Genomic DNA, 57,127 nt, shown 5'->3' with positions numbered 1-57,127 from the left:
TGTCGAAAGTGTCCAGCGGCGAGGTCGACGGTGTCGTGCTCGCCCGCGCCGGGCTCGCCCGGCTGGGCAGGCTGGACGAGATCACCGAAGTGCTCGACCCGATCCAGGTGCTGCCGGCGCCGGGGCAGGGCGCGCTGGCCGTGGAGTGCCGGGCCGGTGACGCCGGCATCGCCGATGCGCTGCGCGCGCTCGACGATCCCGCGTCCCGCGCCGGCGTCACTGCTGAACGTTCCCTCCTCGCCGTGCTCGAGGCCGGTTGTACGGCCCCCGTCGGGGCCTACGCCGAGGCGGCCGAGGGAGAGTCAGGCCTCGAGCTCTATCTCCGTGCGGTCGTGGCGTCCCGCGACGGTGCGGTGAGCATCCGCAAGTCAGCCACCGGCCCGATCGGTAGGGCCGAGCAGCTCGGGCGTGATCTCGCGCAGGAACTGCTCGCCGACGGTGCCGGGGCAGTCGTCGACGCCGCCGAGTCGGCGTCGTAGGAGGAGATAGTCTCGTGACAACTCCGCGACGTGCGCAGGAGCGCACCGAAGAAGGTGGCGTCGCGTTCGTCGGCGCCGGCCCCGGCGACCCGGGGCTACTCACGCTACGGGCCGTCGAGGTGCTCGAAGGGGCCGACGTGGTGATCGTCGACGAGTCGGCGCAGCACGCGGGTCTCGCACACGCGCCCGGCGAGGCGGATGTCGTCGACGTGGGCGTCGACGACGAGGGCGTGACACTCACGGCAGCGGCGCGGGGCCGCCGCGTCGTGCAGGCCGCCAAGTCCGGAAAGCGCGTCGTCCGGCTGCTGGGCGGTGACCCGTTCAGCCACGCGACCGGCGCGGACGAGGCGCTGGCGTGCGCCAAGTCGGGCGTGCCGTTCGAGGTGGTGGCCGGCGTGCCGACCGCGACGTCGGTCTCCACCCACGCGGGCGTCCCGCTGGTGGCCGGGCGCCGGCGCAGTGTCCAGCTCGTCGATGTCGGCGGCAAGATCGATCTGCGCTCGTCCAGTGCCGACACGCTGGTGCTGACGGGCGTCACCGAACAGCTCGCACACGTGGCCGAGGCTCTGGTCGACGCCGGCCGCGTGCCGTCCACGCCGGTCGCGGTGGTGAGCTCCGGGACGACGGTCGAGCAGCAGACCGTGGTGTCGACGCTGGCCGACGTCGGCGTCGACGTGCGAGCCGCCAAGACCGAGCCGCCCTACGTCGTCATCGTCGGCGACGCCGTCGATCAGCGCGAGGCGCTGTCCTGGTTCGAGACGAAGGCGCTGTTCGGCTGGCGCGTGCTCGTGCCGAGGACGAAGGAGCAGGCCGGCGCGCTGTCCACGGCGCTGCGTTCCTCGGGCGCGGTGCCGGAGGAGGTGCCGACCATCTCGGTCGAGCCGCCCCGCAACCCGCAGCAGATCGACAAGGCCGTGCGCGGCATGGTCGAGGGCCGGTACGAGTGGATCGCGTTCACCTCCGTCAACGCGCTGCGCGCGGTGCGAGAGAAGCTCACGGCGTACGGCCTCGACGCGCGGGCGCTGTCCGGTCTCAAGGTCGCCGCGGTGGGCGAGAAGACCGCCGAGTCGCTGCGCTCCTGGGGCATCGAACCCGACCTGGTGCCTTCGGGCGAGCAGTCCGCGGTCGGGCTGCTGGCCGACTGGCCGCCGTACGACGAGGTCCTCGACCCGATCAACCGGGTGTTCCTGCCGCGCGCCGACATCGCCACCGAGACGCTCGCGGCCGGCCTGAACGAGATGGGCTGGGAGGTCGACGACGTGACCGCCTACCGGACGGTGCGTGCGGCCCCGCCTCCGGCCGAGACCCGCGACGCCATCAAGACCGGCAGGTTCGACGCGGTGGTCTTCACCTCGTCGTCCACGGTGCGCAACCTCGTCGGCATCGCCGGCAAGCCGCACGCCACCACCGTCGTCGCGTGCATCGGCCCGGCGACGGCGAAGACCGCGGAGGAGCACGGGCTGCGCGTCGACGTGCTGTCGCCGGAGCCCTCGGTCGAGGCGGTGGCCGACGCGCTGGCGCAGTTCGGCTCCTCACGCCGGCTGGCGATGGTCGAGGCCGGCGAGCCGGTGCTCAAACCGTCGCAACGGCGCAGGTCCGGCGCCCGGCGCAAGACCGCACAGTAGAATAGGGTCACGTGATGGGCTACCCGAACGTCCGGCCGCGGCGGTTGCGGACCACCCCGGCGATGCGCCGGATGGTCGCCGAGACCTCGCTGGAGCCACGGCACCTGGTGCTGCCGATGTTCGTGCACGAGGGCGCCACCGAGCCGCGGCCGATCCCGTCCATGCCGGGCGTGGTGCAGCACACCATGGAATCGCTGCGCAAAGCCGCCGTCGAGGCGGTCGAGGCCGGGGTCGGCGGGCTGATGCTGTACGCGATCCCCGAGCACAAGGACGCCAGCGGCTCGCGCGGGGTGACGGCGTCCGGCCCGCTGAACGTCGCCATCCGCGAGGTCGCCGCCGAGGTGGGCGACGCCACCGTGATCATGGCCGACCTGTGCATCGACGAGTTCACTGACCACGGCCACTGCGGCGTGCTGTCGTCGGACGGCACGGTCGACAACGACGCGACGCTCGAGGTCTACGCCCAGATGGCGCTCGCCCAGGCCGAGGCCGGGGTCCACGTCGTCGCCCCGAGCGGGATGATGGACGGGCAGGTCGGCGTCGTGCGGAGCGCCCTGGACGGTGCCGGGCACACCGACGTGGCCATCCTGGCCTACGCGGCGAAGTACGCCTCGGCCTTCTACGGCCCGTTCCGCGACGCCGTGGAGTCCTCGCTGCAGGGCGACCGGCTGACGTACCAGCAGGACCCCGCCAACGCGGTCGAGGCGCTGCGCGAGACCGCCCTCGACATCGACGAGGGCGCCGACGTCGTGATGGTCAAGCCGGCCATGTCCTACCTGGACGTCGTGACGCGCGTCCGCGAGCAGGTCGACGTTCCGGTTGCCGCCTACCAGATCTCCGGCGAGTACTCGATGATCGAGGCTGCCGCGGAACGGGGCTGGATCGACCGCGACCGGGCGATGCTCGAGGCGTTGACCTCGATCCGCCGCGCCGGCGCCGACATCGTGCTGACCTACGGCGCCGTCGACGTCGCGCACCGATTGCGCAGCCGGTAGCGGCGCGTGTTCCTCGTCTGCCGCGCCAGTGGCAGCTAGAGTGTCGCCACGACGCTGGCGTGAGGAACAGTGATGCAGCAGCAACAGGAGCGTGAACAGTGGGGAAGCCGTGCCGGCTTCCTGTTCGCCGCCATCGGCTCGGCCATCGGGCTGGGCAACATCTGGCGATTCCCGTATGTGGCCTACGACAACGGCGGCGGGGCGTTCCTGCTGCCGTACCTGGTTGCCCTGCTGACCGCGGGCATCCCGGTTCTCATCCTCGCCTACACCATGGGGCACCGGTTCCGCGGTTCGCCGCCGCTGGCTTTCCGCCGGTTGCATCCGCGCGCGGAGGTGATCGGCTGGTGGCAGGTGGGAGTGAGCTTCGTCATCGCCGCCTACTACGCCGTCATCATCGCCTGGGCGGTCCGCTATGCCGGCTTCTCCGTCGGCCAGGACTGGGCCGACGACCCGGCCGGGTTCTTCAGCGGTGAGTTCATCCAGGCAGGCGAGCCCGGCGGCATCACCGGTTACGTGTCCGGCGTGGCGTGGCCGCTCGTCGCGGTCTGGGTGGTCGTCATCGTGGTGCTCTTGTTCGGTGTGCGCCGGGGCATCCAGCGCCTGAACATGGTCTTCATCCCGCTGCTGGCGGTGCTGTTCGGCATCCTCGTGGTACGCGCCGTCACGCTCGACGGCGCGGAGCTCGGCCTCGACGCGTTGTTCTCGCCCGACTGGGACGCCATCACCGACGGCGGCGTCTGGGTGGCGGCGTACGGCCAGATCTTCTTCTCGCTGTCCGTGGGCTTCGGCATCATGATCACCTACGCGTCGCACCTGCACCGCAAGGCCGACCTCTCCGGCTCGGCGCTGGTGGCTGGGTTCGCGAACAGCTCGTTCGAGATCCTCGCCGGTATCGGCGTCTTCGCCGCACTGGGTTTCATGGCCGCATCGACGGGCGTAGCGGTCGGCGACGTCGCCGAGTCCGGCGTGGGGTTGGCGTTCATCGCGTTCCCGCAGATCATCTCGACCTTGACCGGTGGTGCCGGGTTCTTCGGCGTGCTGTTCTTCGCCTCCCTGGTGGTGGCGGGCTTGACCTCGCTCATCAGCATCGTCCAGGTGGTGGTCTCGGCCGTACAGGACCGCACCGGCATGGCCCGCACGCCGGCGGTGCTGATCGTGGGCGGCGTGCTGGCGGTGTTGTCCGTGGGGCTGTTCTCGACCGCGCAAGGGCTGCCGTACCTCGATGTGGCCGACCACTTCATCAACTCGTACGGCGTCGCGCTCGCCGCCTTGGTGATGGTGGTCGTCGTCGCCTGGGTGCTGCGTCAGGTGCCCGCGCTGCGTCAGCACGCGAACGCGACGTCGATCGTTCACGTCGGTCTGTGGTGGCAGGTGATGCTCGGCGTCGTGACACCCGTGGTGCTGGGCTGGATGATGTACGACAGCCTCAGGCAGGAGTTCGAGGCGAATTACGGCGACTACACCAGCGGCTTCTTGGTGATCGGCTGGGGTGTCGCAGTCGGTGTGATCGTCGTGGCGGTGGTCCTCTCACTGATCCCGTGGCGTCGCCCGGACGACTTCGTCGCGGAGGAGTTGCCCGTGGCCGAGAAGGGAAGGCGCTCATGAGCACCGGAGCCGTCGTGATGCTGATCATCGCGATCGTGATCGTCTGGGGCGGCCTGACAGTCAGCGTCATCCACCTGCGCCGTCACCCCGACCAGCCCAACTCCTGACCGCCCGGGCGCCCCGGGAAATGATCACGTCCCGCATGGAATTCCATGCGTCACCACCCTTGCAAGCCTCGTGACGCGTGCACACGCCTGGTGATGGCCGCCAGAAGGCACAGATCCGCCCCGACCGTTCACCCAGGCCCGGAGTCTGACGCCCGCCAGCGCGACGAGGTGGTGAAAAGCCCGGCGACCGCCGGCTCGTACGCCGGGTCGTCCCAGTACTCCGCATGCCCGAGCACCGGCTGGTCGAGGGTCGCCGGGTCGCGGAGCTCGCGGTCGACGCGCCGGAACTCGTCCCCCGGCGGGTCCAGGACCCACGAGCCGATCGGGTCGGTGCGCCGGTACAGGTTGCGCCACCGGCCGTCGACATGCTCGCGCAACGTCTCCAGCGCGTTCGGTCCGACGTACGCCGGGTAGAACCGGGCGTAGAAGCGGCGCAGCGGCGACCCGTGCGTCAGCAGCGCGACCCGGGCGGCCGCGTCGTCCGGAAGCTGCAGCACGGCCGCGGCGGCCAGCACCGACCCCTGCGAGTGCGCCGAGACCACGACGCGTGCCCGCGGCTCGGACAGAGCGAGGCGGCGGATCCGGTGGGCGAGCTCGGGCACGGCGCGCTCGCCGTACGACGGCGGCGCCATCGGGTGCGCCGCGCGCGGCCAGAAGCTGCCGATGTCCCACAGGGTGCCGACGGTCCGGCGCAGCTCCGGGCTTTGGGCGGTCTGCCAGGCGAGCGAGATCAGGCCGATGGCGAAGGCACCCATGACCCAGGTCCCGAAACCGGTGACGGCCGACCACGGCGACTGCTCGAGGATCCGTCCGCTGTCGGCCACCGCGATCGAGTAGACGAGCCCGGCAGCGACGATGCCGCCCGCCGTGAGCGTGATGCGGGCGACCACCCGGCCGACACCGTCCGTCAGCGTCGCCAGCACCTCAGCCCTGGCGACGCGACGCACCTGCTGCTCGCGCTCTCCGGCGGCGACGCCGTGTTCGCGGCGGACCCGTTCCATGAGCGGCCCGAGCCGTCGCCAAGCCCCGACGGCGACGACACCCAGCACGACGACGACCGCGATGATGATGCCGGTCGCTGCCGCGCCCGCCCAGGCGAGCGACGGCGGCAGGATCAACGGCGTCTGAGCCTCCGCGGCGGTCCGGCGAGCCTCGAAGGACAGCGACTCGTCGCCGACGGCCGTTTCGGTGCGACGGATCGCCGCGGCCGCGGTGCTCTGCCTGATGACGGCGTAGCCGAGCAGGTCGGCGAACCGGTAGACCAGCCCGGCGGAGAAGCCCGCCGCGATCATCAGTGCCCCGGCGGTGACGGCGGGTGCGGCGAATCCGCGCATGGCGGGCCGGAATCCGTCGCGAGCGCGTGCCCACGGACGGCGCGTGACCACCGCGACAGCCAGCAGGACGACCAGCGCCGCCGCGACGCTCACGGTGATCGTCACGGCCGGGCGCAAGCCGGGTAGATGTCCGGCCGGGTCCCAGCGTCCGTGATCGAGCATCGAGTAGACGGCGCTGAGCGCGAGCAGGCTCAGCGCGAGGCGTCGCGCCTGGACGGCGGCCACGGTCGAGTGGACGTGTTCGTGGCGGCCGACGACGACCACGGCGGCGGCGAGCAGCACCGCCAGCGCGCACAGGCACAACGTGATGCCGACGATCCGCCCGACGCCGGATGCCGCCAGGGTGGTCGCCGGCCAGGCGACGATCGCGGCCAGCGCGGCCGAGGCCGCGGCGACGTGTGCGGCTCGCAGTGTCCGCGCGCCCGGGTCGCCGCTCCAGAACCGAGGCCAGGTGAGCGGGGCGTCGGGCGCGTCGGCGTCGGCACGCAGCGTGGCGGAGCCCGAGCGCAGGTGGTCGCGGCCGAGCAGGCCGATGGCCAGCACCACCAGTGCCGGGACGACGGCGCCGGCGACGACGCGGCCGCCCGGTCCCGAGAACCAGCCGTCCCGGACCGGGGCGAGCAGCCAGGACGAGGACGCGCAGCGCGGGTAGCCGCCGCACTGCCACGCGGCCAGGTCGACGGCGGCCTGACCGGCGGTGAGGATCAGCAGCAGGGTCAGGCTCAGGGCGAACAGCCGTAGCATCGCCGCGGCGACGCGCCCGGCCGGCTGCGGCTGCGGACCCGTGGTCTGGCGGCTGCCGGGCAGCATCCAATGTGCGGCGTTGGCGAGCATGAACGGCAGTAGCAGCAACCACGCGGCGCGTGCGGCGTGTCCGGAGGTGAGCTCGCTCCAGCGGTACGCCTCGAGCCTCCGGTCGGCGTCCAGGTCCGCCGATCGCCCGCCCGGGTACCAGCGGCGGTGGAAGCCCGCGCGGTCGTCGCCGGCCACTCGTTTCAGTAGCGGATGGTCGAGTACGTCCTCGGGTGCGGAGCCGCTGACACCGTGGACGCGCAGCTCGGTGTGTCCGCCCAGGCCGGTGTCGATGCTGTGATCGTCGCGATCGGTGTGATCCACGCGGGTGGCCGCCTCCCGTCCGTCTGGCCTCGCCGGTACACCGGCCATCGGACGTTAACCTGTGCGTGTCGGCCGGGGCCAGTGGACGGGCCGATCGCCGCGCCGGTGATCGTCGTCGCCGAGTACGGGTGGAACGTGTGACGACCACGTCAAATATTTGACTCGTTCCAGAAAACTCTGCCACGATCGGCCTCGTGGTGCTCGACGACCGGCTGCGTGACGATGCCGCCGACCGGCTGCGCTCGCACGGGTTGCGGGTGACGGCCCCGCGCGTCGGCGTCCTGCTGGCGCTCGAGCGGATGCCGCACGCCGACGCCGACACCGTCGCCCGGCAGGTCCGGGCCTCCCTCGGCGCGGTGTCCACCCAGGCCGTCTACGACGTGCTGCACGCGTTGACCGACGCGCGGTTGCTGCGCCGCATCGAGCCCGCCGGCTCCGCCGCCCGATACGAGACCCGTGTCGGGGACAACCACCACCACATGGTCTGCCGGACGTGCGGCGTCGTCGTCGACGTCGAGTGTGCCGGCGAGGCCGTCCCCTGTCTCACCCCGGGAGCCGCCCAGGGCTTCGTCGTCGACGAGGCCGAGGTGACGTTCTGGGGGGTGTGCCGCGAGTGCCAGTCCACCGCATCCGTCCCCACCAACGAGGAGAACGCATGAGCTCCAACCCGCCCACGACCACCAACGCCGGAGCGCCGGTCGCCAGCGACGCGCACTCGATGACCGTCGGGGCCGACGGGCCGATCGTGCTGCACGACCACTACCTGGTCGAGAAGCTGGCGCAGTTCAACCGCGAACGGGTTCCCGAGCGCGTCGTGCACGCCAAGGGCGGCGGCGCCTTCGGTGTGCTGGAAGTGACCGAGGACGTCAGCCAGTACACCAAGGCGGCGCTGTTCCAGCCCGGCGCTCGCACCGAGGCGCTGGCGCGGTTCTCCACCGTCGCCGGCGAGCAGGGCAGCCCCGACACGTGGCGTGACCCGCGCGGGTTCGCGCTGAAGTTCTACACGTCCGAGGGCAACTACGACCTGGTCGGCAACAACACGCCGGTCTTCTTCATCCGCGACACCATCAAGTTCCCCGACTTCATCCGGTCGCAGAAGCGCCTTCCCGGCTCCAACCTGCGCGACCACGACATGCAGTGGGACTTCTGGACGCTCTCGCCCGAGAGCGCGCACCAGGTCACCTGGCTGATGGGCGACCGCGGGCTGCCGCGCACCTGGCGGCACCAGAACGGTTACGGCTCGCACACCTACCAGTGGATCAACGCCGCCGGCGAGCGGTTCTGGGTGAAGTACCACTTCAAGACCGACCAGGGCATCGAGTACCTCACCGGCGACGAGGCCGACCGGCTCGCCGGCGAGGACGCGGACTTCCACCTGCGTGACCTCTACGACTCGATCGAGCGCGGCGAGCACCCGAGCTGGACGCTCTACGTGCAGGTCATGCCGTACGCCGACGCCGCGGAGTACCGGTTCAACCCGTTCGACCTGACCAAGATCTGGCCGCACAGCGACTACCCGCTGATCAAGGTCGGCACGCTGCGGCTGGACCGTAACCCGGAGAACTATTTCGCCCAGATCGAGCAGGCCGCGTTCGAGCCGAGCAACTTCGTGCCCGGCATCGCCGCCAGTCCGGACAAGATGCTGCTGGGCCGGGTGTTCTCCTACGCCGACGCGCACCGCTACCGCGTCGGCACCAACTACGCCCAGCTGCCGGTCAACGCGCCGAAGGCGGAGACGAACTCCTACGCCAAGGACGGCGCCATGCGGTACTCGTGGGCCTCGCCGGACCGGCCGGTCTACGCGCCCAACAGCGTCGGCGGGCCGGCGGCCGACCCGTCGCTGGTCGGCGACGCCGGCTGGGAGTCCGACGGCGAGCTGGTCCGCACGGCCGCGACACTGCACGCCGAGGACGACGACTTCGGCCAGGCCGGGACGATGGTCCGCGAGGTGCTCGACGACGCCGCACGTGACCGGCTCGTGGCCAACATCGCCGGGCACGTCAGCAAGGTGACCCGCGACGATCTGCTGCAGCGGGTGTACGAGTACTGGCGCAACGTCGACGAGACCCTGGGCAAGCGGGTTCAGGAGGCCGTCGAGGCGATGCGCTGAGGCCCCGGCACAGCGTGTGACCGCGCCCGGTGGGAGGCCCCGTGGGCTGTTCCCGCCGGGCGCGGTGCTTTGTCGGGCGGGCCATCGTCGTCGCTTCGGGCAGCCACCACTAGGCGATTGCACGCGTCACCAGGGCTGCAGGGGTGGTGACGCATGGAATTCCATGCTGGACGTGATCATTTCGGCAGGTCCGCCCCGGTCCGAGGGCGGGGTGGGGTGATTGCGAGAATGGCCCGGTGAGCAACGAGGTTCCGCGTAGTGCAGCACTGTTCGAGCGTGCGCAGTCGGTGACGCCGGGCGGGGTCAACTCGCCGGTACGGGCCTTCCGCGGCGTGGGTGGCACGCCCCGGTTCGTCGAGCGAGCCTCCGGGCCGTACGTGTACGACGCCGACGGCAACGAGTACGTCGACCTGGTCGGATCGTGGGGGCCGATGATCCTCGGCCACGCGCATCCGGAGGTCGTCGAGGCGGTCCGTGCCCAGGTCTCGCTCGGCACCTCGTACGGCACACCCACCCGGCCCGAGGTCGAGCTGTCCGAAGAGATCGTCGCGCGCACCGGTGTCGATCAGGTCCGGCTGGTGACCAGCGGGACCGAGGCCACCATGAGCGCGATCCGGGTGGCGCGCGCCGCCACCGGCCGCGGCAAGGTGCTGAAGTTCGCGGGGCACTACCACGGGCACGTCGACGCCCTGCTGGCCTCGGCCGGAAGCGGCGTGGCGACGCTGGCGCTGCCCGGAACGCCCGGGGTCACCGAGGCGTCGGCCGCCGACACCATCGTGGTTCCCTACAACGACCGTGCCGCGGTCACGGCGGCCTTCGCCGAGCACGGCGACCAGATCGCCTGCGTCATCGGGGAGGCGGCGGCCGGGAACATGGGCGCGGTCCCGCCGGCGGACGGGTTCAACGCGTTCCTGCGCGACACCGCACACGCGGCCGGGGCACTGCTGGTCCTCGACGAGGTGATGACCGGCTTCCGGGTCTCCCGATCGGGCTGGCGCGGTGTCGACGGTGTCGACGCCGACCTCACCACGTTCGGCAAGGTCATGGGCGGCGGATTCCCCGCCGCCGCGTTCGGCGGGCGGGCCGAGCTGATGGCGCAGCTCGCGCCGGCCGGCCCGGTCTATCAGGCCGGCACGCTCGCCGGTAACCCGGTGGCCAGCACCGCCGGCCTCACGACGCTGCGCCTGGCCGACGACGCCGCCTACGCCCGGCTCGACTCGGTGGCGAAGACCGTCGGCGACCTCGCCGGCGACGCGCTGCGCAAGGCCGGCGTGCCGCACGTCGTGCAGTACGCCGGAAACCTGTTCAGCGTGTTCTTCGTCGACGGCGACGGTCCCGTGCGCGACTTCGCCGGCGCCAAGGCGGCCGACACCGCGCGGTTCACCGCGTTCTTCCACGCGATGCTCGACGCCGGCGTGTACCTGCCGCCGTCGGCGTTCGAGGTCTGGTTCGCCAGTACCGCCCACGACGACCGTGCGCTCGAGCGCGTCGCGCGGGCGCTGCCCGCGGCGGCCGAGGCGGCCGCGCACGCGGGGGAGCAGGTGTGAGCGCGCTGACCAAGATCCACCTCATGCGCCACGGCGAGGTGCACAACCCGGCCGGGGTGCTCTACGGGCGGCTGCCCGGCTACCACCTGTCCGAGCTGGGTCAGGCGATGGCCGGGCGGGTCGCCGACGTGGTCGCCGACCGCGCCGTCGCCGCCGTCGTCAGCTCCCCGCTGGAACGCGCCCGCGAGACCGCCGCGCCGATCGCGGCGGCGCACGACCTCGACGTCGGCATCGACGACCGGCTGATCGAGGCGACAAACGTCTTCGAGGGGATGAGCTTCGGCGTCGGCGACGGCTCGCTGCGGCACGTCCGGCACTGGCGGCATCTGCGGAACCCGTTCCGCCCGTCGTGGGGCGAGCCGTACACCGAGCTGGCCGCACGCATGCGCGCCGCCGTCGAGGACGCGCGCGACGCCGCCCGTGGGCACGAGGCGTTGCTGGTGTCGCACCAGCTGCCGATCTGGACGCTGCGCTGCTTCGTCGAGCAGCGGCGGCTCTGGCACGATCCCCGGCGGCGCGAGTGCTCGCTGGCCAGCCTCACCACCGTGACCTACGACGGTGACGTCATCGTGTCCGTGGCGTACAGCGAACCGGCCGCCGATCTGCTGCCCAGCATCGGCAAGCCGTTCTCGGCGGGTGCATGATGCGTCACGCCCGGCTGGTCGCGGTCGTCGTCGCAGCGGCGGCGCTCTTCGCCGGCTGCTCGGACGGTCAGGTGCAGCGCGACGGCGACAGCGACCGTTCCGGTTACATCGAGGGCGACGGCGCCGTCAGCACGTACCCGCCCGCCGAGCGTGAACCCGCGCCGGATTTCAGCGGGCCGCTGCTGGACGGCGACGACACGTTCGAGCTCGCCGACGCCGCCGGTGACGTCGTCGTGCTGAACGTGTGGGGCTCGTGGTGCCCGCCGTGCCGCAAGGAGGCTCCAGGGCTGCAGGCCGTCCACGAAGCGCTGCGTGACCAGGGGGTGCGGTTCGTCGGCGTGAACACCCGCGACGACGAGACCGCCGCGAACGCGTTCGAGGACGAGTTCGGCATCACCTACCCGAGCGTCTTCGATCCGAAGGGCGAGGCGCTGCTGGCCTTCCGCAAGACCGTGCCGCCGGGGGCCATTCCGAGCACGCTGGTCATCGACCGCCAGGGCCGGATCGCCGCGCGGGTCCTGGGCGCCATCAGCGAGACGTCGCTGCGACAGTTGGTGGCCGACATCGCTGCCGAGGATCCGACCGCGTCGTGAACGGGACCTTCGGCGACACCATCCTCACCGGATCGCTGGCGCTGGCGGTGCCGGTGGCGGCGCTGGCCGGGCTGGTGTCGTTCCTGTCGCCGTGCGTGATCCCGCTGGTGCCGGGCTATCTCGGCTACGTGACGGGGCTGTCGGGCGCGGAGCTGTCCGGCGGCCGCCGAGCGCGGGTGCTGCTGGGGACGTCGCTGTTCGTGCTCGGTTTCAGCGTGGTCTTCGTCTCCTACGGGCTGCTCTTCGGCGGTCTCGGCAGCCTGTTCCTCGAGCACGGCGACACCATCACGCGGGTCCTCGGCGTGGTGACCATCGGGCTCGGCCTGCTGTTCGCCGGCTGGCTGCCCGGACTGTCGCGCGACTGGCGCACCGAGTTTCGCCCTGCGGTGGGCCTGGCCGGCGCGCCGCTGCTCGGGGCGGTGTTCGGCATCGGATGGACGCCGTGCATGGGCCCGACGCTCGCGGCGGTGCAGGTCCTGGCGTTCGACGAGGCCAGCGCGGGCCGCGGTGCGCTGCTGTCGTTCGTGTACTGCCTCGGGCTCGGTCTGCCGTTCCTGGCCGCGGCCGTGGCCTACCAGCGCACCAGCGCCGTGCTGCGCTGGGTGCGCCGCCATCAGCTGGCGGTCATGCGCACCGGAGGTGTGCTGCTGATCGCGCTGGGTGTGCTGCTGGTGACCGGTGCGTGGGGTGAGCTGATGGCGTCGATGCAGGGATGGATCGGCGGATTCGAGGTGGCGGTGTGAGCACGAAGACGAGGGCGCCCGCGCTGAAGCCGGTCGAGTTCGGCCGGTGGATCTGGCGGCAGCTGACGTCGATGCGTATCGCGCTGATGCTGCTGTTCCTGCTCGCGGTCGCGGCCATCCCCGGGTCGGTGCTCCCGCAGAGCGACATCGACCCGGTGGCCGTGAGCGCGTTCCGGGCCCGCAATCCCGAACTGTCCGAGTGGTACGACCGGCTGGGCATGTTCGACGTGTACTCCGCGCCCTGGTTCGCGGCCATCTACCTGGCGCTGATGGTCTCGCTGGTGGGCTGCATCCTGCCGCGTACCTGGCAGCACTGGAAGGCGATGCGCTCCGAGCCGCCGCGGGCGCCGCGCCGGCTGTCCCGGATGCCGGCCTACCGTCAGGTCGAGGTGGACGCGACGCCGGACGAGGTGCTGGCGCTCGCGCGCGCCGAGCTGCGGTCCCGCCGGTTCAAGCTCGCGGCCGACCGCGGCGACGGCGCGGTCTCCGCCGAGGCGGGGCGGCTGCGCGAGACCGGCAACGTGCTGTTCCACCTGTGCCTCGTGGTGGTGCTGCTGGCCGTGGCCGGCGGCGGACTGTTCGGCTATCGCGCGAACGTGCTCATCCCCGAGGGCTCCGGGTTCACGAACCAGGTCATCCAGTTCGACAGCCTGTCGGCCGGCCCGATGTTCGACCAGTCCGACCTACCGCCGTTCTCGCTCGACCTCGAGTCGTTCGAGATGGACTTCATCGAGTCCGGGCCGCAGCAGGGGACCGCCGACCACTACGAGGCGACCGTCCGTTTCGTCCCCGAGCCGGGCGCGGAGCCGCGGACCGAGACCATCCGGGTGAATGAGCCCCTCGAGGTCGACGGCAGCCTGATCCACATCATCAACCCCGGCTACGCTCCCGCCTTCACGGTCCGGGACGCCGACGGCACCATCCTCGCGGAGGGGCCGGTCGCGTTCCTGCCGCAGGACGACAACTTCACCTCGACCGGCGTGGTCAAGGTCCAGGTGCCGCCCGAGGACGGCGACGATCTGGGCATCGAGGCGGTGTTCTACCCGACCGCGGTGCTGGACGAGAAGGGTCCGCGTTCGGTGTTCCCGGCGCCGCGCAACCCGGCGGTGTTCCTGACCGCTTACCACGGCGACCTCGGGCTCGACGACGGCCGGCCGGAGTCGGTGTTCCGGCTGGACCTCGAGCGGATGCAGCAGTTCGAGGGCGAGAACGGCGAGCCGTACCGCAAGGCGTTGTCGGTCGGCGACACGGCGGAGCTGCCCAACGGGTCGTACATCACTTTCGACGGCTACGTGACCTGGGCGAATTTCCAGATCAGCCGCAACTCCGGCAAGGAGATCGCGCTGGTCGGGGCCGTCGTGGCGGTGCTGGGCCTGATGGGTTCGCTCTACCTCCGCCGGCGCCGGGTATGGGTGCGCGCAGCGGTCGGCGAGCAGGGGCGTACCGTGGTCGAGGTCGCCGGATTGCATCGGGCCGAGAACTCGGCGGGTGACCAGCTCACCGACGAGGTCGGCGCCGTCACCGACGGGCTGATGCTCCGGTTGAACGGTTCGGAACAGGACAGGGAGAGCTGATGGACCTGGACGCCGTCGCCGAGTGGAGCCGCCTGGTCGTCTCCGCCGCAGTCATCGTTTACCTGACCGCCTGGCTCGCGTTCTGCGCGGAGGCGGGTACGCTCAGCCGCGCCCGCCGCACGGCCGCGGCGGCGCAGGAGCACGAACGCGAGCTCGTGACCGCCGGTTCGCACGGCGCCGGCGCCGGCGCGACCTCTGTGAGCGACGACGCGGTCGAGCCCGGCCACGCGCACCCGTCGGGCGAGGTCGAGCAGCAGGCGGAACGGATGGGGCGCATCGGGCGAGTGGTGCTCATCGCCGCCACCGTCGTCCTGGCCATCGGCGTGAGCATGCGCGGCCTCGGCACCGAGCGGATGCCGTGGGGCAACATGTACGAGTTCTCGATCACCGGCGCCCTGGTCGCCTCGGTCGTGTTCCTGGGGTTGGCACGCACTGCCGCCGGCCGCGCGGTCGCCGTGTGGGCCGTGCTGCTGGTGTTCATCACGCTGGGCGCGGCGGTGACGGTCCTGTACGTGCCGCCCGGTCCGCTGCAGCCGGCGTTGGAGTCCTACTGGCTGGTCATCCACGTCGGGATGGCGGTCGTCGCGTTCGGACTGTTCACCGTCTCGGCCGTGATCAGCGCCCTGCAGATCGTCGCGGAGCGTTCGGCGAAGCGGGGGGCCGTGCACGGCTTCGGCGCGTCACTGCCGCCGGAGCGCACTCTGGACCGGCTGGCCTACCGGCTGACCGCCGTCGGGTTCCCGATCTGGACGTTCGGTCCGCTGATCCTCGGTGCGGTCTGGGCCGAGGTGTCGTGGGGCCGGTTCTGGGGATGGGACCCCAAGGAGGTCTGGGCGCTCATCACGTGGCTGGCCTACGCCGCGTACCTGCACGCACGCGCCACGGCCGGCTGGAAGGGCTCGAAAGCGTCGGTCGTGGCGCTCATCGCCTATGCGACGGTGTTGTTCAGCTACTTCGGCGTGAACATCTTCTTCAACGGCCTGCACTCGTACGGCGGCCTGTGACCCGCTGACGTGTGACGTCAGCGGGAGTCGTCCTCGTCGTCACCGTGGCGGCGAAGCTCCTCCTCGCGCCGGCGCAGATCAGCTTCCCAGTCGCCGAGCATCTTCTCGTGTGACTGGTCGATCTCGCGCAACTGGCGGAGGAACTCCGGGTCGTCGTCCGGCGCCACCTGCTGCGGCGGCGGTTCGGCCGCCCGCTGCTGGGCGGGGTCGGCTTTGCCGAGGACCAGCCACAGGATGGGGCCGACGACCGGTAGCAGGACGATGATGGCCAGCCAGAGGAACCGGTTGAGAGACCTGATGCGCTCCGATTCGGTCTGGAAGCAGTCGATCAGCGCATAGACCAGCAGCGCGATCGCGACCACGATCGGTAGTACCCGACCCACCGTGAGGACCTCCTCGAGCTCATCTGCGCCGTTCCCCCAAGCGTAGGTGAGGTGGCAGCCGTCGTGCACCCGAGCCCCGGTGCGATGCGGTGCGAGGGCGTCGCCGCGCGGTGTGCCCTGGCGGGCGTGAACATCCGGCGTTGTGGGTATGGGGCCGAAAAGACGTCGTGAGCGACGAGGAGAGGCCATGTCCACGATCAAGAGCCCGTTGCCGGAGGAGGCGCTGGAAGTCGCTGCCCTGGCGCTGCACGACACCCTGGTCGACCTGGTCGATCTCGCGCTGGTCGGCAAGCAGGCGCACTGGAACGTCACCGGCCCGCGGTTCCGCACCATCCACTTCCAGCTGGACGAGGTCGTCGCGACGGCGCGCACGCACGCCGACACCATCGCCGAGCGCACCGCCACCATCGGCGTCCCCGCGGATGCCCGGGTCGCCACGGTCGCGAAGGAGACCCGGATCAGTCAGGTCGACGCCGGGTGGCTGCGCGACGACGACGTGGTCGCCATGTTCGTGCGGATCTACGGCGAGGCGATCGAGCGGCTGCGCCGCAGGGCGGCCGACACCGAGCGGGCCGATCCGGTCACGAACAACATCCTGGTCGACATCATCCAGGATCTGGAGAAGCAGTACTGGATGTGGCAGGCCGAGACCGGCTGAGCCCTTCGCCGCTCCCGTGCGTCATGATGTCGGCTGTACGCAGCGCTCGTACGGCAACCGGAAGAGGCGGCGACGGTGCACGGGAGTTCCGAACTGATCACGCTCGACGACGTCCGCAAGGCGGCCATCCGCATCAGCGGCTCGGTCGTGCGCACGCCGCTGTTGCCCGCGCCCTGGGCGCAGCGGCTGGCGTTGAAACCCGAGGGTCTGCAGGCGACGGGGGCGTTCAAGCTCCGTGGCGCGCTGAACGCGGTCGCGATGCTCGCCCCGGACGCCCGGGCACGCGGCGTCGTCACGCATTCCAGCGGTAACCATGCTCAGGCGCTCGCCTGGGCGGCACGGCTGCACGGCGTGGCGGCGACCGTCGTCATGCCGGACGCGGCCGCCCCGGTGAAGGTCGAGGCGACCCGTGCCCTCGGCGCGGAGGTGGTCATGGTTCCCGCGGCCGAGCGGGACAGCCGGGTGGCCGAGCTCCGGGCGCAGCGCGGCCTCGCGTTCATCTCCCCGTTCGACGACCTCGACGTCATCGCCGGCGCCGGCACCGTCGGTCTCGAGATCATCGAGGACCGGCCGGACCTCGACACGGTGCTGGTGCCGGTCGGCGGAGGCGGGCTGATCTCGGGTGTGAGCACCGCGGTCAAGGCGCTCGCACCAGAGGTGCGTGTCGTCGCGGTCGAGCCCGAGCTGGCCGCGGACCTCGCGGAGAGCATGGCCGCCGGTGAGCGGGTGGCGTGGGACACCGCGGCGACGTACCGGACCATCGCCGACGGAGTGCGGCTCCCGGTGGTGGGCGAGCTGACGTGGCCGCACATCCAGGCCCACGTCGACGACGTCGTGACGGTCGGCGAGGACGCGATCCTCGATGCGATGGCGCTGATCACGACGCGCAGCCGGGTCGTGGCCGAGCCGACCGGCGCGCTCGCGGTGGCGGCGTTCCTGGCGGCCCCCGACCGCTTCGGCGAGACCGCGGCGGTGGTCACCGGTGGGAACGCCGACCCGGCGCTGCTCGCGCGGGTGCTGACCGGCCGGACCGCTTAGCCGCCGGTCTCGAGGTCGAACCCCTCGTCCAGCCAGCCGGTGACGCCGCCGATCATCTTCTTGACCGGGCGCCTCAGGCGGGCCAGGCGCAGCGCCGCCTTGTCGGCTCCGTTGCAATGTGGGCCGGCGCAGTACACGACGAACACGGTGTCCTGCGGGAACGCCGCGAGATTGCGCTCGACGATGCGGCCGTGCGGAAGGTTGACGGCGCCCGGCAGGTGCCCCGCCGCGAACAGCTCCGGCGAGCGGACGTCGAGCACGGTGAAATCGGCGACGCCGCGCGAGATCGCGTCGTGAACGTCCCAGCAGTCCGCCTCGAACGCCAGACGTGCCGCGAAGTGGGCGGCTGCCTCTGCCGCGGGCGCCGGTGCGGTCTCGGTGACGGCGGAGCCGCCGCGCTGCGCTGTGGTCATGCCGCCAGGGTAGCGGCGGCCGGTCGACGGTCACGGACGCCGGATCGTCCGCTACCGTGACCGGCCCCGTACCCGCCGCCGTGCCCGGCACCGGGGAACCCGGCGGCGGTCACGGCGGCGGACGGACGGGCTCAGCCGAACGCGGGCATGACCTCGCGCTCGAACAGCTCGACGCTGTCGAGACCGTAGGCGGCGCTCGGGAAGTAGCAGATCGAGTACGTCATGCCGGCGGCGTACAACTCCTTGAGCGCCTCGGCGACCTGGTCGGGCGTGCCCACGGTCGGGCTCTCACGGAAGCTCTTCAGCGTCCGCTCGACCTGGCCCGGTGCCACGTGCGCCGACATCCGGTCCGCGAGCTGGCGGAGCTGGTCCTCCACGTCGGCCTGGGTCTCGCCGACGACGACGTTGTGGTTCGACGAGCGGGTGATGGCGTCGAAGTCGGTGCCCTGATCGTGGCAGTGCTGCCGCAGGATCTCCGACTTGTGCCGGAAACCCTCGAGACCGCCGGCGAAGTTCGTGTAATGCGCGTACTTGGCGGCGATGCGCAGCGTCACCTTCTCGCCGCCACCGGCGACCCAGAACGGGATGCCGCCGTCCTGCAGCGGGAGCGGGCGCCCGATGGCCCCGCTCACCTGGTAGTGGGTACCGTCCAGTTCGGCCAGTCCGGTGGTCCACAGCTGGCGCATGATCTCGACGCCCTCGTCGAGCATGCCCAGACGCACGCCGGCACGAGGGAAGCCGTAGCCGTAGGCGCGCCACTCGTGCTCGTACCAGCCGCCGCCGATGCCCATCTCGACCCGGCCGCCGGAGATGACGTCGGTCGTGGCGGCGACCTTCGCGAGGTACGCCGGGTTGCGGTAGGCCATGCACGTGCACATCTGGCCCAGCCGGACGCGGTCCGTCGCCGCGGCGAACGCGGCCATCAGCGCCCAGGCCTCGTGTGTCGCCTGGTCCGTCGGCGCCGGGGTGGTGTGGAAGTGGTCGTAAACCCAGATGGACTCCCAACCCGGAGTCTGGTCGGCGTGCCGGGCGACGCGGAGCATCGCGTCCCACTGGTCCTCGGGAGCGATGCCGACGAGGTCGAGCCGCCAGCCTTGGGGGACGAACATTCCGAAGCGCATAGTCATGCGCTTCACCGTACCGGGCGGGCGATGAGATCGAGCACGCCCGGAAAGCATGGCGCGAGTGCTGCCTGACTTGGTGTTGCCACGGCAAGAACCCCGGCGCGTCGCCACTACCGCACGCGCCGGGGCTCGCCGGGATCGTCGGTGTTGACGCACCTACTCCGGTGTCACCAGCGTAGATCTTCACTGCGCAGGCGACAACACGGTCTTGACGTCCTGTTCGTCGCATAGTCACCATGATCGGACAACTACATCGGCATACCGCCCGGTGTAGCCGTCTGCGGACGGTGAACCGGGTGGCTGTTGACGCGGCGTGCCCGGACTACTCCGTCCGCCATCGGTGTGAAGGAGAACCGGTGCGCCACTACAGCAGGAGGACACGCCAGCGCAGTTTGCTCGCCAGGCTGCGTGGCATCCGCGCTTACACGGAGATCGTGGGAATGATCTTTCGGGATCTCAGGCCCTTGATCGTCGTGTTGGTCGTCGGAGCTGGACTGATCTTCGATGCAGATGCCTTGCGCCACCTCGTCGCGTTGCTCGTGAAGTAGCGGGCGAGGACGCCGGGAACGAACGGACCTGGCCTTGTGCTGGGTCCGTTCGCCCGCTGCGGGCCGCGGCGAAGATTCACGTCCACGATGTCGAAGACCGGGCGGGCCCCGGGCCTGGAGGCGGCATCGTCTGGGTACCCTTGACGGCGTCATGGCTGTTCTCCGTTACACCGCGCTGCGCCTCCTCGTTCTGGGGGCGGTTGCCGCGCTGTTGTGGCTGCTGGGCCTGCGTGGCCTCGGGCTGGTCTTCGTGGCGGTGTTCGTGTCCGGCCTGCTGAGCATCTTCGTTCTGAACCGCAGCCGCGAGCAGTTCTCCGCTGCGCTCGACCGCCGGCTGTCCACCATCAAGGAACGCGCCGCCGCCGAGGACGCGTGGGACGACGCGCGCCGCGATCAGGAGGCCGCCGGTGAGCAGGAAGCGGCCGACGAGGGCGAGGTGGCCGGTGAGCGCGAGGTGGCCGGTGAGCCCGACGAGCGTCGCCGCTCCGCGCCCGAGTAAGGCAGTCACCGGCCACCTGCGCGCCGAGACGAAGCGTCAGCGCTTCATCCGCTGCTCGATGGTCTCGATGATCCGCGGCCGCAGCTGCGCTGGACTGATGATCGCGTCCACCGAGCCGACCTCGACCGCCCGCCGGATGTCGTGCACCTGGTCGAACCGGGTCGCCACCTCGCTGAGCTTCTCCGCGCGCACCGACGCCTGGACGTCGGCGAGCTGCGCGTTCAGCGCGGCACGTTCCGCGCCGCTGGTCTCGGCGATGCGAGCCTGCAGCCCGGTCACCCGCGGGTCGGTCGCCGTCCGGTTGTTCACTTCGCCGGAGAACACGACGGCCGCGGCCGGTGCGCCGCCGAGCACGGACGCGAACGAGCCCTCGAGCGCCAGCACGGTCATGTTCGGGTTGAGGGCCTTGGAGAACACCACGAACGCGCCGCCGTGGTAGCGGGAGATCACGCAGAACACGATCGGGCCGTCGAAGTTGACGATCGCCCGGCCGATCTCGGCGCCGTACTCCAGCTGCAGCTTGCGCATCGACTCCGGTGAGCCGTCGAACCCGGACAGGTTCGCCAGCACCACCAGCGGCCGGTTGCCGGACGCGGCGCTGATCGCTCGCGCCGCCTTCTTCGACGAGCGCGGGAACAGTGTGCCCGCGGAGTACGTGTCCGGCCCGTCGGTGGGCGGGAACCCGCGCCGCGGCACCGACCGTGACTCGATGCCGATCAGGCAGACCGGCCGGCCGCCGATGTGCACGTCCTGCACGGCCGCGGTGTCCGCGTCGCCCATGCCGGCCCAGCGTTCGAGCACCGGGCGGTCCTGGTCGGACAGTGCCCGCATCACCGTGCGGATGTCGAACGGCTTCTTGCGGTCCGGATTGTGCTCCGCGGAGAAGACCTCGCCCACCGTGGTGAAGTCGCTGCCGGCGACGGCATGCGGGTAGTCCGAGACGTCCCGGTCCGCCGGGTCGTCCGTCACCGCCTTGCGCGGCGCGGTCTCGCCCGGCGCGACGTAGGTGTGCTCGTAGTGGGCCATCAGAACGTCCCGCGCGCCCGGCAGGTCGGCAGCCCAGTACTGCGCCTGCCCGTTCGGACCCATGACGCGGTCGTAGCCGCCGATGCCGAAGTTGTCCTCGGCCGAGACGCCGCCGGAGAAGTCCAGCGACTGCTTACCGGTGAGCACCATCGCCGAGTCCGGCGTCATCACCAGGATGCCCTTGGTGTGCATGAGCATGGTGGCCTCGGCGTTCCAGTACGGCTGGGCGCCGACGTTGATCCCCGCGACCACGATGTTGATCTCGCCGCCGGACTGGGTGAACCCGACGATCCGCTTGAGCGCCGCGGCCACCCAGTCCATGTTCTCGGTGCCGGACGTCATCGAGATCCGTGCGCCGGCGGACAGCGCGAACCACTCCAGCGGTACCCGCATCCGCTCGGCGAGGTCGAGCGCCGCGATCACCCGCGAGCACTCCGGCTCCGACAACGCGCCGAGCGCCTTCGTCGGGTCGCCGAGCAGGACCACGCGGGTGACGCCCTCGGGGTGGCGTTCGGTCGGCGTGGTGACGACGCCAGCGACCATGGCCGCGGTGTTCGCGCCCCTGAGCCGGTCCACGGGCACCAGCGCGCCGTGCTCGTCGAGGTCGTGCTCGGTGAACTCGCCGTCCGGTCCGGCCAGCATGTCGGTCAGCTCGTACGGATAGACGTTCCCGCGCCGGGCCGCGCGCAGCACCTTCTGGCGGTAGTCGTCCAACGGCTGCACCGGCTCCGTCGACGGCTCGCCGATGTGCAGCTGCGCGCCCTGCCCGGGGTCGAGGGTGATCCGCACGCCGACCTCGGTCAGCTCGCCGACGGAGTTGCGCTGGCGGGCGACGAACTCGACCTCCTCCAGCCCGGCCCCTGCCGTGGTCGGCTGGATGCGCTGGACCAGAGTGTCCAGATCGTCGGCGGACAGCTCGGTCGACGGCCAGACGTACATCATGATCCGGTTGGTGTCGAACCGCTCGTTCTGCGGCCGCTGTGCCTGGATGTTGCGGATCGCGTCCAGGCCCGCGGTGATCGCGTCCTCGACCGCGGGCAGCGCGACCAGCCTGCCGTCGGCCTCGCGCAGCGGCGTCAGGTCACGGACCTGGCCCATCGCGATCAGCCGCTCGTCGGCCGGGTTGCTGCGCGCCGCCGCCTTGAACAGGTAGATCTCCTCGTCCGCGGACGGCAGCCGGGTGAGGTCGAACTCGCGCAGCCGCTGCAGCTGCAGCCGTTCGGCGATCTTCGGGTGCAGGCCGCGGATCAGCCGGTCCTCGGTGAAACCGCCGCCGTCGCCGTCCGGGCGGAAGGTGAAGTGGTGATGCATCACCGCGCCGCTGGTGCCGACCACGGTGGCGGTGACCCGGGCGAGGCCCGCCGGCAGCGGCCGCTCGGCGAGAATCTCGCGGAGCCGTACGGCCATGGCGTCGGTGTCCGGCCGGTCATCCCAGGTGACGTACAGGTCGGCGACCAGGCCGCCCGCGGGGACCTCGGCCGCGAACGCGCCGACGGCTCCGACGGCGCCGGGCAGGTCGGCGATGTCCAGCGCGGTGGTGACCACCCGGGTGCCGCCCTCGGGTGCGGCGTGTTCGGCGGTGACGAACCGGCAGCCCGCGGCGTCTTGCGCGCCGACCCCGGTCAGCCCGCGGTTGCCGTAGTAACGGCGGGTCAGCACCTCCAGCAACGGCGCGTGGTCGCGGCCCGGCCGCCCGATCCGCTGGCCGATCAGCCGCACCAGCGGTTCGGCGCTGGCGACCATGGCCTGGATCCGTTCGGCGCGGTCCGGCGCGTCCGGGTTCCGGTCGAGGTGTCGCAGATCATCACGGACGGCCGCATGGACGGTGGCGCGGTTGCGGCGTAGCAGCGGCTGGGCGAACCACCGGAACACCACGCCGCGGGCGAGGTCGGACACCGCGGGGAAGCGCACCTGCGTGGCCTCGACCAGGTGCTCCAGCGTCGGCCCGGCCCTCTCGCGCAGCGGCTCCGTCGGAGACGCTCCGGCCAGCCACTGCCGCAGGACCTCCGACACGACCGCGACGTCGGCCGACATTTGCTGCTGGGCCAGGAAGATCCGGAAGACCGCGGCCTCGAGTTCCGGCGTGCGGTCCAGGTCGGCGACACCGTAGTGCGCGAGCACCCGCAGCAGCTTCGCCTGGAACGCGTCGCTGACGCCGGCGCGTTCGATGTCCAGGCTCTGCAGGTAGCTGTGGAAGTACTCCCGCGGGCTGTGCACCGGGCTGCCCGGCTCGACCTCGAGGCCGCCGGCCGGCTTGTTGCGGCTCAGCTCCGACAGGTCGGCGAACACCGTCAGCAGGTCCAGCTCGCCGGGCAGCGGCTGCTCGCCAAGTTCGGCCCGCGCGGAGAGGTAGCCGGTGAGCACACCGTCGCGGTCGTGCGGGTCGAGGTCGAAGCCGAGGAGCATGCTGCGCAGGTCCTGCAGGCTGCGCTCGACCCGCACGGCCGCGGAGGCCGCCGGCGGCTCCGCGGGAAGGTCGATCTCGACGGCGTCGTCGGCCGTGGTGGCGTCCTCGGCGGCGGACGCGTCGCCGACGGGCTCCAGGCGCACCAGCGGCGCACCGGTCTCGACCTGGCCGCCCACCGACACCGGGAGCTCGCGCACGCGGGCACGGAACGGCGCGCGCAGTACCGTCTCCATCTTCATGCTCTCCAGCACCAGGACGGGCGCGCCGGCCTCGACGTCGTCGTCGACGGCGACCGGTGCGGCCACCACGAGCGCGGGCGCCGGGGAGCGGATGACGCCGCCCTCGTCGCGGCTGATCCGGTGCGTCACGCCGTCGACCTCCACCAGGTGGATCGGGCCGTGCGTGGCCGAGGTGATCCGGAACCTCCGGCCGTTGACGGTGATCCGGCCGCTGTGCGTGTCGAACCGCTCGATCTCGACGTCGGCCGGACGCACCTGCCCGCCCGCGGAGAGGCCGACGCGGAAGCGCGTGCGGCCGGTGCGGGCGACGTGGACGCGATAGCCGACGCCGCGCAGCTTGACGTCCAGCGGGCGGCCGGGGTCGTGCCGCACCTGCGGGCGTCCGCCGTGCGCGGTCGACAGCAGCCGCTGCCGGCTGACCTCCTCCTCGTCCTGGTAGGCCTCGATGGCGGCCGCGGTGATCGCCACGGCGGCGTGCTCGTGCGCGACCAGGCGGCCCTCGCCGCGGACCCGGTCGATCCAGCCGGTGTCCGCGTGGGCGTCGATCACCTCGGGCTGCTCGAGCAGGTCGAGCACGAAGCTCTTGTTGGTGGCGCCGCCTTCGATGATCACGGTGGTCTCGGTCATCGCCCGGCGCAGTCGCGCCAGCGCCTCGTTGCGGTCGCGGCCGTACGCGATGATCTTCGCGATCATCGAGTCGAAGTCGGCCGGGATGGTGTCGCCCTCACTGACGCCGGTGTCGACGCGGATGCCTGGGCCGGCCGGCAGGGTCAGCCGCGCGATGCGGCCGGGCGCCGGCGCGAAGTCGCGGTCCGGGTCCTCGGCGTTCAACCTGGCCTCGACGGCGTGGCCGGCCTCGCCCGGTTGCGCGCCGTCGAGCGTGCCGCCGTTCGCGACGTGCAGCTGCAGCTTGACCAGGTCGGTCCCGGTGGTGAGCTCGGTGATCGGATGCTCGACCTGTAGCCGGGTGTTGACCTCGAGGAAGGCGAACAGCTTCTCGCCGGGGTGGTACAGGAACTCGACGGTGCCGGCGCCGCGGTAGCCGACGGCGAGTGCGAGCCGCTCGGCGGACGCCTTCAGCTCCGCGGTCTGCTCCGTATCCAGGAGCGGTGAGGCGGACTCCTCGATGATCTTCTGGTTGCGCCGCTGGATGGAGCAGTCGCGGACGCCGAGCGCCCACGCCGTTCCCTGGCCGTCGGCGATCACCTGGACCTCGACGTGCCGTGCGCCGGTGACCAGCCGTTCCAGGAACACGACGCTGCTGCCGAACGCGCGCAGCGCCTCCTGGCCGGTGCGCTCGTAGGCGTCGGCGAGGTCCTCCGGGGAGGTGACGACGCGGATGCCGCGCCCCCCGCCGCCGGCTGCCGCCTTGAGCATCAGCGGATAACCGATGTCCGCGGCCGCGGCGAGGGCACGATCGAGCGTGGTGACCTCACCGCGGCTCCACGGCGCCACCGGGACGCCGACCTCCTCCGCGAGGAGCTTGGCGCCGATCTTGTCGCCGAGCTCGCGCATCGCGGCGGCGGACGGACCGACGAAGGTGACGCCGATCTTCTCGCACAGCTCGGCGAACGCCGGGTCCTCCGCGACGAAGCCCCAGCCGACCCAGGCGGCGTCGGCCCCGGTCTCGATCAGCGCCCTCTCCAGCACGGCGTGATCGACGTAAGGGCGGGCCGAGGCCGGACCCAGCGGGTAGGCGAGGTCGGCCTCGCGGACGAAGGTCGCGGTGCGATCCGCGTCGGTGTAGAGGGCGACCGTCTCGATCCGGGTCCCCGATTCCGCGGCGAGATCCCGGACGGCGTGGATCAGCCGCATCGCGGCCTCTCCACGGTTGACGATGGCGACACGACTGAACACCGGCTGAGCCTCCCATTTACCCGCGCGCAGCAGGCGAGCCCCGGTCACGGAAGCCTCGCCTGCACCTGCCTCCACCCTGCTCGATTACCGCCCGGTACACCGTTGTTCCGCACGGCGCATGCCGCAGCGACCGGGTTTGTGGAGAACCGACAAAGCGCCGGTGCCAGACGGGTCTACGTGCTGTGACGTAGCCCACCGATTGCGGATACGGCGCCGCGCGTAACACCGACGTCGCTTCGTGGCCGACGACGCGGACGGAACGCGACGCCGACGATGACCACGTGCAACTCTCCGATGATCCGGAAGGAACGACATGAGCTCGCCCGCGACGACGCAGTCCGACATGCCGCCAGGCGCACCCGGCGACCGCAGCGCACGCACACTCGCCGGAGCGCTGTTCGCCGCGCTGTTCGTCGGCGGCCTCATCACGACGAGCATCCTCGTCCCGGCGTCCGCGCCGCCGAACCGGCCGGACTCGGCCGCGACCGACATCCAGCGCTACTTCCTGGAGAACGGAGGAGTCGCCGAACTGCAGGCACTGACCCAGACCACGGCGGCGTTCCTGCTCGTGCTGTTCATCGGCTCGCTGGCCGCCATGGTGCGCCGCCTGGAATCCGAGCGGTCCGGCCTGGCCGAGACGGTGACCTCGGGCGGGATCGTCGCCGCGGCCTTCCTCGCCGTGTCGGCGCTGCTCGCCGGGACGCTGGGCGCCGAACAGATCAGCGACAGTCCCGCGACCGTCAGCGCACTGCGCCAGCTGAGCTTCTTCATCGGCGGGGTCGGTCACACGGTGGGCCTCGGGGTGCTGGTCGGAGCGGTGTCGCTGGCCGCGCATCGCGCGCGTGCGCTGCCGCGCTGGCTGACCGTGGCCGGCCTGGTGTCCGCGACGCTGTCGATGTTGTCGCTGCTGTCGATCGTCGTCTTCGCGGCCAACCTGTTCATCCCGCTCGGGCGGTTCTCCGGCTTGCTCGTCATCGCCGCGACCAGTCTGCTGATGTTCACCGGCCGGGTGGGGCGCGAGCCCGCGAAGACGTCCGTGACCGCGTCGATCGCCGGTGGCGTCGGGGTCGTCGTGCTGGCGATGGCGATGACGATCCTCGTCTAGCGGCCAGGGAAAAGCGGAACGCCGCCGTGCTCGCGAGCACGGCGGCGTTCTCGTGCGCCCACGCCTGCGCGCCGTCCGTGGATCCGGGGGCGTGAAAGTCCGTTCCGTGGGTACCCGTTCCGGCACCACGATCGAAGGGAGAACTTTCGTACTCATGGCGGAGGACAGGCGGACGAAGCAGGATCCCACGCCGGGCGAGGATCCACGCGAGATCGACCGGGAACAGACCGCGGACGCGGACGTCCGCGAGACCGGACCCCACGACGGCCTGGTCCATGGACAGCGCCCGCACGGCGGTCTCGGCACCAGCGCGGACGCGCCAGGTCGTGACCTCGACGAACTCCGCGACGCTCCGGAGGTGACGAAGCTGCGAGAGCAGAGCTGAGCGGTGCCGGACAGCAGCTTCCCCGCATCGACCCGTGTCACCGGGACGGTCCCGACGAAAAAGATGCCGGCGCCGCGTCATAGTGACGCCCGCGGCCTGTCTTGTCGGTCAGCACGGTGATTCCGTGCAACGGCGACAACGGAGGTTCTCATGTACGGATACGACGGTCAGACGAGCCAGGACAAGCAGCGCAAGGGCCGGCACCGCGGGGCGCCGATGTCGCTGCTGCAGCAGCTGCGGGCCGGGCGCGGCACCCGCCGCCCGGTGGTGGGCGAGCGGACGCCGGGTGTGCGCCGCGCACGCCGCCAGCAGCATCCCTGACGCGGGCGTGCTCAGCTCAGTGCCAAACCCACGGTCAGCAGGGCGGCGAAGGCGAGCTCGGTGAGCCCGGTCATCCGCAGCGAGGGGATCAACGCCGCACCGGTGGCCTTGCGGGCCACCGGGCGCGCCGTCGCCACCGCGAGTGGGACGCACACCAGAGCCAGAGCAATCCATGGCCCGTCGAGCACGGCCAGACCGGCCGCCACGACGAACGGCACGGCCAGCAACGTCAGGTACAGCAGCCGGCTGCGCTGCTCACCGAGGAAGACCGCGAGTGTGCGTTTGCCGCCGGCCGCGTCGGTGTGGACGTCGCGCAGATTGTTCACCAGCATGAGCGCGCACGCGAGACAGCCGACGGCGACGGCGGTCGCGACCGACACCGCAGTGATCCGGCCGGCCTGGACGTAGGTCGTGCCGGTGACCGCGACCAGGCCGAAGAACACGAACACCGACACCTCGCCGAGGCCCCGATAGCCGTACGGCCGGTCGCCGCCGGTGTAGAACCAGGCCGCGGCGATGCTCGCCGCGCCGACGGCGAGCAGCCACCAGTGCTGCGACCAGGCGACCAGCGCCAGCCCCGACACCGCGGCCGTGGCGAAGCTCGCCCAGGCCGCCGCGCGCACCGTCGACGGGCGCGCCGCCGCCGAACCCACCAGACGGAACGGGCCCACCCGGTCGGCGTCCGTGCCGCGGATCCCGTCGGAGTAGTCGTTCGCGTAGTTGACGCCCACCTGCAGCGCCAGGCCGACGACGAGAGCCAGCAGGGCACGGCCCAGGTGGGCGTCGTCCACTGCGGCGGCCGCGCCGGTTCCGGCGAGCACCGGCGACACGGCCGCGGGCAACGTCCGCAGCCTGGCGCCCTCGATCCACTGGGCGGCGGTGGCCATCTACCGCGCCGCCTTCGGGTCGGGGCCGTGCCGGTCGGCGAGTCCGAGCTGGTCGGCGAGTGCGAGCCGGTCCGGCTTCCCGCCCGGCAGATGGGGTAGCGCCTCGACCACGATCAACTCCTTGGGGGCGTAGGCCACGGGTGCCTCGCGGCGGACATGGGAGCGGACGGACTCCAGGGGCGGCGGCTGATCGGGGTCGGCCGGGACCACGGCGGTGACGATCCGCTGCCCCCATCGCTCGTCCGGGCGCGCGACGCTGAGAGCCTCGTGCACCCCGGGATGCCCGGCGACGGCGAGGTCGACCGCCGCGAGCGGGACGTTCTCGCCGCCGGTGACGGCCACGTCGTCCACCCGCCCGGTCACCACCAGCCGGCCGAGGCCGTCCAGGTGCCCGAGGTCGGCGGTGGTGAACCAGCCGCCCGCGAACACGTCGTCGAGGTCCGGGCGCAGCCGGTACCCGCTCGCCAGCATCGGACCGCGCAGCCGCACTCGTCCGTCGGTGACGTCGACCCGGACCCCGTCGAGCGGGTGCCCGTCGTACACGCATCCACCGCAGGTCTCGGTCATGCCGTAGGTGGTGACGACGGTGACGCCGGCCGCGCGGGCGCGGTCGACCAGCTCGCCGGTCGCCGCGCCGCCGCCGACCAGGACCGCGTCGTAGCCGCCCAGCGCGTCGAGCGCGGCCCCGCCCTCGTCCAGCACGGCGCCGAGCTGGCGCGGAACCAGCGCGGTGTAGCGACGCCGCCGCGACGTGAACAGCCGCATGCTGGCCGCGGCGAAGGACTCCGGATCGAACCCTCCGGTCAGGTCGAGAGCGACCGGCTCGGTGCCGGCAACGACCGAGCGCGCCAGCACCATCAGGCCCGCGATGTGGGTGGCCGGGACGGCCAGCAGCCAGCGGCCCGGCCCGCCGATGCGTTCGTGGGTGGCGTCGGCGCCGGCGCGCACCGAGGACGCGGGCAGCTCGACGCCTTTCGGCCGCCCCGTCGAACCGGAGGTCGGCACGACGAACGCGGTGCCGTCGGGAACCGGCTCGGAGGGGCGCAGCTCAGCCAGCAGCGCGTCGCGGCCGGCCTCGTTCCGCGGCAGCGGCAGCACGGCCGGCCCGTCGCCGAGCGCCGCGGCGACCATCGGCAGGAGGCGGGGTACGACCGCCGGCCCGAGCGGCACGTCGACGGTGACGAGCCCTCGGCCCTGCGTCTGTTCGGCCGGGCTGGACGTGTGCATGACGACGGTCAGCATACGGACCTCGCCGGCGTCGGGCAGCACCGGCTGCTCCGGCGACGAAGCCTGGCATACCGGGCGGACGGGGCGCTCCGGTGTATCGCGGCAACCGGGACGTCGCGATCAGTAGTACCAGGGGAACCGTGACCAGTCCGGCTCCCGCTTCTCCAGGAAGGCGTCGCGGCCCTCGACCGCCTCGTCGGTCATGTACGCCAGCCGGGTCGCCTCGCCGGCGAAGACCTGCTGGCCGACCATGCCGTCGTCGACCGCGTTGAACGCGAACTTCAGCATCCGCTGCGCCGTCGGGCTCTTGCCGTTGATCTTCGCCGCCCAGGCCAGCGCGGTGTCCTCGAGCTGGGCGTGCGGCACGACCGCGTTCACCATGCCCATCCGGTGCGCGTCGTCGGCGGAGTACTCGTCACCGAGGAAGAAGATCTCGCGGGCGAACTTCTGGCCGACCTGCCGGGCCAGATAGGCCGAGCCGAAGCCGCCGTCGAACGAGCCGACGTCGGCGTCGGTCTGCTTGAACCGGGCGTGTTCGGCGCTGGCCAGGGTCAGGTCGCACACGACGTGCAGGCTGTGCCCGCCGCCGGCGGCCCAGCCGGGAACCACGGCGATGACCACCTTCGGCATGAACCGGATGAGCCGCTGCACCTCGAGGATGTGCAGCCGTCCGGCGCGCGCCGGGTCGGCGGTCTCCTCGGTGTCGCCCGCGGCGTACCGGTAGCCGGATCGGCCCCGGACCCGCTGGTCGCCTCCGGAGCAGAAGGCCCAGCCGCCGTCCTTCGGGGACGGTCCGTTTCCGGTCACGAGCACGCAGCCGACGTCGGAGGTCCTGCGCGCGTGATCCAGCGCCTGGTACAGCTCGTCCACGGTGTGCGGCCGGAAGGCGTTGCGGACCTCCGGGCGGTCGAACGCGATCCGCACCGTCCCGCGCACGCCGGCCTCGTCGACATGCCGGTGGTACGTGATGTCGGTGAACTCGAAACCCTCGACCGGTTGCCAGCGGTCGGGATCGAACGGTCGGCTCGTCACGCCGGTACGCTAGCGGGTACCGGCGCCGAACCGCTCGGCCCGGGGCGGAACGGATCATCGTCCCGCAACGTCTGACAGGACATGAGCTCGCCGGGTCGGGGCCGACATGCGTCGGTGATCATGGAAAATGGGAGCATGAAGTACCGCGTCACGGCCGGTGCCGGCCTTCTCGCTCTGGTGGCGGCAGCGGTGTTCGTCCTGGTGGGCGGGACCGACGGTGGACAACCCTCGGGCTCCGCCGGCACCACTACGGGCCGGCCCACCGCTACGGTGCTGGTCGCGCCGCCGTCCCCGGCCGACGAGAAGCCCGCCGGAGCCGTGCGCGCCGCGCACCGGCCGGCAGGGTCCGCGGGCAACCTGGTGCTGACCGCGCCCGCCCAGGTGCAGCCCGGGCATCAGGCGACGTTCGGCGGCCGCTGGAGCTCCGGCGACGGCGAACGTGTCGACGGCGCCGTCGATCTCCAGCGCATCGACGACAACTCCTGGTCCACCGTGACGTCCATGCAGTTCGAGGACGGCGTCGGTGAGGTCGCTGCGCAGGTGAACGGCTCCGGCGTGTACCGGCTCGCATACGGCGGCAGCGACAAGGTCGGCGCCGCCGTGTCCGCCGTGCGCGTGGTCCTGACCGGCGAAACCCTCGACTCGCGTATCACCGCCACCGCCGAGAGCGCCGAGGACGGCACGGTCAGCGTGACCGCCGCCTGGACGACCACCGGTGGCGTGCCGATCACCGGCGATCTGGTGCTTCAGCAGGAAGCCGACGAGGGCTGGAAGAAGGTGACCACGGTCACCACGAACCGCAAGGGCACCGCGGTGGCCGAGGTCGAGGCGCAGGACACCGCGCGGTTCCGGTTCTCCTACCCCGGCGGTGACCGGTTCGGGCCCGTCGTCAGCGACCCCGCGGTCGCGCTCGGCGACGACGTCCGCACCATCCCCGTCGACGTGTGTGACGACTCCGGTGACCTCGACGTGCTGCCGAACGGTGTCGGCTGCCACTACCAGCCGGTGTCCGCGGGCACGTTCGTGGCGGCGCACGACTACCTGGGCAACGCGTGGTGGAACTCCATCCCGATCGGGTCGTACGTCGAGCTCACCGGTGAGCTGCCCGGTCTCTACGAGGTGGTCGACCGCGTGATCGCGCCCGCTCGCGGCGCAGCGCTCGGCCCGGCCTCGGACTGGACATGCGGGTCGTCCTGCGACGTGATCCTGCAGACCTGCCAGGGCAAGAACACCGGATTCACGTGGTTGCGTCGTGTCGGCGACGGCCCGGAGGACCTGGCGCAGCAGTAGCGCCCGTTGCCCGAAGTGACCGCCGCCGTGGCACGGTCGCTCGCGTCAGGGGCTCGCGGAGAAACGGTGTGAAGGTGATGCCGTGTGGGCGACACGACCTTCACACCGTTCGTTCGTGAGCCCCGCCGCCGTGATCACGGGGACCGGCGCGCACCGGTTCCGCCGCCATGCCCCGACGGTGCGCCTTCCGGAGGACGGGGCAAGGCAGAATCTATCGGGTGAACCCTTCGACGTCGACCGCCCGCGCACTGGTCGCGGAGCTGGCTCGGCTGGGTGTGCGGCAGGTCGTTCTGGCCCCCGGATCCCGCAGCGCCCCGCTCGCCTACGCCCTCGCCGATGCCGGACCGGCAGTCCGGCTGCACGTGCGCCTCGACGAGCGCGTCGCCGCGTTCACCGCGCTGGGCCTGTCTCGTGGCGGAGCGCCGGCCGCGGTGGTCACGACCTCGGGGACGGCGGCGGCGAACCTGCACCCGGCGGTTCTGGAGGCCGCGCACGCGGGTGTCCCGCTGGTCGTGCTCACGGCGGACCGTCCGCACGAGATGCGCGGCACCGGCGCCAACCAGACGACCGATCAGGTGCGGTTGTTCGGCACCGCCCCCCGGTTCTTCGCCGACGTTCCCGCAGCGTACGGCCGCGCGGGCGAGGACGACGATCTGCGGTCGCTGCTGGCCCGTGCCGTCGCGTCGGCGACCGGCGAGCGCAGCGGCGACCCCGGGCCGGTCCACCTCAACGTGGCCTTCCGGGATCCGCTGGTGCCGGACACCGACACGTCGCCGGACACCGACACGTCGCCGGACACCGACACGTCGCCGGAGCCGACGACGGAGCCGGCCGCGGACCCGGACCGCCCGGCCACCCGGGTCGAGGGGTTCGCGCCCCCGGCGCCGGTGTCACTGGACGCTCACGCCGCGACGGTGGTCGTCGCCGGCGACCGGGCCGGGCCGCAGGCACGGATGGTCGCCGAGTACGGCGGATACCCGCTGCTCGCCGAGCCGTCCTCCGGTGCGCGCCGGGGCGGGAACGCCGTGGGCCCGTACCGGCTGCTGCTGGAGCACCCCGATCTCGGCGGGCGGATCGAGCGGGTGCTCGTCTACGGCCATCCGACCCTGTCGCGACCGGTCGAGGCGCTGCTGGCGCGCCGCGACGTGGAGGTCGTCGTGGTCGCCGACCGGCCGCCCCGGTGGCCGGACTCCGCGCGTCGAGCGGACCGCGTCGTGCCGGCCGTGGCCCCCGAGCCGGAACGCGGCTCGCAGGGGTGGCTCGACCGCTGGCAGCGAGCCGGCGCTGTGGCGCAGCGGGCGATCGACGCGGTGCTGGCGGACGCGACGTCGACCGGCCCCGCCGTCGCGGCGCAGGTGTGGGCGGCCACGTCCGGCACCCCGCTGGTCGTGGGTTCGTCGAACCCGATCCGCGACCTGGACCTGGTGGCCGAACCGCCAGCACACGACCTGTCGGTGCTGGCCAACCGCGGCCTGTCGGGCATCGACGGGACCGTGTCGACGGCGTCGGGCGTGGCGCTGGCCACCGGGCGCCCGGTCCGGGCGCTTGTCGGCGACCTGACGTTGCTGCACGACGCCGGCGGGTTGCTGGTCGGGCCGCTGGAGAACGGCCCGGACCTGCAGATCGTCGTCGTCAACGACGACGGCGGCGGGATCTTCACGCTGCTGGAGCACGGCGAGCCGGCCAACGTGGACGTGTTCGAGCGGGTCTTCGGCACGCCGCACGGCGCCGACCTGGCGGCGCTGTGCGCAGGGTACGGCGCCGAGCACACCCGGGTGAGCGACGCCGGGCAGTTGCGCGACGTGCTCGCGGCCCCTTCGTCCGGGCGCAGTGTGGTGGAGGTCCGCACCGACCGGTCCGCGCTGCGTGACCTGCACGAGCGTCTTCGCTCCGCGGTGACCGCGGCGGTCGCCGACACGGCCGGGCTCAGCCGTGCAGCCGGGCGCCCTTGAGGATCTTGTCGACGGCGTTGCGTGGTCCGTGCAGCCCCAGCCCGACCAGCGCCAGGTCGTCGCGGCCGACCGCGCCGACGGCGGCACGGTTCGCCTCGTCGTGCGCGGTCGTGAACAGCTCCTCGGTGAACACCACGACCGTCAGGCCGCGCTCGACGGCCTTGCGGTGGGCACGGGTGATCAGCTCGCCGTCGGCCTCGAACACCAGCACCGGCTGCCTGAACATCGGCGTGTAGGCGGTACCGTCCGCGTCCGCGTACGGCTCACCGAGCAGTTCGTCGTCGGCGGCGATACCGCTGGACAGGAACGCGGTGACGTTGAGCCGTTGCCACGTGGCCAGGTCCTCGCGCAGCGCGACCGCGATCTTCGTATCGAAACGGGCATTGGTCGTCATGCCGTCGATGCTTCTCGCCGACCGGCGTCGACGTCTTGTACGTTCCTGGCATGGCCCATGATGCGCGTGTCACGGCGTGGCGGCCAGGGGTCGGCGGTGTCCGCGAGGTCTTCCACGCCAGTTTCGTCGACCACGCGTACCCGACGCACACGCACGACGCGTGGACGGTGCTGATCCTCGACGACGGCGCCATCCGTTACGACCTCGACCGGCGCCACCACGGCGCCGCCGCGGACCGCAGCGTGACCCTGCTGCCGCCGCACGTGGCTCATGACGGGCGTTCGGCCCGCCCGTCCGGTTTCCGTAAGCGGGTGCTCTACCTCGAACCCGAGGTGCTGGGCACGGAGCTGATCGGCGCGGCGGTCGACACACCGACGTTCGCCGACCCCGTCCTGCGCACGCGCGTGCACCAGGTGCACCACGTGCTCGGCTCACCGGGCGAGACACTGGAGGCGCAGACCCGGCTCGCGTTCGTACGGGAACGGCTCCGGTTTCATCTCGGTGCCCGCCCGGGCACGCCGGACCTGCGGCCCGGCGTGGCCGACGACCTGCGTGACCTGCTGGACGAGCACGTCGTCGACGGTCTGACGCTGGACCGGGCGGCCGCGATGCTGGGGGCGCACCCCACGCACCTGGTGCGGGCGTTCACCGGGCGGTTCGGGCTGCCGCCGCACGCCTACCTCACCGGCCGCCGGGTCGACGCCGCACGTCGCCTGCTGCTGTCGGGAAGCCCGCCGTCGGAGGCCGCGGTCGCCGCCGGATTCTACGACCAGGCCCATCTGAGCAGGCACTTCACCCGGTACCTCGGCGTGCCGCCCGGGCGCTACCGAGCGGGTGGAATCGTCGTCGGACGGCGATGACGAACTGCGTCACCAGGATCGTGCACGCGTCACCAGGCATGCAGGGGTGGTGACGCAGGGAATTCCATGGTGAACGTGATCATTTGTCAGCCGGACAGCGCGTCGCGCATCGGGACGAGTTTGGCGACGCTCTCGGCGAGCTCGGCCTCGGGGTCGGAGCCGGCGACGATGCCGCAGCCGGCGAACAGCCGCATCCGCGAGTCGTCCGCGCGGTCGAGGGCGGCGCAGCGCAGCGCGATGCCCCACTCGCCGTCGCCGTCGCCGTCGATCCAGCCGACCGGTCCGGCGTAGCGGCCGCGGTCGAGGTCCTCGATCTCGCGGATCAGCTCGCGCGCGGCCGACGTCGGCGTGCCGCCGACCGCCGCGGAGGGGTGCAGCGCGGAGGCCAGGCCGAGCGCGGACGAGCCGTCGGAGGCGACACCGGCCAGATCGGTCGCCAGGTGCATGACGTTCGGCAGGTGCAGCACGAACGGGGCCTCGGGCACGTTCATGCTGGAGCAGAACGGGTCCAGCGCGTTGGCCACCGAGCGCACGGCGTACTCGTGCTCCTCGAGGTCCTTGCTCGAGCGCGCGAGCGAGGCGGCCAGCGCGAGGTCGTGGGCGTCGTCGCCGCTGCGGCGGATCGTTCCGGCGAGGACACGCGAGGTCACCAGGCCCCGCTCGCGGCGCACGAGCAGCTCCGGAGTGGCGCCGAGCAGCCCGTCGACGCTGAACGTCCAGCACCGGGGGTAGCGCTCGGCGAGGCGCTGGATGGGCCAGCGCTGGTCGATACGGGCGGCGCTCTCGGCGATCATGTCGCGCGCGAGCACCACCTTCTCCAGGTCGCCGGCGTTGATCCGGCTGACCGCCTCGGCGACGATGCGCTCCCACTCCGTCCCGTCGTGCGACCCGTCCGCGAAGGTGACCGCTTCCGGCCGGCGCGGCGCGGCGTCGGCGAGGACGTCGGGCAGTCCGGGGAGGTTGCCGGAGACACTGACCGTGGTCACCCACCAGCGCCCGCCGCGGTGTCCCACGACCGTCTCGGGCAGGACGAGTGTCGACGCGCCGGGCATGTCGTCGAAGGCGAACGAGCCGAACGCGACCGGCCCGGTGCCGGGCAGCCCCACCTCGTCCCGGACGACCGCCGTGCCCACCATCCGGCGCCACCAGCGGTCGGCGGTCGCGAACCGGTGCGGGCCGACCGTGTCGAACCGGGCGGCCTCGCCCCAGCCGACGATGCCCTCGCCGCGCCGGGTCCAGGCCATCGGCGCGTTCTCGGGGAGCAGGTCGAGCAACGGCCCGGGGGCGTCGATCTCCATGGTCCGTACGACCAGCGGGGCGCTCACGGGCACAGTCGTCACAGCAGCCAAGCGTACGGCGAACACCGGCACCGCCGCCGTGAGGGGAGTCACCCGTCCGGGTGCCTGTGCATCTAGGCTGGTCGGCCGTGACTCGTGCCTCCCTGGACAAGAATCCGCGTGAGGTCGCCGCGATGTTCGACGCCGTCGCCGATCGCTACGACCTCACCAACGACGTGCTGTCGATGGGCCAGGACCGGATGTGGCGCCGTGCGGTGGTCCGTTCGGTGGCGGCCGGGCCGGGCGATCGGGTCCTCGATCTTGCCGCCGGCACCGGCACGTCCAGCCAGCCGTTCCGGCAGGCCGGCGCCGACGTGGTGGCATGCGACTTCTCGCTCGGGATGCTGCGTGCCGGCAAGCGGCACGACCCGTCGCTGTGGTTCGTCGCCGGCGACGCGTTGCGGCTGCCGTTCGCCGACGCGACGTTCGACGCGGTGACGATCTCGTTCGGGTTGCGCAACGTGCACGACACCGAGGCGGCGCTGCGCGAGTTGCACCGGGTCACGCGGCCCGGCGGCCGGGTGGTCGTGTGCGAGTTCAGCCACCCGGTGTGGGCGCCGTTCCGGACGGTCTACGTCGAGTATCTGATGCGCGCGCTGCCGCCGGTGGCCCGTGCGGTGTCCAGCAGCCCGGACGCGTACGTCTACCTGGCCGACTCGATCCGCGCCTGGCCGGACCAGGCCGGGCTGGCCGTGCGGATGGCGGCGGCCGGCTGGACGTCGATCCGCTGGCGCAACCTGACCGGAGGCATCGTGGCGCTGCACCACGCGGTCCGGTAGGGCCCAGGGCAGAATTTCGCAACGCCACCGATGCGTAAATCTGCTGGTCATCCGGGTGCCCCGGCTCGTTCCCCCCTCCGGGTTACCCCTAGACTTGGCCCGAGAACGAGTTAGTGAACAAATTCACGAGCTTCCACAACGGACCACGACGTCGATGCGACCACCTGCCACCACCTACCACGGGACCCGGCGAGCGCGAGCCATGACAACGAGCGGTGAGGCGACGAACGGTCGGCGTGACCGTCCCGCTCCGGCGGACGGCGCCACCCCGGCGACTGCGGCCGGCACGGCTGTGTCGCCGATGCCGGCGCCGGCGGGCCCGGTACGCCACGGCTCCGGTGGTTCCGACGACGCGGACGTGATCGTCGTCGGTGCCGGGCCGGCGGGGGCGACCACCGCGTACCACCTGGCGCGCTCCGGGCTCGACGTGCTGTTGCTGGAGAAGTCGTCGTTCCCGCGGGACAAGATCTGTGGCGACGGGCTGACGCCGCGCGCGGTGCGCCAGCTCGTCCGCATGGGCGTGGACACCAGCGCGCCGGGGTGGATCCGGAACAAGGGCCTGCGGATCGTCGGCGGCGGCATGCGGCTGCACCTGCCCTGGCCCGAGCTGGCCAGCTACCCCGACTACGGCCTGGTCCGCACCCGCAACGACTTCGACCACCTGCTGGCCCGGCGCGCGGCCGAGGCGGGTGCCCGCCTGCGTGAGCACACCAACGTGACCGGACCGGTCGTCGACGAGCGGACCGGTCACGTCGTCGGCGTGCGCGCACGTCCGGTCGACGAGCGTGGCCGCCGGGCGGGGGAGACACGGACCCACCGCGCGCGGCTGGTGGTGGCCGCCGACGGCACCTCGTCGCGGCTGTCCACCGCGCTCGGCATCCACAAGCGCGACGACCGGCCGATGGCGGTCGCCGTGCGCACCTACTACGACAGCCCTCGCCACGACGACGACTGGATGGAGTCGTGGCTGGAGCTGTGGGCCGACCGCGACGACACCGGCCGCGGCGGCAAGGTGCTCCTGCCCGGATACGGGTGGATCTTCGGCACCGGCAACGGCACCAGCAACGTCGGGCTGGGCATCACCGACACGTCCGCGGCGTTCGGGCGGGTCGACTACAAGGACATGCTGCGCCGATGGGTGGCGCAGACACCCCCGGAGTGGGGCTTCAACGAGCAGAACCGGACCGCCGAGATCCGCAGCGCCGCCCTGCCGATGGGGTTCAACCGCCAGCCCCATTACAGTCGAGGGCTGCTTCTCGTGGGTGACGCGGGCGGCATGGTCAATCCCTTCAACGGCGAAGGCATCGACTACGCGATGGAGGCCGCGCATCTCGCCGCGACCGTCATCGCGGACGCGCTGTCCCGGGACGTCTCCGGACAGGAGCGAGTTCTGCAGGGCTATCCTGCGGCGCTGAAACACGAACACGGCGGCTACTTCACGCTCGGCCGCATCTTCGTCAGATTGATCGGTGACCCACGGATCATGAGAATCGCCACGAACCACGGCCTGCCGCGGCCTCGGCTGATGAAGTTCACGCTGAAGCTGCTGGCCAACCTGACCGACCACCGCGACGGCGACGCGTACGACCGCGTCATCAACGCGCTGACCCGACTGGCCCCGGCGGCGTGAGCGCTCCGGTGCGCACCAGCGAGCGGCCACGCCCGACGAGCGAGGAGGCGAAGGTGACCAGCGACCGAGTCGATGTCGAGAAAGGTGATCTCGCGTGAGCCTGTATGCCCCGGTCATCGGCCTCATCATCATCGCCGCACTGTTCGCGGTCGGGTCGGTCGTGGTGTCGACCGTCGTCGGCCCGAAGCGGTACAACCGGGCGCGCCTGGACTCCTACGAGTGTGGCGTCGAGCCGACGCCGCAGCCGGTGGGCGGCGGCCGGTTCCCGATCAAGTACTACCTGACCGCGATGACCTTCATCATCTTCGACATCGAGATCATCTTCCTGTACCCGTGGGCGGTCCGCTTCGACCAGCTCGGCGTCTTCGGGTTCCTGGCGATGGTGACGTTCATCGTGCTGATCAGCGTGCCGTTCGTCTACGAATGGCGTCGCGGCGGCCTGGACTGGGACTGACATGACCCAGATGGATTGGAGGGCATGAGCCATGGGCTTCGAGGACAAGCTTCCGTCCGGTGTGCTGTTGAGCACGGTGGAAGACCTGCTCGGCTTCATGCGTAAGAGCTCGGTGTGGCCGGCGACCTTCGGCCTCGCGTGCTGCGCGATGGAGATGATGGCCTTCGGCGGGCCGCGGCACGACTCGTCGCGGTTCGGCATGGAGGTGTTCCGCGCGTCACCGCGCCAGGCCGACCTGATGATCGTCGCCGGTCGGGTCAGCCAGAAGATGGCTCCGGTGCTGCGCCAGATCTACGACCAGATGGCCGGCCCGAAGTGGGTCCTGTCGATGGGCGTGTGCGCCAGCACCGGCGGCATGTTCAACAACTACGCCATCGTGCAGGGCGTCGACCACGTCGTTCCGGTCGACGTCTACCTGCCCGGGTGCCCGCCGCGCCCGGAGATGCTCATGGACGCGATCCTGAAGCTGCACGAGCAGATCCAGAACGAGAAGCTCGGCCCGCACCGTGAGAACGCCGAGGCGGAGGCCGAGCAGGCGGCGCTCGAGGCGCCGGCGACGCACGAGATGAAGGGGCTGCTCCGGTGAGTCCGGACGACGCGAAGAAGCCGGACCCGATCTCCGAGGGCCGGGGCACCGACGACGGGTCGAAGGAGAAGGTGACCACCGGCGGCGACCCGGCGCCGGGCATCGAGGAGCCGCCGGGCGGTGACGTCGACACCACCGAGCCGGAGGGCCCCGAGCTGCCGCCGCCGCATCCGTCGCGCCGCGGCATGTTCGGTGTCGACGGCTCCGGCGACACGTCCGGCTACGGTGGCCTGGTCGCGCGGGACACGAACCCGATCCGCGGCGAGTCCACGCCGCGGCCGTGGGACGACGAGCACGAGCGCCTCGGCGACGAGGTGACGGCGGCCCTCGAGCAGGCCGGCCTGGGCGAGGACGACGTCTTCGAGAAGATCGTCGTCGACCGCGGCCAGATCACGTTCTTCGTGGTCCGCGAGCGGCTGGTCGACGTCGCCCGGATGTTCCGCGACGACGCCGCGCTGCGGTTCGAGATGTGCCTCGGTGTCGACGGCGTGCACTACCCGGAGGAGACCGGGCGCGAGCTGCACGCGTGCTATCAGCTGCTGTCCATCACCCACAATCGGCGCGTGAACCTCGAGGTCGCCTGCTCGGACGACGATCCGCACGTCCCGTCGGTGGTGCCGGTGTACCCGTCGGCGAACTGGCACGAGCGCGAGGCCTACGACTTCTTCGGCATCCTCTTCGACGGGCACCCGGCGCTGACCAGGATCCAGATGCCCGACGACTGGCCGGGACATCCGCAGCGCAAGGACTACCCGCTGGGCGGCATCCCGGTGGAGTACAAGGGCGCGACAATTCCACCGCCCGACGAGCGGAGGGCCTACAACTGATGAGCGAGCACAGCCACGACACGTTCACCCCTCCCGGTCCGGACCCGGACGCCACGTACGACCCCTACGCCGGCGTCCGCGAGACCACGGAGGGGCCGGTCTACACGGTCACCGGGCAGGACTGGGGCGACGTCGTCGACGCCGCCGTCGCCGGCCAGGAGCGCATGGTCATCAACATGGGCCCGCAGCACCCGTCGACGCACGGCGTGCTGCGGCTCATCCTCGAGCTGGACGGCGAGACCGTCACCGAGGCGCGCAGCGGGATCGGGTACCTGCACACCGGCATCGAGAAGAACCTCGAGTACCGCAACTGGACACAGGGCGTCACGTTCGTCACCCGCATGGACTACCTGGCGCCGTTCTTCAACGAGGCCGCCTACGTGCTCGGTGTCGAGAAGCTGCTGGGCATCACTGACGAGATCCCGCCGCGGGCGAACGTCATCCGGGTGATGATGATGGAGCTCAACCGGATCTCCTCGCACCTGGTGGCGCTGGCCACCGGCGGCATGGAGATGGGCGCGCTGACCGTCATGACGAACGGTTTCCGTGAGCGCGAGCGGACACTCGACCTGTTCGAGTTGATCAGCGGGCTGCGGATGAACAGCGCGTACTTCCGTCCGGGCGGTGTCGCGCAGGACCTGCCTCCGGGCGCGGTCGAGAGCGTCCGCGAGTACCTGCGCTGGATGTGGGACAAGATTCCCGAGTTCGAGGCGTTCTGCAACGAGAACCCGATCTTCCGCGGGCGCACCGTCGGCAACGGCTACCTGGACCTGGCCGGGTGCATGGCCCTCGGCATCACCGGGCCGGTGCTGCGCTCGACCGGGCTGCCGTGGGACATCCGCAAGACTCAGCCCTACTGCGGCTACGAGAACTACGACTTCGACGTCCCGACGCGCGACACCGCCGACTCGTACGGCCGGTTCCGCATCCGCGTCGACGAGATGAAGGAGTCGCTGAAGATCGTCGAACAGTGCCTCGACCGGCTCGAGCCGGGACCGGTCATGGTGGCCGACAAGAAGATCGCCTGGCCGGCGCAGCTGGCCATCGGCAGCGACGGCATGGGCAACTCGCTGGACCACATCCGGCACATCATGGGTGAGTCCATGGAGGCGCTGATCCACCACTTCAAGCTGGTCACCGAGGGCTTCCGGGTTCCCGCCGGGCAGGCGTACGTGCCGGTCGAGTCGCCGCGCGGCGAGATCGGCGCCCACGTGGTCTCCGACGGCGGCACGCGGCCGTACCGGGTGCACTTCCGCGACCCGTCGTTCAACAACCTGCAGGCGGTGCCCGCCATGTGCGAGGGCGGCATGGTGGCCGACGTCATCGTCGCCGTCGCCAGCATCGACCCGGTGATGGGCGGGGTCGACCGTTGAGCGTGCAGGGGCGAGACGACGAAGAGACGAATGAGCGTATGAGCAGTGAACCGGTGACCCAACTCGGCGAGCAGGCCCGCGCGGAGATGCTCGAGATCGTCGCGCGCTACCCGGAGGCCCAGTCGGCGCTGCTGCCGATGCTGCACCTGGTGCAGGCCTACGAGGGCTACGTGACGCCGGCCGGCATCGAGATGTGCGCGGAGGTCCTGGGCATCACGGAAGCTGAAGTCGCCGCGGTGGCGACGTTCTACACGATGTACAAGCGCCGGCCCGTCGGCGAGTACCACGTCGGCGTCTGCACCAACACGCTGTGCGCCATCATGGGCGGTGACCGGATCTGGGAGGACCTGTCCGGTCACCTGGGCATCGGGCACGACGAGACGACCGAGGACGGCAAGATCTCGCTCGAGCGGGTCGAGTGCAACGCCGCCTGCGACTTCGCGCCGGTCATGGTGGTGAACTGGGAGTTCGCCGACAACCAGACGCCGGAGTCCGCGCGTGAGCTCGTCGACCGGCTGCGCGGCGGCGAACAGGTCAGCTCGACCCGGGGACCCCGGGTCTGCAGCTGGAAGCAGGCCGAGCGGATTCTTGCCGGCTTCGGCGACGACGCGGCCGACGAGGGCGTCCAGGCAGGCCCGGCGTCGCTGGTGGGCCGCGAGCTCGCCGACGAACGCGGGTGGACGGCGCCCCAGGGCGGCCAGCAGGCCATCGAGGGTCGAGGAGAGAAGAAGTGACGGATCGATCTGCGGACTCGGCGGGTCAGTCCGCGGCCGCCGGAGGGCGTGATCCGGTGACGCTGACGCCCGTGCTGACCGAGCGCTGGAACCAGCCGGACTCCTACACCCGCCGCGGTTACGAACGCGGCGGCGGGTACAAGGCGCTGCGCAAGGCGCTGCAGCGGGCGCCGGGCGACCTCGTGGAGGCGGTGAAGGACTCCGGGCTGCGCGGCCGCGGCGGTGCGGGCTTCCCGACCGGGATGAAGTGGGGGTTCATCCCGAGTCAAGACCCTGCCAGCGCGAAGCCTGTTTATCTGGTGGTCAACGCGGACGAGTCCGAGCCGGGAACGTGCAAGGACATCCCGCTGATGATGGCCGACCCGCATCTGCTGCTCGAGGGCGTCATCATCTCGTCCTACGCGATCGGTGCGCACAAGGCGTTCATCTACGTGCGTGGCGAGGTGCTGCACGTGTACCGCCGGCTGATGAAGGCGGTCGAGGAGGCCTACGAGGCCGGCTACCTCGGCAGCGACATCCTCGGGTCCGGGTTCGACCTGGACGTCGTCGTGCACGCGGGCGCCGGTGCGTACATCTGCGGCGAGGAGACCGCGCTGCTGGACTCGCTGGAGGGCCGCCGCGGCCAGCCGCGGCTGAAGCCGCCGTTCCCGGCCGTCGCCGGTCTGTACGCCTCGCCCACCGTCATCAACAACGTCGAGACCATCGCGTCGGTCCCGGCCATCGTCGACAACGGTGTCGACTGGTTCCGTTCGATGGGCACCGAGAAGTCGCCCGGCTTCGGGATCTTCTCGCTGTCCGGTCACGTCGCGAACCCCGGGCAGTACGAGGCGCCACTGGGTATCACCCTGCGCGAGCTGCTCGAGCTGGCCGGCGGCATGCGCCCGGGTCGGGAGCTGAAGTTCTGGACGCCCGGCGGGTCGTCGACGCCGATGCTCACGGCCGACCACCTGGACGTCCCCCTCGACTTCGAGGGGATGGCCGGGGTCGGCACCATGCTGGGCACGCGCGCGCTGCAGATCTTCGACGACAGCACCTGCGTCGTCCGCGCGACCTCGCGGTGGGTGGACTTCTACAAGCACGAGTCGTGCGGCAAGTGCACGCCGTGCCGTGAAGGGTTCTGGTGGATGGTGCAGATCTTCGAGCGCTTGGAGAAGGGTGAGGGCACCGAAGCCGACCTGGACAAGCTGCTGGACATGAGCGACAACATCGCCGGCCGGTCGTTCTGCGCGCTCGCCGACGGCGGCGTCGCGCCGGTGACGTCGTCGATCACGTACTTCCGGGACGAGTACATCGCCCACTTCGAGAACGGCGGATGCCCGTTCGACCCGGAGGCGTCCACGCTGTTCGCGAGCGAGAAGGTGAGTGCGACTCGATGACTGTCACGACCAACTCCGCGACGGGCGAGGTTGAGCCGCAGCCGAACATGGTGACGGTCACCATCGACGGGTTCGAGGTGAGCGTCCCCGAAGGCACGCTGGTCATCCGCGCCGCGGAGCTGATCGGCATCCAGATCCCGCGGTTCTGCGACCACCCGCTGCTCGAGCCGGCGGGCGCGTGCCGGCAGTGCCTGGTCGAGGTGCCGGACATGGGCAACGGCCGCGGGATGCCGAAGCCGCAGGCGTCCTGCACGCTGACGGTCATGCCGGGCATGGTGATCAACACCCAGCTCACGTCGCCGGTGGCGGACAAGGCGCAGCAGGGCATCATGGAGTTCCTGCTGATCAACCACCCGCTGGACTGCCCGGTCTGCGACAAGGGCGGCGAGTGCCCGCTGCAGAACCAGGCCATGAGCAACGGCCGGGGCGAGTCGCGTTACGAGGGCAAGAAGCGCACCTACCCGAAGCCGATCAACATCTCCGCGCAGGTGCTGCTGGACCGTGAGCGGTGCGTGCTCTGCGCGCGCTGCACCCGCTTCTCGAAGGAGATCGCCGGGGACCCGTTCATCGAGCTGCTCGAGCGTGGCGCGTTGCAGCAGGTCGGCATTTACGAGAAGGAGCCGTTCGAGAGCTACTTCTCCGGCAACACGATCCAGATCTGCCCGGTCGGCGCGCTGACGTCGGCGGCGTACCGCTTCCGGTCGCGCCCGTTCGATCTGGTGTCGGTGCCGTCGGTGGCAGAGCACGACGCCTGCGGAAGCGCCATCCGCGTCGACCACCGGCGGGGGACGGTCATGCGCCGCCTCTCCGGCGACGACCCGGAGGTCAACGAGGAGTGGATCACCGACAAGGACCGTTTCGCGTTCCGCTGGTCCACGCTGGACGACCGGCTGACGCATCCGCTGGTGCGCGACGAGGAGTCCGGCGAGCTGGAGACGGCGTCGTGGCCGGAGGCGCTGACGCTGGCGGCCGAGGGCCTGGCGGCCGCGCGTGATGCCGCGGGCGTCGGTGTTCTCAGCGGCGGCCGGGTGACGCTCGAGGACGCCTACGCCTACGCCAAGTTCGCCCGTGTCGCGCTCGAGACGAACGACGTCGACTTCCGTGCCCGCGCGCACTCGGCCGAGGAGACGGCCTTCCTTGGGTCGCTGGCCGGCACCGGCAGGGGCGTCACCTTCGGTGACCTCGAGCGGGCGCCGACGGTGCTGCTCGTGGGCTTCGAGCCGGAGGAAGAGGCCGGCACGGTGTTCCTGCGGCTGCGCAAGGCGGCGCGCAAGGGGACGGACGTGCACTCCGTGGCCCCGTTCGCCACCCGCGGTCTGGAGAAGTTGTCGGGGACGCTGCTGCCGGCGGCGCCGGGAACCGAGCCGGAGATCCTGAACGCCATCACGCTGGGCGACGACCGGGTGTCGTACCTCGGCGAGGCGCTGCGGACCAAGGGCGCGGTGATCATGGTCGGCTCTCGGCTGGCCGCGATCCCGGGAGCGCTGTCCGCGGCCGCGCGGGTCGCGACCGTGACGGGCGCACGGCTGGCCTGGGTGCCGCGCCGCGCGGGCGAGCGCGGGGCGGTCGAGGCCGGCGCCCTGCCGAACCTGCTGCCGGGCGGGCGGCCGGTGGCCGACGCCGAGGCGCGCGTAGACGTCGCCGCGGCCTGGTCCGTGGGCAGCGTTCCGGCACTGCAGGGCCGTGACACCGGCGACATGCTCGCCGCGCTGGCCGACGGCACGCTGTCCGGCGCCCTCGTCGGCGGTGTCGAGCTGGCCGACCTGCCGGACCCGGCCGCGGCCCGCGCCGCTCTGCACAGCGCGGGGTTCCTGGTGAGCCTGGAGGTCCGCCGCAGCGAGGTGAGCGAGCTGGCGGACGTGGTCCTGCCGGTGGCGCCGCCGGTGGAGAAGCCGGGAACCTTCGTCACCTGGGAAGGCCGTGAGCGTCCGTTCGCGCAGGTACTGAACGAGTCGGCGGCCGTGTCGGACGGCGCCGTGCTGAACTCGCTGGCCGACGAGCTCGACGTCAAGCTCGGCGTGCGTGACGTCGAGGCGGTCCGCGCGGAGCTGGCGGCGTTCCGCGGCTGGGACGGAGCGCGGATCGACCCGGTCGATGCGAGCACGTCCGGGCCACCGAAGCCGGCCGCCCGCGAGGCGGTGCTGGCGACCTGGCGGCTGATGCTCGACAACGGCCGCGGGCAGGACGGAGAACCGCACCTGGCCGAGACGGCACACGCGGTCGAGGCGCGGGTGTCGCCCGGTACCGCGAACGAAGTCGGCGTCGCCGACGGCGAGCGGCTGACCGTGCGGACCGAGACGGGCTCGATCACGCTGCCGGTGCGCATCAGCGAGATGCCCGACCGGGTGGTGTGGGTGCCGGAGAACTCACCCGGTTCGCAGGTGCACGCCGACCTCACCGCGGACGCCGGCCACATCGTCGCCCTGCAGAGAGGTGACCAGGAATGATCGCCGCACAGTCCTACGACGAGATCGCCGGGTTCGGTAACGACCCGTGGTGGATCATCGCCATCAAGTGCGTGGCGATCTTCGTGCTGCTGGTCGTGCTGACCCTGTTCAACATCGTCTTCGAGCGCAAGGTCGTCGCGAAGATGCAGCACCGCGTCGGCCCGAACCGGAACGGTCCGGGCGGCTGGCTGCAGAGCCTTGCCGACGGCGTGAAGCTGATGCTCAAAGAGGACATCATCCCGAAGGCGGCGGACAAGCCCGTCTACCTTGTGGCGCCCGTCATCGCCGCCATCCCGGCGTTCCTGATCTTCGCGGTGATCCCGCTGGGCCCGGAGGTGTCGATCTTCGGGCACGAGACCCGGCTGCAGCTCACCGACATGCCGGTGGCCGTGCTGTTCACGCTCGCGATCGCGTCGATGGGCGTCTACGGCCTGCTGCTGGCCGGCTGGTCGAGCGGCTCACCGTACCCGCTGCTCGGCGGGCTGCGCGCATCGGCGCAGGTGATCTCGTACGAGCTGGTGATGGCGCTGTCGTTCGTCGGCGTGTTCCTGTTCGCCGGGACGATGTCGACGTCGGGCATCGTGGCCGAGCAGGAGCGGCTGTGGTTCGGCATCATCCTGCTGCCGTCGTTCGTGGTCTACCTGATCTCGATGGTCGGCGAGACCAACCGGGCGCCGTTCGACCTGCCCGAGGCCGAGGGCGAACTGGTCGCGGGCTGGGGGACCGAGTACTCCTCCATCAAGTACGCGATGTTCTTCCTGGCCGAGTACATCAACATGGTCAACGTCTCGGCGATCGCGACCACGTTGTTCCTCGGCGGCTGGCGGGCACCGTGGCCGCTGTCGGCGATCAACGACGGCATGTTCAACACCGGCTGGTGGCCGCTGCTGTGGTTCCTCGCCAAGGTCATGCTGCTGATCTTCGTCTACATCTGGCTGCGGGGAACGCTGCCGCGGATGCGGTACGACCAGTTCATGCATCTCGGCTGGAAGGTTCTGCTGCCGATCTCGCTGGTGTGGATCGTCGCGGTCGCCGGGATGCGGCTGGCGTTCAACGAGGGCATCGAGCGCAGCCAGATCCTCACCTACGGCGGCATCGCGGTGGCGGTGATCCTGGTAGCCAGCCTGCTGATCCCGGAGAAGCGCGACGATCAGGAGGCGGCCGAGCAGGCTGAACGGGAGGACGAGCCGTTCGACGCTTTCGCGGGCGGGCACCCGGTGCCGCCGTTGCCCGGGCAGCTGCCGCAGGGGTCCGGTCCGGTGCGGTCGGAGGGTGCTACCGTGCCCGCCGGCGTCGGCACACCGGGCACGGGCACGCACGGCACACCTTCGGCAACCAGCGACGACAGCCCCGAGGAGAACGGTCATGCCTAAGTTCCTCGATCCGGTCGCCGGTTTCGGCGTCACGTTTCGCAACATCTTCCGCAAGAAGGTCACCGAGCAGTACCCGGAGGAGCCACACCCCGTCGCGCCCCGGTTCCACGGCCGGCACCAGCTGAACCGGCACCCTGACGGCCTGGAGAAGTGCATCGGCTGTGAGCTGTGCGCATGGGCGTGCCCCGCCGACGCGATCTACGTCGAGGGCGCCTCCAACTCCGACGACCCGGACGGGGGCGGGCGGTACTCGCCCGGCGAGCGCTACGGCCGCGTCTACCAGATCAACTATCTGCGCTGCATCCTCTGCGGCCTGTGCATCGAGGCGTGCCCGACCCGGGCGCTGACGATGACGAACGAGTACGAGTTGGCCGACCACACCCGCGAGAGCCTGATCTACGAGAAGAAGGATCTGCTCGCTCCACTGCTCCCCGGCATGGAGGAGCCGCCGCACCCGATGCGTCTCGGTGACGACGAGCGCGACTACTACCTCGGGGCGGGACTGGGCCGCGGTGCCGGAGAGGAGGAACGATGACGTCCGTGCTGTCCTCGGTGACAGGCGGTTCGGCGGCGATGGCCGACTGGGCGGTGCCGCTGGCCGCCGGCGCCACCGAGTCGTCCGGTGGCAGCACCGGCGAGCAGGTCGTGTTCTGGGTCATGGCGCCGCTCGCGGTGTTGGGCGCACTCGGCCTGGTGCTCTCGCGCAAGGTGGTGCACGGCGCGTTGTCGCTGGCCGTGACGATGATCTCGCTCGCGGTGTTCTACCTGGTGCTGGAGGCGCCGTTCCTCGGCGTCGTGCAGGTGGTGGTCTACACCGGCGCGATCATGATGCTGTTCCTGTTCGTGATCATGCTGGTCGGTGTCGACGCGTCCGACTCGCGGGTCGAGACGATCCGCGGGCAGCGCGCGGCCGCGGTACTGGCGGTGCTCGGCGTCGTCGTGCTGCTCACGGCGGTGACCGGGCGGGCGACCCTGCCCGACCCCGCCGGTATGGAGCAGGCTGCGCCCGACGGCAACGTCCCGGCCATCGCGGACCTGATCTTCGGCACCTACGTGTGGGCCTTCGAGGTCATCGCGGCACTGCTGATCACCGCGGCGGTCGGCGCCATGGCGCTGACCCACCGCGAGCAGATCTTCGCCCGGCCCACCCAGCGCGAGCAGGCCGAGCGCCGCTTCCGTGAGGGCCGCCCGGAGGATGCCGCCGGCCTTCCGGTTCCGGGTGTGTACGCGCGGCACAACGCGGTCGACACCCCGGCGCTGCTGCCCGACGGCACACCGAGCGAGGCGTCGATCTCGCGCGTGCTGGTGGCGCGCGGCGCCGCCCGCTCGGTGGACGAGTTCAGCCTGTCCGGCCCTGCCGGTACGGACGCGCCGGACGAGACGTCCGGCGACGACGCGGAGGCCGGCGATGACGCCAGCGAGGCCGGCGACGACACTGCGAAAGGTGGTCGCGGATGAGCCCGACGCCGTACCTGGTGCTGTCGGTGATCCTGTTCACGATCGGCGGCGCGGGCGTGCTGCTCCGGCGCAACGCACTGGTGGCGTTCATGAGCGTCGAGCTGATGCTCAACGCGGCGAACCTCGCGTTCGTCGCCTTCGCCCGGATGCACGGCAACCTGGACGGGCAGATCGTGGCGTTCTTCGTCATGGTCGTGGCCGCGGCCGAGGTCGTCGTCGGGCTGGCCATCATCGTGACGATCTTCCGAACTCGCAGGTCCGCGTCTGTCGACGACGCCAGCCTGCTCAAGCTCTGACGGGCGTGAGGGACAAGTGATATCCACGTACAGCACGCTGGCCACGGCTGTCTCCACCCAGGCCGAGCACGGCGGCCAGGTCGCGGTCGAAGCCACCGGCATCTACTCCTGGACCTGGCTGCTGATCGCCTTCCCGCTCCTGGGCGCCGCCGTCCTGCTGCTCGGCGGCAGGCGAACCGACCGGATCGGGCATCTGGTCGGCACGGTCGCGTCGAGTCTGTCGTTCGTCATGGGCGTCGTCCTGTTCGTCGCCATGCTCGGCGAAGGCGACGCCGAGCGGGCGTTCACCCTCGACCTGTGGGAATGGTTCAACGCGGGCGGCTACCAGGTCGAGGTCAGCCTTCTGCTCGACCAGCTCTCCATGGCGTTCGTGTTGCTGATCACCGGCGTCGGATCGCTGATCCACGTCTACTCGATCGGCTACATGGAGCACGACGAGCGCAGGCGCCGGTTCTTCGGCTACCTGAACCTGTTCGTCGCGGCCATGCTGCTGCTGGTGCTGGCGGCGGACTACCTGATCCTGTTCATCGGCTGGGAGGGTGTCGGCCTCGCGTCGTACCTGCTCATCGGGTTCTGGCAGCACAAGCCGTCGGCCGCGGTCGCGGCGAAGAAGGCGTTCGTGGTGAACCGGGTCGGCGACATGGGCATGGTCCTCGCCGTCGCGTCGATGCTGGCCGTGTTCGGCTCCAGCTCGTACAGCCTGGTGTTCGCCAACGCCGAGAACGCCTCGACCGGGTGGCTGACGGCCATCGGCCTGTTCCTGCTGCTGGCCGCGTGCGGTAAGTCCGCGCAGTTCCCGCTGCAGTCGTGGCTGCTGGACGCCATGGAGGGCCCCACCCCGGTGTCCGCGCTGATCCACGCGGCGACGATGGTGACCGCCGGCGTCTACCTGGTGGTCCGCTCGGCCGCGATCTACGACCTCGCGCCGGACGCGCGTACCGCGGTCGTGATCGTCGGCGCCATCACGCTGCTGATGGGTGCGATCATCGGGTGCGCCAAGGACGACATCAAGAAGGCCCTGGCCGGCTCGACCATGAGCCAGATCGGCTACATGATGCTCGCCGCCGGGCTCGGACCGGCCGGGTACGCGTTCGCGATCTTCCACCTGCTGACGCACGGCTTCTTCAAGGCGAACATGTTCCTCGGCGCCGGCTCGGTGATGCACGGCATGAACGACGAGGTCGACATGCGCAAGTTCGGCGGGCTCCGGGTGGCGATGCCGGTCACGTTCGCGACCTTCGCCATGGGGTATCTGGCCATCATCGGCATCCCGCCGTTCGCCGGCTATTTCTCCAAGGACCGGATCATCGAGGCCGCGTTCGCGGAGAACTGGGTGTACGGCATCTGCGCGCTGCTCGGCGCCGGCATCACCGCGTTCTACATGACCCGCGTCATGCTCATGACCTTCTTCGGCGCGCGCCGGTGGAAGCAGAGCGAGCCGCCGCACGAGTCGCCGTCGGTGATGACCGTGCCGCTGGTCGTGCTGGCGGTGCTGTCGGTCGTGGGCGGCGCCGGGCTGCTGTACCTCACCGGCGACATCGTGCAGTGGTTGGCCCCGGTCACCGGCGAGGCGCACCACGACCTGCCGATGCCGCTGGCGCTGCTGGTCACGCTGACCCTGCTCACGGTCCTGGCCGGCGTCGCCGTCGCCTGGGGGATGTACGGGCGCAAGGCGATCCGCGAGGACGTGCCCGCGGGCAACCCGCTGACCGTCGCCGCGCGCCGTGACCTGTACGGCGACGCGTTCAACGAGGCCGTGCTGATGCGCCCGGGCCAGTACCTGACCCGGTCCCTGGTGTACGTCGAGAACCGCGGCGTGGACGGCGCCGTCGTGGGCACCGCCACCGCGGTCGGCGGGCTGTCCTCCCGGTTGCGGCGGTGGCAGACCGGGTTCGTCCGTTCCTACGCCCTGACGATGTTCGCCGGTGTCGGCTTCGTCGTCGTGGCAATGCTGCTGGTGAGGCTGCCGTGACATTCCCCTGGTTGACCACGCTGATCGCACTTCCCGCGCTCGGGGCGGTACTGACGGCGCTCGTGCCGTCCGGCCGCGGTGTCCTGGCCAAGCAGGTCGCCCTGACCGGCGCGCTCGCCACCCTGGCCGTCGGCGCGGTGATCTCGCTGCAGTACCTGTTCGACCTCGACGTCGGCGTCGAGGCGGAGCGGTACGAGTGGATCCCCCAGTTCGGCGCGTCGTGGGCGCTGGACGTCAACGGCATCAGCCTCGCGCTGATCGGCTTGACGGTCGTCGCGACGCCGATCGTGGCGCTGGCCATGTGGCGCGAGGCCGAGCCCGACAAGCGCGACCCGAAGACGTTCTTCGCGCTGCTGCTGGCCGTCGAGGCGCTGACGCTGACCGCGTTCGCGTCGCGGGACCTGCTGCTGTTCTACCTCGTGTTCGAGGCGATGCTGATCCCGCTGTACTTCATGATCGGCATGTACGGCGGGCCGCAGCGCCGCTACGCGGCGGTGAAGTTCCTGCTGTACAACCTCGCCGGCGGGCTGATCATGCTGGCCGCGGTCATCGGGGTGTACGTGCTGTCGGTCGACGCCGGCTCCGGGACGTTCTTCGTCCCCGACCTGGTGGCGCTGGACATCGCCGAGGACACCCAACGCTGGCTGTTCCTCGGGTTCATGATCGCGTTCGCGATCAAGGCGCCGTTGTGGCCGTTCCACACCTGGCTGCCCGACGCCGCGGCCGAGGCGACGCCGGCCAACGCCGCGTTCCTGTCCGGCGTCGTCGACAAGGTCGGCACGTTCGGCATGATCGCGCTGGCGCTGCCGCTGTTCCCGGACGCCGCGCGTGACTTCGCGCCGGTCATCGTCACGCTCGCGGTCGTCAGCATCGTCTACGGCGCGCTGCTGGCCATCGGGCAGACGGACATGAAACGCCTGATCGGCTACACGTCGATCTCGCACTTCGGCTTCATCGTGCTGGGCATCTTCGCGCTCACCGGTGAGTCCGCGTCCGGTGCGACGCTGTACATGGTCAACCACGGGCTGTCGACGATCGCGCTGTTCGTCGTGGTCGGCTTCATGATCGCCCGCCGCGGCTCGCGCCTGGTGGGCGACTACGGCGGCGTGCAGAAGCCGGCGCCGAAGCTGGCCGGGGTCTTCCTGTTCGCCGCGCTGTCCGGACTGGCGCTGCCGCCGCTGTCGACGTTCCTGTCCGAGTTCCTGGTGATCTCGGGGACCTTCCTGCAGTACCGCGAGGCCGCGATCGTCGCGACCCTGGGGATCGTCCTGGCGGCGCTGTACATGCTCTGGCTGTACCAGCGGACGATGACCGGTCCGGTGCAGGCCGGCAACGAGGACACGCCGGACCTGCGGCGGCGTGAGGTCGCGGTGGTGACGCCGCTGATCGCGCTGATCCTGGTGATCGGGTTCTTCCCGAAGCCACTGGTGGACGTCATCGACGAGGCGGTCGAACCGACCCTGACGGAGGTGGACGTGGACCAGCCAGGGCCGTTAGCTCCTGTAGCGGACGAAACGGCTGAGCATTCCAATGAAGGGACTGAGCAGTGACCGCGCCGACTCTCGAGTACGCCGAGCTGGCGCCGCTCATCACCGTCTTCGGCGCGGCCGTCATCGGCGTGCTGATCGAGGCGTTCGTGCCGCGGCGGGCCCGGCACACCGTGCAGGTCGTGCTGGCGCTGCTGGCGCTCGTGGCCTCGCTGGTCCAGGTGATCGCCCTGGCCGGCACCGAGGTCGTCGCCGCGGTCGGCGCGGTGGTGATCGACGGCCCGGCGCTGTTCCTGCAGGGCACGATCCTGGTGCTGTCCATCATCAGCATCGCGTTCTTCGCCGAGCGCAAGCTCGAGGCCGGTGGCGACGCGTTCGCGCCGGCGGCGTCGTCGCTGCCGGGCAGCGACGAGGAGCGGGTGCTGGTCCGCGAGCGGCGGCTGCAGACCGAGATCTACCCGCTGATGCTGTTCGCCGTGGCCGGGATGATGCTGTTCCCGGCCGCGAACGACCTGCTGATCATGTTCATCGCCCTCGAGGTGCTGTCGCTGCCGCTGTACCTGATGTGCGGCATGGCCCGGCGCCGGCGGCTGCTGTCGCACGAGGCCGCGCTCAAGTACTTCCTGCTGGGCGCGTTCTCGTCGGCGGTGTTCCTGTTCGGCTCGGCGTTCGTGTACGGCTTCGCGGGCAGCCTGCGCTTCTCCGAGATCTCCACGGCCCTGACGACGGAGATCGGCAAGGAAGGGCTGCTGCTGTCCGGCGTCGGCCTGATGGCGGTGGGGCTGCTGTTCAAGGTGGGCGCCGTGCCGTTCCACGCGTGGACACCGGACGTGTACCAGGGAGCGCCGACACCGGTGACCGCGTTCATGGCGGCGTGCACCAAGCTCGCGGCGTTCGGCGCGATGGTGCGGCTGTTCTACGTCGCCTTCGGCGGCGTGCGCAGCGACTGGCAGCCGATGCTGTGGGCGGTGGCGATCGCGACGATGGTCGTCGGCGCCGTCGTCGCGCTGACGCAGACCGACATCAAGCGGATGCTGGCGTACTCGTCGATCGCGCACGCCGGTTTCGTGCTGACCGCGCTCGTGGCGGCCGACCAGACGGCGACCGCGGCGATCCTGTTCTATCTGGCGACCTACGGCATCGCGACGCTCGGCGCGTTCGCGGTGGTGACGCTGGTGCGCGACTCCGGAGGCGAGGCGACGCACCTGTCGAAGTGGGCCGGCCTGGGCAAGCGGTCGCCGATCGTGGCCGGGACGTTCGCGTTGTTCCTGCTCGCGTTCGCCGGCATCCCGATGACCAGCGGGTTCGTGGGCAAGCTCTCGGTCTTCGCGGCCGCGATCGACGGCGGCGCGACGCCGCTGGTCATCGTCGGCGTGCTGGCCAGTGCGGTCGCGGCGTTCTTCTACGTGCGCGTGATCGTGCTGATGTTCTTCTCCGCGCCGGCGGAGGAGGGCCCGACCGTGGCGGTGCCGAGCGTGTGGACCACGGTCGGCATCTCGCTGGGAGCCGCGGCGACGTTGCTGCTCGGTCTCGTGCCCGGCCCGTTGCTGGACCTCGCGCAGCAGGCGGCGGTATTCGTTCGCTAGAGTAGGCGGTCTTGCCGGGTGCGTCGGCCCGGCGTCGAGGGAGGTCAGGCGTTGAGCATCGGGCTCGGTATTCCGTCGGTCGACGCGTCGCTCGACGCCGCGGTCAACGCCGGCCTCGACGACGTCGAGGCGCGTCTGCGCGCGTCGGTGCACTCCGACGACGCGGTCCTGGCCGAGGCGTCGCGGCACCTGACCCAGGCGGGCGGCAAGCGGTTCCGGCCGCTGATCACGCTGCTGGCGGCGGGGTTCGGCGACCTGGCCGCGCCGAAGGTGGTTCCCGCGGCGGTCGCGGTCGAGCTGACCCACGTCGGCACGCTGTACCACGACGACGTCATGGACGAGGCGGAGCTGCGCCGCGGCGGGCCGAGCGCGAACGCGCGCTGGGACAACACCGTGGCCATCCTCACTGGTGACTTCCTGTTCGCCTGCGCGTCCGACCTGCTGGCCGATCTGGGCCCGGAGTCGGTGCGGATCCAGGCGCGCACGTTCCAGCGGCTCGTTCACGGCCAGCTGCACGAGACGCTCGGTCCTCGCCCCGACGAGGATCCGGTGGCGCACTACCTGTCCGTGCTGTCGGACAAGACCGGGTCGCTGATCGCGGCCTCGACCCGCCTCGGCGCGTTGCATGCGGGCGTGCCGCCGGAGCACGTCGAGCTGCTGGGCCGGTTCGGCGAGCGCATCGGTATGGCCTTCCAGCTCGCCGACGACCTGCTCGACATCGCGGGCGAGTCGGCGCTGTCCGGTAAGACACCGGGAACCGACCTGCGTGAGGGGGTCGCGACGCTGCCGGTGCTGTACGCACGCCGCGCCGCGCGGCCCGGCGACGAGCGGTTGCTGGAGCTGATCTCCGGGCCCGTCGTCGACGACGCCGCGCATGCGGAGGCGTTGTCGCTGCTGCGCGCGCACCCGGCGATGGGCGAGGCCCAGGCCGAGGTGCTGCGCTGGGCCGACGACGCCCGCTCCGCGCTGCGGTCGCTGCCGCACGTGGCCGCACGCGACGCGCTCGAGGCGCTGTGCGACACCGTGGTGACGCGTACCTCCTAGACCAGACGGACCGCGAGTACTCCAGCTGTCGATTTCGAGGGCGTGACATGAGAGGCACCTGTTGCCTCTCGTGTCACGCCCGCTGACAAACGGTCCCGCTGGATTGCCGACCGACGACATGGTGGCGGCGCGCCGGCCGCCACACGGTACTCATCCGGTACTCATCCGGTACTCATCGATCCGTGACGCACGTGCAGACGTAGGCGCGTCCCTCGTCGGCGCAGAGCCAGGCACTGGTCCGCGCGAAACCCGCCCGGACGAGACTGGCGTCCCAGGTGGCGACGTTGCCGGTCCCGAAGGCGACATCGCCGGACGCGACGGCCCGGCCGTTCTGCGCGTCGTCGGTGACGACCAGCTGCGTCAGCAGGTCGCCGGGCGGGCGTGGCGGGATCACCCAGGCGCTGTAGGTCACGGCCGCTCACCCCTGGTCCGGCACGCGAACCCGCCGGCGGTGGGCACCCAGCCTCCGGTGCGTTCGAATCCGAGGTGGACGAGAGTGCGGTCCCAGCCGCCCGGGCTTTCCGCGCCGTAGGGGAGCGGCCGGTGCGCGACGACCACGCCGCGGGCATCGGTGACGATGATGTGATCGAGCGGCCTGGTGGGCAGGCGCCGTCGGACCAGCCATCCGACGTACCCGCTCATCGGGGACCGTCCACGGCCCCGGCACCGCCGGCGCTCCCGCACACGTAGGTGACCTTTCGCACGTGCGCCCTCCTCGAGGTCCGATCGGACGGCCGCGCAGCTGTCGTCTGGCGGCCGGAACGGAAGACACTATACGTGGCCATGCAGAGCTATGTATAGCTCTTAGATCTCTGTGCAGGTCAGCATGGCTCTTATGTTGAAAGCATGAGCGACGTCCCGGATTTCGAACCGCAGGAGCACGAACTGCGCTACGTCGCGCTGGCCGATCACGTCGTGGCCCGCATCGACGCGGGGGAGCTCGTTCCCGGTGCCCGGCTGCCACCGGAGCGCGAGCTGGCCGTCGAGTACGGCGTGGCCTACCTGACGGTGCGCCGCGCCATGGCCGAGCTGCGCGACCGGGGTCGCATCAAGACGGTGCACGGCAAGGGCACGTTCGTCGCCCCGCCCGTCGAACCCGAGTGAGTTCCACCACTCCCGCCGCGAGAATGACCACGTTCACCATGGAATTCCGGCTCTTGTGACGTTTCCGTGGGTGGGTGAGCGCGTCTGATAGAGCTGCACGCCGCTCTCGCTCTAGGTTTCTGTCTTGTCAGGGATCAGAAACT

Annotated in this window: 53 protein-coding genes (1 of these 53 cut by a window edge); 41 read left to right on the top strand and 12 right to left on the bottom strand. The window is 71.2% G+C overall.

The genetic code is table 11. The annotated features are described in order from the left end of the window. The 5 genes from hemC to CLV30_RS23495 form a co-directional block, all read left to right on the top strand. Positions 1-479: the 3' portion of a hydroxymethylbilane synthase gene (gene hemC, locus CLV30_RS23515; RefSeq protein WP_106539679.1), read on the top strand. Its footprint begins 466 nt before the window's first position; the window shows 479 of its 945 coding nt (coding positions 467-945); its start codon lies off the left edge, out of view; the stop codon is at positions 477-479. Between the two features lie 14 nt (positions 480-493). Next, complete coding sequence (locus CLV30_RS23510; protein ID WP_106539678.1) at positions 494-2,104, top strand: bifunctional uroporphyrinogen-III C-methyltransferase/uroporphyrinogen-III synthase; 1,611 nt, start codon at positions 494-496, stop codon at positions 2,102-2,104. A gap of 14 nt (positions 2,105-2,118) precedes the next feature. Continuing rightward, positions 2,119-3,099, top strand: a complete 981-nt coding sequence (gene hemB, locus CLV30_RS23505; protein ID WP_106539677.1) for a porphobilinogen synthase — start codon at positions 2,119-2,121, stop codon at positions 3,097-3,099. 72 nt (positions 3,100-3,171) lie between these two features. Then, positions 3,172-4,704, top strand: coding sequence for a sodium-dependent transporter (locus tag CLV30_RS23500; RefSeq protein WP_106539700.1), 1,533 nt, complete (start codon positions 3,172-3,174; stop codon positions 4,702-4,704). Continuing rightward, positions 4,701-4,811 carry a methionine/alanine import family NSS transporter small subunit gene (locus CLV30_RS23495; protein ID WP_106539676.1) on the top strand — a complete coding sequence of 37 codons (111 nt, stop codon included), beginning with the start codon at positions 4,701-4,703 and terminating at the stop codon, positions 4,809-4,811. The genes CLV30_RS23500 and CLV30_RS23495 overlap by 4 nt, the downstream gene beginning before the upstream one ends. 128 nt (positions 4,812-4,939) lie before the next feature. Here the strand turns inward: CLV30_RS23495 and CLV30_RS23490 are convergent, their stop codons facing one another. Beyond that, a complete protein-coding gene (locus CLV30_RS23490) occupies positions 4,940-7,261 on the bottom strand; it encodes a hypothetical protein (RefSeq protein WP_106539675.1) in 2,322 nt (773 codons plus the stop codon). 197 nt (positions 7,262-7,458) lie between these two features. Here CLV30_RS23490 and CLV30_RS23485 point away from each other — a divergent pair, with 197 nt between their 5' ends. The 8 genes from CLV30_RS23485 (at position 7,459) to ccsB (ending at position 15,476) form a co-directional block, all read left to right on the top strand. Continuing rightward, positions 7,459-7,920, top strand: a complete 462-nt coding sequence (locus tag CLV30_RS23485) for a Fur family transcriptional regulator (protein WP_420842021.1) — start codon at positions 7,459-7,461, stop codon at positions 7,918-7,920. Continuing rightward, positions 7,917-9,371 (top strand): catalase, encoded by a 1,455-nt coding sequence (locus tag CLV30_RS23480; RefSeq protein ID WP_106539674.1) that lies wholly within the window; start codon positions 7,917-7,919, stop codon positions 9,369-9,371. The genes CLV30_RS23485 and CLV30_RS23480 overlap by 4 nt, the downstream gene beginning before the upstream one ends. Positions 9,372-9,607: 236 nt before the next feature. Then, on the top strand, positions 9,608-10,918 hold the full coding sequence (gene hemL / locus CLV30_RS23475; RefSeq protein WP_106539673.1) for a glutamate-1-semialdehyde 2,1-aminomutase: 1,311 nt from the start codon (positions 9,608-9,610) through the stop codon (positions 10,916-10,918). A 23-nt stretch (positions 10,919-10,941) separates the two neighbouring features. Next, complete coding sequence (locus CLV30_RS23470; protein WP_106539698.1) at positions 10,942-11,562, top strand: histidine phosphatase family protein; 621 nt, start codon at positions 10,942-10,944, stop codon at positions 11,560-11,562. Beyond that, positions 11,559-12,155: a TlpA family protein disulfide reductase gene (locus tag CLV30_RS23465; protein ID WP_106539672.1), complete on the top strand. Its 597-nt coding sequence runs from the start codon at positions 11,559-11,561 to the stop codon at positions 12,153-12,155. Before CLV30_RS23470 ends, CLV30_RS23465 begins: the two co-directional genes overlap by 4 nt. Beyond that, entirely contained in the window at positions 12,152-12,898 is a 747-nt protein-coding gene (locus tag CLV30_RS23460) for a cytochrome c biogenesis CcdA family protein (RefSeq protein WP_106539671.1), read from the top strand. Before CLV30_RS23465 ends, CLV30_RS23460 begins: the two co-directional genes overlap by 4 nt. After that, entirely contained in the window at positions 12,895-14,472 is a 1,578-nt protein-coding gene (gene resB / locus CLV30_RS23455) for a cytochrome c biogenesis protein ResB (protein ID WP_165358759.1), read from the top strand. Before CLV30_RS23460 ends, resB begins: the two co-directional genes overlap by 4 nt. Then, entirely contained in the window at positions 14,472-15,476 is a 1,005-nt protein-coding gene (gene ccsB / locus CLV30_RS23450) for a c-type cytochrome biogenesis protein CcsB (RefSeq protein WP_106539669.1), read from the top strand. The genes resB and ccsB overlap by 1 nt, the downstream gene beginning before the upstream one ends. A gap of 17 nt (positions 15,477-15,493) precedes the next feature. Here ccsB and CLV30_RS23445 read toward each other — a convergent pair whose 3' ends face one another. Next, complete coding sequence (locus CLV30_RS23445; protein ID WP_205741110.1) at positions 15,494-15,859, bottom strand: PLD nuclease N-terminal domain-containing protein; 366 nt, start codon at positions 15,857-15,859, stop codon at positions 15,494-15,496. A gap of 187 nt (positions 15,860-16,046) precedes the next feature. On the opposite strand from CLV30_RS23445, the gene CLV30_RS23440 reads away from it, so the two are divergent. Further along, entirely contained in the window at positions 16,047-16,517 is a 471-nt protein-coding gene (locus CLV30_RS23440; RefSeq protein ID WP_106539667.1) for a Dps family protein, read from the top strand. 75 nt (positions 16,518-16,592) lie between these two features. Continuing rightward, positions 16,593-17,555, top strand: a complete 963-nt coding sequence (locus CLV30_RS23435) for a threonine ammonia-lyase (protein WP_106539666.1) — start codon at positions 16,593-16,595, stop codon at positions 17,553-17,555. Here CLV30_RS23435 and CLV30_RS23430 read toward each other — a convergent pair. Both CLV30_RS23430 and CLV30_RS23425 read right to left on the bottom strand, forming a co-directional pair. Then, positions 17,552-17,968, bottom strand: coding sequence for a rhodanese-like domain-containing protein (locus CLV30_RS23430; protein WP_106539665.1), 417 nt, complete (start codon positions 17,966-17,968; stop codon positions 17,552-17,554). The genes CLV30_RS23435 and CLV30_RS23430 overlap by 4 nt on opposite strands. 131 nt (positions 17,969-18,099) lie before the next feature. Then, entirely contained in the window at positions 18,100-19,089 is a 990-nt protein-coding gene (locus CLV30_RS23425; RefSeq protein WP_106539664.1) for a TIGR03560 family F420-dependent LLM class oxidoreductase, read from the bottom strand. Positions 19,090-19,448: 359 nt separating this feature from the next. On the opposite strand from CLV30_RS23425, the gene CLV30_RS23420 reads away from it, so the two are divergent. Further along, on the top strand, positions 19,449-19,640 hold the full coding sequence (locus CLV30_RS23420; RefSeq protein ID WP_106539663.1) for a hypothetical protein: 192 nt from the start codon (positions 19,449-19,451) through the stop codon (positions 19,638-19,640). Between the two features lie 151 nt (positions 19,641-19,791). After that, positions 19,792-20,139 (top strand): DUF4229 domain-containing protein, encoded by a 348-nt coding sequence (locus tag CLV30_RS23415; RefSeq protein WP_106539662.1) that lies wholly within the window; start codon positions 19,792-19,794, stop codon positions 20,137-20,139. Between the two features lie 36 nt (positions 20,140-20,175). Here the strand turns inward: CLV30_RS23415 and CLV30_RS23410 are convergent, their stop codons facing one another. Further along, entirely contained in the window at positions 20,176-25,668 is a 5,493-nt protein-coding gene (locus CLV30_RS23410) for an ATP-binding protein (protein WP_106539697.1), read from the bottom strand. A gap of 313 nt (positions 25,669-25,981) precedes the next feature. Between CLV30_RS23410 and CLV30_RS23405 the strand changes: the two genes are divergently transcribed. From CLV30_RS23405 to CLV30_RS26735, 3 genes are all read left to right on the top strand, one after another. Further along, positions 25,982-26,773, top strand: a complete 792-nt coding sequence (locus CLV30_RS23405; RefSeq protein WP_106539661.1) for a hypothetical protein — start codon at positions 25,982-25,984, stop codon at positions 26,771-26,773. Between the two features lie 154 nt (positions 26,774-26,927). After that, positions 26,928-27,158 carry a hypothetical protein gene (locus CLV30_RS23400; protein ID WP_106539660.1) on the top strand — a complete coding sequence of 77 codons (231 nt, stop codon included), beginning with the start codon at positions 26,928-26,930 and terminating at the stop codon, positions 27,156-27,158. Between the two features lie 150 nt (positions 27,159-27,308). Next, a complete protein-coding gene (locus CLV30_RS26735) occupies positions 27,309-27,479 on the top strand; it encodes a hypothetical protein (protein WP_165358760.1) in 171 nt (56 codons plus the stop codon). A gap of 11 nt (positions 27,480-27,490) precedes the next feature. Here CLV30_RS26735 and CLV30_RS23395 read toward each other — a convergent pair whose 3' ends face one another. The 3 genes from CLV30_RS23395 to CLV30_RS23385 all read right to left on the bottom strand — a co-directional run bounded on the left by CLV30_RS23395 (position 27,491) and on the right by CLV30_RS23385 (position 30,625). Beyond that, positions 27,491-28,366 (bottom strand): 1,4-dihydroxy-2-naphthoate polyprenyltransferase, encoded by an 876-nt coding sequence (locus CLV30_RS23395; RefSeq protein WP_106539659.1) that lies wholly within the window; start codon positions 28,364-28,366, stop codon positions 27,491-27,493. Next, positions 28,367-29,635, bottom strand: a complete 1,269-nt coding sequence (gene menE / locus CLV30_RS23390; RefSeq protein ID WP_205741112.1) for an o-succinylbenzoate--CoA ligase — start codon at positions 29,633-29,635, stop codon at positions 28,367-28,369. Between the two features lie 78 nt (positions 29,636-29,713). After that, the gene (locus tag CLV30_RS23385) at positions 29,714-30,625 is read right to left on the bottom strand and encodes a 1,4-dihydroxy-2-naphthoyl-CoA synthase (protein ID WP_106539658.1); all 912 of its coding nucleotides are present in this window, start codon (positions 30,623-30,625) and stop codon (positions 29,714-29,716) included. Between the two features lie 135 nt (positions 30,626-30,760). On the opposite strand from CLV30_RS23385, the gene CLV30_RS23380 reads away from it, so the two are divergent. Next, positions 30,761-31,915, top strand: a complete 1,155-nt coding sequence (locus tag CLV30_RS23380; RefSeq protein ID WP_106539657.1) for a hypothetical protein — start codon at positions 30,761-30,763, stop codon at positions 31,913-31,915. A gap of 218 nt (positions 31,916-32,133) precedes the next feature. Continuing rightward, complete coding sequence (gene menD, locus CLV30_RS23375) at positions 32,134-33,867, top strand: 2-succinyl-5-enolpyruvyl-6-hydroxy-3-cyclohexene-1-carboxylic-acid synthase (protein WP_205741113.1); 1,734 nt, start codon at positions 32,134-32,136, stop codon at positions 33,865-33,867. On the opposite strand, the gene CLV30_RS23370 is transcribed toward menD, so the two are convergent. Further along, positions 33,842-34,261 (bottom strand): DUF2000 domain-containing protein, encoded by a 420-nt coding sequence (locus CLV30_RS23370; RefSeq protein WP_106539655.1) that lies wholly within the window; start codon positions 34,259-34,261, stop codon positions 33,842-33,844. The genes menD and CLV30_RS23370 overlap by 26 nt on opposite strands. A 50-nt stretch (positions 34,262-34,311) precedes the next feature. Between CLV30_RS23370 and CLV30_RS23365 the strand changes: the two genes are divergently transcribed. Then, positions 34,312-35,121 carry an AraC family transcriptional regulator gene (locus tag CLV30_RS23365; RefSeq protein ID WP_106539654.1) on the top strand — a complete coding sequence of 270 codons (810 nt, stop codon included), beginning with the start codon at positions 34,312-34,314 and terminating at the stop codon, positions 35,119-35,121. A gap of 86 nt (positions 35,122-35,207) precedes the next feature. Here the strand turns inward: CLV30_RS23365 and CLV30_RS23360 are convergent, their stop codons facing one another. Further along, positions 35,208-36,419: an isochorismate synthase gene (locus CLV30_RS23360; protein WP_106539695.1), complete on the bottom strand. Its 1,212-nt coding sequence runs from the start codon at positions 36,417-36,419 to the stop codon at positions 35,208-35,210. A 128-nt stretch (positions 36,420-36,547) separates the two neighbouring features. Here CLV30_RS23360 and CLV30_RS23355 point away from each other — a divergent pair, with 128 nt between their 5' ends. The 17 genes from CLV30_RS23355 to CLV30_RS23275 all read left to right on the top strand — a co-directional run bounded on the left by CLV30_RS23355 (position 36,548) and on the right by CLV30_RS23275 (position 55,880). Further along, positions 36,548-37,237 (top strand): demethylmenaquinone methyltransferase, encoded by a 690-nt coding sequence (locus CLV30_RS23355; protein ID WP_106539653.1) that lies wholly within the window; start codon positions 36,548-36,550, stop codon positions 37,235-37,237. Between the two features lie 301 nt (positions 37,238-37,538). Beyond that, positions 37,539-38,867 (top strand): geranylgeranyl reductase family protein, encoded by a 1,329-nt coding sequence (locus CLV30_RS23350; RefSeq protein ID WP_106539694.1) that lies wholly within the window; start codon positions 37,539-37,541, stop codon positions 38,865-38,867. A gap of 94 nt (positions 38,868-38,961) precedes the next feature. Next, the gene (locus CLV30_RS23345) at positions 38,962-39,321 is read left to right on the top strand and encodes an NADH-quinone oxidoreductase subunit A (RefSeq protein ID WP_106539652.1); all 360 of its coding nucleotides are present in this window, start codon (positions 38,962-38,964) and stop codon (positions 39,319-39,321) included. 31 nt (positions 39,322-39,352) lie between these two features. Further along, positions 39,353-39,907: a NuoB/complex I 20 kDa subunit family protein gene (locus tag CLV30_RS23340; protein ID WP_106539651.1), complete on the top strand. Its 555-nt coding sequence runs from the start codon at positions 39,353-39,355 to the stop codon at positions 39,905-39,907. Between the two features lie 185 nt (positions 39,908-40,092). Next, positions 40,093-40,734, top strand: a complete 642-nt coding sequence (locus CLV30_RS23335) for an NADH-quinone oxidoreductase subunit C (RefSeq protein WP_106539693.1) — start codon at positions 40,093-40,095, stop codon at positions 40,732-40,734. Next, positions 40,734-42,107, top strand: coding sequence for an NADH-quinone oxidoreductase subunit D (locus CLV30_RS23330; protein ID WP_106539650.1), 1,374 nt, complete (start codon positions 40,734-40,736; stop codon positions 42,105-42,107). Before CLV30_RS23335 ends, CLV30_RS23330 begins: the two co-directional genes overlap by 1 nt. Before the next feature lie 38 nt (positions 42,108-42,145). After that, positions 42,146-42,841 carry an NADH-quinone oxidoreductase subunit NuoE gene (gene nuoE, locus CLV30_RS23325; protein ID WP_106539649.1) on the top strand — a complete coding sequence of 232 codons (696 nt, stop codon included), beginning with the start codon at positions 42,146-42,148 and terminating at the stop codon, positions 42,839-42,841. Between the two features lie 56 nt (positions 42,842-42,897). Further along, positions 42,898-44,217, top strand: coding sequence for an NADH-quinone oxidoreductase subunit NuoF (gene nuoF / locus CLV30_RS23320; protein WP_106539692.1), 1,320 nt, complete (start codon positions 42,898-42,900; stop codon positions 44,215-44,217). Continuing rightward, positions 44,214-46,664, top strand: a complete 2,451-nt coding sequence (locus tag CLV30_RS23315) for an NADH-quinone oxidoreductase subunit G (RefSeq protein WP_106539648.1) — start codon at positions 44,214-44,216, stop codon at positions 46,662-46,664. The genes nuoF and CLV30_RS23315 overlap by 4 nt, the downstream gene beginning before the upstream one ends. Further along, a complete protein-coding gene (gene nuoH / locus CLV30_RS23310; protein ID WP_106539647.1) occupies positions 46,661-48,037 on the top strand; it encodes an NADH-quinone oxidoreductase subunit NuoH in 1,377 nt (458 codons plus the stop codon). Before CLV30_RS23315 ends, nuoH begins: the two co-directional genes overlap by 4 nt. Beyond that, positions 48,030-48,572 carry an NADH-quinone oxidoreductase subunit NuoI gene (nuoI, locus tag CLV30_RS23305; protein ID WP_106539646.1) on the top strand — a complete coding sequence of 181 codons (543 nt, stop codon included), beginning with the start codon at positions 48,030-48,032 and terminating at the stop codon, positions 48,570-48,572. Before nuoH ends, nuoI begins: the two co-directional genes overlap by 8 nt. Before the next feature lie 38 nt (positions 48,573-48,610). After that, positions 48,611-49,495: an NADH-quinone oxidoreductase subunit J gene (locus tag CLV30_RS23300; RefSeq protein WP_106539691.1), complete on the top strand. Its 885-nt coding sequence runs from the start codon at positions 48,611-48,613 to the stop codon at positions 49,493-49,495. Next, on the top strand, positions 49,492-49,791 hold the full coding sequence (gene nuoK / locus CLV30_RS23295) for an NADH-quinone oxidoreductase subunit NuoK (RefSeq protein WP_106539645.1): 300 nt from the start codon (positions 49,492-49,494) through the stop codon (positions 49,789-49,791). Before CLV30_RS23300 ends, nuoK begins: the two co-directional genes overlap by 4 nt. A gap of 100 nt (positions 49,792-49,891) precedes the next feature. Continuing rightward, positions 49,892-51,763 carry an NADH-quinone oxidoreductase subunit L gene (gene nuoL / locus CLV30_RS23290; RefSeq protein ID WP_106539690.1) on the top strand — a complete coding sequence of 624 codons (1,872 nt, stop codon included), beginning with the start codon at positions 49,892-49,894 and terminating at the stop codon, positions 51,761-51,763. Positions 51,764-51,774: 11 nt separating this feature from the next. Beyond that, positions 51,775-53,313: an NADH-quinone oxidoreductase subunit M gene (locus CLV30_RS23285; protein WP_240723399.1), complete on the top strand. Its 1,539-nt coding sequence runs from the start codon at positions 51,775-51,777 to the stop codon at positions 53,311-53,313. Then, on the top strand, positions 53,310-54,836 hold the full coding sequence (gene nuoN, locus CLV30_RS23280) for an NADH-quinone oxidoreductase subunit NuoN (protein WP_106539643.1): 1,527 nt from the start codon (positions 53,310-53,312) through the stop codon (positions 54,834-54,836). Before CLV30_RS23285 ends, nuoN begins: the two co-directional genes overlap by 4 nt. A 57-nt stretch (positions 54,837-54,893) precedes the next feature. After that, entirely contained in the window at positions 54,894-55,880 is a 987-nt protein-coding gene (locus tag CLV30_RS23275; protein WP_420842022.1) for a polyprenyl synthetase family protein, read from the top strand. A gap of 172 nt (positions 55,881-56,052) precedes the next feature. Here the strand turns inward: CLV30_RS23275 and CLV30_RS23270 are convergent, their stop codons facing one another. Together CLV30_RS23270 and CLV30_RS23265 are read right to left on the bottom strand one after the other, a co-directional pair. Then, complete coding sequence (locus tag CLV30_RS23270) at positions 56,053-56,292, bottom strand: hypothetical protein (RefSeq protein WP_106539641.1); 240 nt, start codon at positions 56,290-56,292, stop codon at positions 56,053-56,055. After that, positions 56,289-56,522 (bottom strand): hypothetical protein, encoded by a 234-nt coding sequence (locus CLV30_RS23265; RefSeq protein WP_106539640.1) that lies wholly within the window; start codon positions 56,520-56,522, stop codon positions 56,289-56,291. The genes CLV30_RS23270 and CLV30_RS23265 overlap by 4 nt, the downstream gene beginning before the upstream one ends. A 204-nt stretch (positions 56,523-56,726) precedes the next feature. Between CLV30_RS23265 and CLV30_RS23260 the strand changes: the two genes are divergently transcribed. Then, complete coding sequence (locus CLV30_RS23260) at positions 56,727-56,984, top strand: GntR family transcriptional regulator (RefSeq protein ID WP_106539639.1); 258 nt, start codon at positions 56,727-56,729, stop codon at positions 56,982-56,984. Positions 56,985-57,127: the final 143 nt, after the last annotated feature.

The sequence above is a fragment of the Haloactinopolyspora alba genome, assembly GCF_003014555.1.
GTDB lineage: Bacteria > Actinomycetota > Actinomycetes > Jiangellales > Jiangellaceae > Haloactinopolyspora > Haloactinopolyspora alba.
The sequence above is the reverse complement of the archived record's forward strand: the minus strand, read 5'-3'. Positions and strand labels throughout refer to the sequence as shown.

Excerpts from the sequence above, each read along its gene's own strand:
- CLV30_RS23380 (WP_106539657.1), top strand. The coding sequence starts at position 30,761 with ATGAAGTACCGCGTCACGGCCGGTGCCGGCCTTCTCGCTCTGGTGGCG.
- ccsB (WP_106539669.1), top strand. The coding sequence starts at position 14,472 with ATGGACCTGGACGCCGTCGCCGAGTGGAGCCGCCTGGTCGTCTCCGCC.
- CLV30_RS23330 (WP_106539650.1), top strand. The coding sequence starts at position 40,734 with ATGAGCGAGCACAGCCACGACACGTTCACCCCTCCCGGTCCGGACCCG.
- CLV30_RS23495 (WP_106539676.1), top strand. The coding sequence starts at position 4,701 with ATGAGCACCGGAGCCGTCGTGATGCTGATCATCGCGATCGTGATCGTC.
- CLV30_RS26735 (WP_165358760.1), top strand. The coding sequence starts at position 27,309 with ATGTACGGATACGACGGTCAGACGAGCCAGGACAAGCAGCGCAAGGGC.
- CLV30_RS23430 (WP_106539665.1), bottom strand. The coding sequence starts at position 17,968 with ATGACCACAGCGCAGCGCGGCGGCTCCGCCGTCACCGAGACCGCACCG.
- CLV30_RS23480 (WP_106539674.1), top strand. The coding sequence starts at position 7,917 with ATGAGCTCCAACCCGCCCACGACCACCAACGCCGGAGCGCCGGTCGCC.
- CLV30_RS23395 (WP_106539659.1), bottom strand. The coding sequence starts at position 28,366 with ATGGCCACCGCCGCCCAGTGGATCGAGGGCGCCAGGCTGCGGACGTTG.
- nuoH (WP_106539647.1), top strand. The coding sequence starts at position 46,661 with ATGATCGCCGCACAGTCCTACGACGAGATCGCCGGGTTCGGTAACGAC.
- CLV30_RS23315 (WP_106539648.1), top strand. The coding sequence starts at position 44,214 with ATGACTGTCACGACCAACTCCGCGACGGGCGAGGTTGAGCCGCAGCCG.
- CLV30_RS23335 (WP_106539693.1), top strand. The coding sequence starts at position 40,093 with ATGTTCGGTGTCGACGGCTCCGGCGACACGTCCGGCTACGGTGGCCTG.
- CLV30_RS23400 (WP_106539660.1), top strand. The coding sequence starts at position 26,928 with ATGGCGGAGGACAGGCGGACGAAGCAGGATCCCACGCCGGGCGAGGAT.
- nuoE (WP_106539649.1), top strand. The coding sequence starts at position 42,146 with ATGAGCAGTGAACCGGTGACCCAACTCGGCGAGCAGGCCCGCGCGGAG.
- CLV30_RS23260 (WP_106539639.1), top strand. The coding sequence starts at position 56,727 with ATGAGCGACGTCCCGGATTTCGAACCGCAGGAGCACGAACTGCGCTAC.
- CLV30_RS23470 (WP_106539698.1), top strand. The coding sequence starts at position 10,942 with ATGCGCCACGGCGAGGTGCACAACCCGGCCGGGGTGCTCTACGGGCGG.
- CLV30_RS23350 (WP_106539694.1), top strand. The coding sequence starts at position 37,539 with ATGCCGGCGCCGGCGGGCCCGGTACGCCACGGCTCCGGTGGTTCCGAC.
- CLV30_RS23440 (WP_106539667.1), top strand. The coding sequence starts at position 16,047 with ATGTCCACGATCAAGAGCCCGTTGCCGGAGGAGGCGCTGGAAGTCGCT.
- CLV30_RS23425 (WP_106539664.1), bottom strand. The coding sequence starts at position 19,089 with ATGCGCTTCGGAATGTTCGTCCCCCAAGGCTGGCGGCTCGACCTCGTC.
- CLV30_RS23360 (WP_106539695.1), bottom strand. The coding sequence starts at position 36,419 with ATGGAGATCGACGCCCCCGGGCCGTTGCTCGACCTGCTCCCCGAGAAC.
- CLV30_RS23265 (WP_106539640.1), bottom strand. The coding sequence starts at position 56,522 with ATGAGCGGGTACGTCGGATGGCTGGTCCGACGGCGCCTGCCCACCAGG.
- CLV30_RS23300 (WP_106539691.1), top strand. The coding sequence starts at position 48,611 with ATGGCCGACTGGGCGGTGCCGCTGGCCGCCGGCGCCACCGAGTCGTCC.
- CLV30_RS23340 (WP_106539651.1), top strand. The coding sequence starts at position 39,353 with ATGGGCTTCGAGGACAAGCTTCCGTCCGGTGTGCTGTTGAGCACGGTG.
- CLV30_RS23370 (WP_106539655.1), bottom strand. The coding sequence starts at position 34,261 with ATGACGACCAATGCCCGTTTCGATACGAAGATCGCGGTCGCGCTGCGC.
- nuoK (WP_106539645.1), top strand. The coding sequence starts at position 49,492 with ATGAGCCCGACGCCGTACCTGGTGCTGTCGGTGATCCTGTTCACGATC.
- nuoI (WP_106539646.1), top strand. The coding sequence starts at position 48,030 with ATGCCTAAGTTCCTCGATCCGGTCGCCGGTTTCGGCGTCACGTTTCGC.
- hemB (WP_106539677.1), top strand. The coding sequence starts at position 2,119 with ATGGGCTACCCGAACGTCCGGCCGCGGCGGTTGCGGACCACCCCGGCG.
- CLV30_RS23465 (WP_106539672.1), top strand. The coding sequence starts at position 11,559 with ATGATGCGTCACGCCCGGCTGGTCGCGGTCGTCGTCGCAGCGGCGGCG.
- CLV30_RS23500 (WP_106539700.1), top strand. The coding sequence starts at position 3,172 with ATGCAGCAGCAACAGGAGCGTGAACAGTGGGGAAGCCGTGCCGGCTTC.
- CLV30_RS23365 (WP_106539654.1), top strand. The coding sequence starts at position 34,312 with ATGGCCCATGATGCGCGTGTCACGGCGTGGCGGCCAGGGGTCGGCGGT.
- CLV30_RS23405 (WP_106539661.1), top strand. The coding sequence starts at position 25,982 with ATGAGCTCGCCCGCGACGACGCAGTCCGACATGCCGCCAGGCGCACCC.
- CLV30_RS23415 (WP_106539662.1), top strand. The coding sequence starts at position 19,792 with ATGGCTGTTCTCCGTTACACCGCGCTGCGCCTCCTCGTTCTGGGGGCG.